A 57,671-nucleotide genomic window follows, 5' to 3' on the forward strand; every position below is an offset into this window, starting at 1 on the left:
GTGCTGGTAGTAGAGGTCGATGTGGTCGACCCCGAGCCGGCGCAGGGAGGCCTCGCACGCCTGGCGCACGTAGGCGGCGTCGCCGCGGATCAGGGTGGGCTCGCCCAGGCGGTTGGCGAAGCCGAACTTGGTCGCGAGCACCACCTCGTCGCGCCGCCCCGCGACAGCCCGCCCGATCAGCTCCTCGTTGTGCCCGGCACCGTAGAAGTCGGCGGTGTCGAGGAGGGTGACCCCGAGATCCAGGGCGTGGTGCAGCGTCGCGATCGACTGGGCGTCGTCCGAGTCGCCGTATCCGTGGCTCATGCCCATGCAGCCGAGCCCCTGCGCGGAGACCGCCAGTTCGCCCAGGTACCGGGTGGGGACCTCGGTCATGTGCTGCCTCCTGCGCTCGTCGGACCGTTCCCCGAGGACGCTAGGTATTGGAGTGCGCTCCATGTCAAACGACGCGTGCGGTGACGGCGAGTCGCCGGCAGGGCCCCGGGCGGCGGGGGGCCCTGCCGTGCCGGGGGTCACAGGCCCACGTCGCGGCTGCGGATGACCGCCCGGGACTCGCGGCGGACCAGCAGGCGGGCGAGGCCGTCGCCCGCGACGACCACGGGCGGGCGGGCGGCCAGGTTGTAGCCGGAGGCCATGGACAGCTGGTGGGCACCGGCCACGGGTACGGCGAGCAGGTCGCCGGGACGGGTGTCCGCGGGGAGTTCCACGCCGGCGGCCCGGCCGCTACTGCCTCGCCCGTGCCGCCTGTGCCGTCCTGGCGGTGCCGCCGTCCCCGCTCCGGCGGGCAGCGACGGCCCCCGCCCCCGGACGCCTCCGGGAACGAGGGCCGTCCGCATGCCCCCCGCTACGACGCCGTGCGAGGCGGTACGCGCAGCCGGACCGGGATGTCCGGCACCCAGTACGGGCCGTCGGTGGCCAGGGTCAGGGACGCCGTCCAGTCGCCGGGCCGGGTCAGCCGGCGCGGGTCGAGGGTCACCGTGAACGTCGCGGTCCGCCCCGGCCGGAGCGTCAGGCGGTGCGGGGTGCCGCTCAGCCAGGGGACGTCCGTCTCGGTACGGTCGTAGCCGGGCAGGACGTCGACGGTGGACACGGGGACGGGGAACCGGGCTTCGCCGCTGCCGCCCACCCGGTACAGGCCGGGTGCGCCGCCGCCCCGGTAGACGGCGGCCGGGGCGTCCGGCAGCCGCTTCCAGGTGTCCGTCCCGGGGTCGTAGGCGTAGCCCTCCGCGGTGAGCACCCGGTTGGGGCCGACCCGCTTGAACCCGCCGGAGACGAGGAGTTGCCCGTTGGCGGTGGCGTAGGCGCCGGTCGCCAGGCCGACCGGCATGGCGGCGATGGGCTGCCAGGTGTCGGAGGCGGGGTCGTAGACGTGGCCGGCGCCGGTCTCCACGTACTCGTGGACGCCGCCCGCGCAGTACAGCCTGCCGTCCACGGCACCGCAGTTGGCCCAGCCAATGGACTGCGGGTAGGCGGCGGCGCGGGACCAGGAGCGCGCGCCCGGGTCGTAGACGTACACGGAGTCCGAGCAGTCGGTGTTCGTGCAGCCGCCGACGACGTAGAGCCGCCCGTCGAGCACGGCGCCCGCCGCGCCGTAGCGTCCCTCGGGCATGTCCGGGCCCTTCGACCAGCGGCCGGTGTCCGCGTCGAAGACCTGGGTGGTCCGGCTGACGGTCTCCTTGGGGCCCCAGCCGCCCGCGGTGTACAAGCGGCTGCCGATGAACCCGTGCGCGGTCGCCTGCCGTGGCTCGGGCGCGGCCGGGCCCCGCTTCCACGCGCTGCCCGCGGGGTCGTACACGTACAGGTCGGCGGTGGGTTCCTGGCCGTCGGAGCCGAGGGCGGAGTAGAGCCTGCCCCGGTAGGTGCCGACCGCGTTGTCCATCACGGGCACGGGCAGGTCGGGCAGCGCGTGCCAGGCGGTGCCCGGGGCCGGGGAGCCCGGGGCGGTGCCGGTGCGCTCGCCGACGCGGACCCGGATCGGCGCGGTGCCGGTGTTGCGTACCGTCACCTTCCGTACCACGGTGGCCCGTCGGGAGGTGGCGTCGATCCGGGCCGGACGGACCGTCAGCCGGCCCGCGTCGAGGACGAACGAGGCCTCGGTGACCCGGTCGGCGGGGACCCGCACGGTGCGGGTGGCCGAGGTGTACGACGGTTTGGCCGCCGTCGCGGTGGTGGCCCGGCCGGAACCGGGGACGAACAGCCGGTAGGCGCCGTCGCCGAGGCGCGGGTCGCCGGTCGTGGCGACCGTCGGCGCGGCCGGCCCGTCCGCCGGGCCGGTGTGCACGACGGCTCCGATCAGCCCCTTGCCGGTGTTGGCGTCGGTGACGGTGCCGGTGAGGACGCCGCCGGGCACGGGCGCGGCGACCCGTTCGGTGACCGTGACGTCGTCCACCGCCCAGAACAGGCCGGGTCCGGTGAAGTGGAACCGCACCCGTACCGCGTGCTCGCCGGCGTAGGCGGTCAGCGGGATCTGCACCCGGCCGCTCGTCCACAGCTGGTCCTGGTGCCACACCGTGGTCCAGGTCCGGCCGTCGTCGGCGCTGACCTGCACCTCGCCCTTCTGCTCCGCGGAGCCCTCGTAGTCGGTGTCGAAGCTCAGCGCCGGGTCCCCGGCGCGGCCGAAGTCGTAGGCGGGGCTGGTCAGTGAGGTGTCCAGGGGGCTGCCGGCGTGGTCGGCGTCGGCGACGGCGAAGCCGCCGGAACCGCCGGTGGTGTTGCCCCGGCCGCCGGGGTCGTCGAACGTCCAGCCCGGGGTGCCGGTCACGCTCCAGCCGGCGGGCGGGCCCGAGGTGCCGTCGAACGTCTCGCTGCCGACGGTGTCCGCCCGCACGGTGTACGCCGGGTCGTCCTCGGCCCAGGTGTCCACGGGCAGGGCCAGGCCCACGGTGAGGTCCGTGGTGCCGACCGTCACCTCGCGCTCCAGTGACTGGTAGGAACTGTCGTCCCCGACCACGCGCAGGGTGTACGTGTGGTCCTCGGGGAGGTCGAGGCGCCAGGCGCCGGTGACCGGGTCGGACCACACCGGCGCGCCCGGCACCCCGGCGACCGTGATCCTCGCGTGCAGCGGCCAGCCGTGCCCCGAGCCGTCGGTGACGGTGCCGGTGACGCGGTGTGTGGCGAGCTTGCGCAGACCGAGGTCGCCGCTCGCGGTGCCGCCGTCGGTGAGGTGGACGCCCGGCAGGGTGCCCGGCGCGTACCCGTAGGCCGTCACCCGGACGTCGTGGTCACCGGCGGGCAGCGGCAGGGTGTAGCGGCCGTGGGCGTCGGTGGTCGTGCTGTACGGGCCGGCGGTCACCTCGGCCGCCGCGACGCCCGCGCCCGAGGTCGCGTCCGTGACCGTGCCGGTCAGCGTGCCGTGCGGGCCCATGGTGAAGGCGGTCAGGCCGTCGGGGGTGCCGAGGCCGGTGGGGCCGTCGTAGCCCGGGCCCGCGGTGCACAGGTAGGCCGGTGCGCAGGTCCCGTTGGCTCCCGAGGTCACGTCGTGCAGTCCCCGGCCGCCGGTGGCGTACGGGTAGACGGCGGGCCGGGAGCCCGCCGCCGGGGTGCCCGCGTTCGCGTACACGCCGGCGATGATCGGCGCCGAGGCGCTGGTGCCGCCGGCCACGCCCCAGCCGCCGGTGTCGCCGTAACTGTCGTACACGGCGACGCCGGTGTCCGGGTCGGCCACCGCGGAGACGTCGGCGACGGTGCGTCCCGGGCAGCCGGTGTCCCGCTGGAACGCCGGCTTGGGCTCGTACCGGGAGCAGCCGGAGCCGGCTCCGTTGCCGTCGTGGCCCCACGCCGACTCCGTCCAGCCGCGCGCGGTGGCCGGGTCCTTGGTGAGCGTGGTGCCGCCGACGGCGGTGACGTGCGGGGAGGCCGCCGGGTACGCCACGCCGTACCCGAAGTCGCCGGAGGAGGCGACGACGGCGACGCCCGGGTGGTCGTAGTGGACGTCGGCCGCCGACTCCGCCGGGTCCTCCGGGAAGAAGGTGTAGTTGGAGCCGTAGGAGTTGGAGACGTACTTGGCGCCGAGCGCGACCGCCTGGTCCACGGCCGCGCCCAGGTCCTCGATCGTGGCGCTGTCCGCCTCGACCAGCAGGATCCGGGCCTTGGGCGCCACCGCGGAGACCATGTCCAGGTCGAGGGAGATCTCGGTGGCCCAGCCGGGGTCGGGGTCCGGGCGGTGGGTGCCGCCGCGCTGGTCGGTCTTGGTGAAGCAGCCGTTGACGGTGGTGCAGGGCGGCAGCCCGTACTGGGCGCGGTAGACGGCGAGGTCGGCCTCGGCGTTCGGGTTGTCGAAGGCGTCGACCACGGCGACGGTCGCGCCGGCGCCGCCGTCCGCGGGGAGGCCGTAGGCACTGCGCAGGTCGGCCGGTCCGTAGCCCTGGGGGTCGGCATCGGCCCCGCGCAGATGATGACGATCCGTCAGGTCGGTGCGGAGCAGGCCGAAGCAGGTGAACTCGTGCGGCTCGGGCGGGCCGCAGAGCGGTCGTACGTGGTCGTGTGCGGTCTGTGTGGCGGGCGCCACGGCCCGGTCCCCGGCCTCCGCGCGGGCGGGGACCGGGGCGGCGAGGGCCGTCAGCAGGGCGGTGGCCAGCGCGGCGGCGCAGGCGGTCAGGCGTCTGCGCCGGCGGGGCACAGCGCTCGGTGGTGTGAGCAGGGGTATGGGCAACTCAACTCCTGTGGCATGGGCGGCGATTGGACGCGCCGCCCGGCACACGTTAGTTGAGCTGTGAAGAAGTCTCTGTCCCGTGCGGGATCGGAATCTGTACCAGGAGGGAAGTGCCGGCGCCGGGGGGCGACTCGATGGTGAGGGTGCCGTCGAAGGCGGACACGCGGTCCGTCAGGCCGGTCAGGCCGCTGCCGGCGGTGGCGTCGCCGACGCCGCCGACGCCGTCGTCCACGACGTGGATCCGCAGGACGTCCGTGAGGGCGAGGGAGATGTCTATCCGGGACGCTTGAGCGTGTTTGACCGCGTTCGTCACCGCCTCGGCCACCACGAAGTACGCGTTCGACTCCACGGTGGTGGAGAGCCGCCGGGGACAGTCGGCCCGCACGACGGCGGGGACCGGGCAGCGGGCCGCCAGGTCCTCCACGGCCGCCGCCAGGCCCTTCACCGTCAGCACCAGCGGGTAGATGCCCCTGGCCAGTTCCCGCAGTTCGTCGATCGCCGTCTGCGCGTTGTCGATCGACTGGTCCATCAGCTCGGTCACCGACGTGTCCGGGTCGGAGATCATCTCCCGCGCAAGCCGGAGCCCGATCATCAGGCTCACGAGGCGCTGCTGTGCCCCGTCGTGCAGGTCGCGGGCGGTGCGCCGGTGCACCGCCTCGACGCTCTCCACGGTCCGTCGGCGGCTGTCCTGCAGCGAGGCCGCCATGGTGTTGAAGGACGCCCCGAGCGCGTCGATCTCCGCCACCCTGCTGGGCGGGACGCGGACGCCGAGGTCGCCGCCCGCCAGCCGCCCGGCCGCTGCCGCCGCCCCGCGCACGGGCCGTACGACGGCGCGGTGCTGGAGCACCGTGAAGGCGGCCACCAGCGCGGTCGACGCCGCGATGCCCACGCCGGCCGCGATCACCGCCCGGTGCGCGTTGGTGCCGGCGGCGTCCTCGCGCGCGGCGAGCTGGGCGCGCTCGCCCGCCGTGTAGGCGTCGAACCGGGCCCGCAGGGCGTCGACGCGGCGCTTCCCCTCGGCCGTCGCCGCCAGACCGGACGCGGCCGGGTCGCCTCGCCGGACCGACTCCACCAGCGGGACCGAGTAGTCGTCGAGGAAGGACCGGACGCCCCGCGCGATCTGCTCGGCGGTGCGTCGCTGCGCGGGGGTGGTGGCGGAGTGCGTGAACCGCCGGATCCCGGCGGGCAGCGCGGTGCGCGCCGCCTGCCAGGGCTGGAGGAAGTCCTCGCGTTTCGTGATCACGAAGCCGCGCTGCCCGGTCTCCAGGTCCACGAGCAACTGCTCCATGGTTCCGGCCTCAACGAGGGCCGTGCGGGAGGCGCGGCGCGCCGACGTGGAGTCGTTCGCGTCGTCGATCGCCCACAGCAGGACCACGAACGCGACACCTATCAGCAGGGCCAGCAGGGCGCTCGCCGCGACCGTGAGGCGCGTCAGCCCCAGCCCCCGGCTGCCGTACCACCGTCGTACCGTCATACGCCGCAATGTAGCCGCACATGGCCGGGAACGTTCGGTGAGGAAGCGGGAGCGGCGGCACACGTGACGCCGATGTCACACCGCGGGCTCGACACGTGCCTCGCCGTCGGCGGCCGCGAGCCCGGGGCCGTACGTCACCAGCTGTCGTCGCCCCGCCGCGGCGCCACGCTGTACGCGGTCGCCGACAGCAGCCCGGTGACCGTCGCGCCGATGGCCAGGAACACGGCCGCGCCGGCGAGGCGGGCGTCGAGCGCCAGGTCCTCGGTGAACGGCAGCAGGGCCGGCGCCACGGTCACCAGGCCGGCGATCCAGCCGAAGAAGGCGCGCGGCCGGGCGACGGTCAGCAGCAGCAGGCGCAGCAGCGCGGTGCCCACGACGGCGCCGGCCGCCGCCCAGGCCGCCAGGTGTCCCGTCGTCACGTCGCCCCACACGCCCGCACCGCGCGGCGCGAAGAGCGGTACGTCGAGGACACCGCGGACGAACATCGTCGCCACGACCGCGACCAGCGCGGCGACCACCGCCGTGGCGGCGCCGGTGGCCCACAGCCGGCCCGCCGCGACGGACCGCGGGCCGGGCGGCGCCTGGTAGCCGGGGCCGCCGCGCGGGCGGTAGGAGGGGACGTCACCGTACGGAGCGGTACCGGTCATGGGGGAACCACCTTTCGCACACGGTCGTCACGACGTGACGTCGCGGTCGGCCCGCCGTCACTCGCGCTGACCCCGGCATGCCCGCCCCGCCGCGGATCGGCGCGGTCTGTGCCGGGTCACACCCCACGGGCAACGCTCCCCGCACGAGGAACGCCTGACACGCGGACAGGTGCCTGTCCCACGGCGCGGAGCCCCGCCCACGACCCCTCCCGCCCCGGCCGGCAGGTAGGTTCTTGACCCTCACACCGTGTCAGGCGATCGACTCGGAGACATCATGTTCACCATCGGAGACTTCGCCCGGCACGGCCGCGTCTCGGTCCGGATGCTGCGTCACTACGACGCGACCGGTCTGCTGCGCCCGGCCCATGTCGACCCCGTCAGCGGCTACCGTCACTACACCGCCGCCCAACTGGCCCGCCTCAACCGGATCATCGCTCTCAAGGACCTCGGGTTCTCCCTGCGACAGGTCCGGGACATCGTGGACGAGAAGGTCGCCGCCGAGGAGCTGCGCGGCATGCTGCGACTGCGGCGGGCCGAACTGGAGACCGCCATGGCCGCGGCGGGAGCACGGCTGGTCCAGGTCGAGGCGAGGCTCCGAGCGATCGAGAGCGAGGGGCACATGCCCACGAACGACGTCGTCATCAAGAGCGTCCCCGGTGTCCGGGTGGCCGAACTGGCCGCGACCGCCGACAGTTTCTCACCCGAGGACATCGGCCCGGTCATCGAGCCGCTCTACGCCGAACTGTTCCGACGCCTGGACTCGGCCGGCGTCACCCCCACGGGTCCCGGTGTCGCCTACTACGAGGACGCCCCGGAGGGCGGCGGCAGGATCACCGTCCACGCCGCCGTCCAGGTCTCCGCCCCCCTCCAGGACGACGGCGCCTTCCGCGTCCTGGACCTGCCGGCCCTGGACCAGGCGGCGACCATCGTGCACCGCGGCTCCCCGGACACCGTGCTGCCCACCGCGCAGGCCCTGACCCACTGGATCGACGCGGGCGGCTACCGGTCGACCGGGTACCCCCGCGAGGTCAACCTGGAGTGCCCCGAGAACCGCGACGACTGGGTGACGGAACTCCAGGCGCCGGTGAGCCGGGCCTGACGACCGGCGGAAGGCACGGCTCCCGCGCGATGCCCGCCGTCACGGGAGCCGGTCCCTGGCGGCAGCCCCGGGCGCCGGCCCCTCGACCGCGGGCCCGCCATCGGACCGGCACACCGTCGGCACCGCCACCGCATCCCAAGTCCGGTGGCGGTGCCGCCTCCTGACGGACTGCGCGGTGAGACGGGCCGGTCCGGCGCCATCGGCTATTACGGCGTAATCGTCTCCGGACGTCTCCGTGCCCGGACGCGGCCGGCGCAAGGACCGGCGCAAGGGGCCGTTCCAGGGACGCCCAGGGACAAGGGGGGATGGGCCTCGCCATCGCGCACCGGCTCGCCGGCCGGGGACACCGGGTAGGAGGTCGCCGCGGCCACCGTCTTCCTGCTGGGCGAGGACGCCGGCTTCGTCACCGGACAGGTGCCCGGCGTGGGACGGCGGGGGGACGCTTCCCGGCCGGTGAGGCGCGCGGGCCGCGTCCCGGACGACCGGCCCGGCCCCCGGGCGCACCCGGGGGCCGAGCCGGTTCCCGTCCCTGCCCGGCGGCCACCCGGTGATGGTTCAGCCGCAGCTGAGGAGGCCGGCGGCGGACTTGGCGGCGAGGATGCGGTGCACGCTGTCGGCGACGTCGGCGCGGAACGCGGCGTCGGTCTTCATGCGGGCGCCGACCGCCTGCGCCATCGCCGGCACGGTGGACGCCTTCACGGTGAGGATCATGTTGCCGCCCGCCGCGAGGAAGTTGACGGCCCGCTGACCCGGGGTGAACGACTTCACCGCGACGGCCTGTCCGAGGTCGTCCGAGATGACGACGCCCTTGAAGCCGAGCTGGGTGCGCAGCAGCTTGCGGATGACCGTCGGGGAGAAGGCCGCGATGTGGTGTGCGTCGATCTTCGTGTAGGTGGCCGAGGACATCATCACGAACGGCGCCCCGGACTTGATGCCGGACCGGAAGGGGCCGAGGTAGGAACTGGACGTCGTCGTCACCGAGTCCACGACGTTCGCGGTGGTGTCGGTGTTGCCGGTCACCCGGCCGAGACCGGGGAAGTGCTTGAGCGTCGTCATCACATGGGCCTGCTTGAACCCCTCGGCGAAGGCACCGCTGTGCGAGGCGACGACCTCGGGGGTGTGGCCGAACTCGCGGTTGTAGCGGCCGATGGGCGCGTTGCGCGTGCCGAGGCTGGCCGGCACCGTGTCCGCGACGGGAGCGAGATTGAGGTTCAGTCCGGCGGACTTCAACTGCGTCGCCCAGCCGGCGGCCCGGCTGCGCAGCGTCGACGTCGACCAGGTGCCCTGGGTGAGTGCGGCGGGCATGGTGGAGAACCCGGGACCGCTCAGCACCTGGACCTGGCCGCCTTCCTGGTCCGTGGACACCATCAGGCCCACCCGCCGGCCGGACACCGTGTCCGCCTGGCCCCGGAAGCCGTCCACCACCTTGCGCGTCGCCTTGGTGCCGGCGCTGCTGCGCCCGGTCAGCATGACGGAGCCGACGTGGTAGTCACGCAGCGTACGCAGGTCGGTCGCGCTGGGGTGCGCGGCGGACACCCCGCCCATGAAGAGCTGGCCTATGCGCTGTACCTGGGTCATCCCCGTGTAGACGCGATCGGCGCAGGTGGTGGCGACGGCTCCCGGACCCGGGTCGACGACGGCGCGGACCGGCTGGACGGTATGCGCCTGGGCGGCCGGTTCACCGGTGGCGACCGCGGTCAGCAGCAGGGTGACGAGCGGTATGCCGGTGCGCAGAGCCGCCGAACGGCCCCTTCCGCGCCGGCGGACACGTGCTGTCATGGATGACGCTCCTGTCTCGGACGATGGGCGGGCAGGCGATCGGCGGCCCGCTGTTCCTGTACGGCGGGGGCAGACCGCTCCGCCGCGCGCCCCCGCTTCCACACGCTACGCCGCACGGCGGTGAGATGCGCGTCTTGCCTGCCAGGAAGCCGTGTACCGGCCCTCGGAACCCCGCTTCCGTCCTGGGAGGGGGCGCGAGTTCGCCCGGAGAAGGGCGGCATCCGTCCTGTTATGGAACGAAGTCAATAAGCAAATCAGACATTGATGACTATTGCTTGATATAAAGATCACGTGAAGGTGTGGCCGGTCCCGGGGGGCGGCGCGGCCGCGCCGGTTGTCTGGGATTGGAGCTCCTAAGGAGAGGCATGCGGCCCTTCAGAATCGCGGCAACCCGACAGACCCCGGTTTCCGTGCCGCGTCGGCCGGCCCGTCCGGAAGGCACCCACGCCCGCTGGTACGGCCCCCTGTCCGTCTGCGTGGACCTGGCCGGTGCCGCACTGCCGGTGACGGCGGCGATCGTGGAGGTCCACGAGCCCCACCCCCTGCGGCTCGCGGCCGTCGCCGCCCTGCTGTGGCCGCTGATCAGAGTGGTCGGCAAGCGGTACACGCCCTCCGCCTGGGGTGACGGCGGCGGCCTGGGAGCCGCGCTGCGGGACTGGCTGCTGCTGGTCGGCGCGCTGGCGACGCTGCGTGTGCTGTGCGGGCTGGGGAGCGTGCCGGCGGAAGCCTTCACCGCGCTGATCCCCGCACTGGTCCTCACCGCGTCCTGCCACAAGGTGATCCACCGTCACCTCCTGGCCGCCCGCCGCAACGGCCGCGCACTGCGCCATGTCCTGGTGGTCGGGGAGGGCCCGACGATCGACGCGGTGGTCGGTCAGCTGGCCCAGCGCACCGACCACGAGTACGCGATCGTCGGCTGCTGCCCGGTCGGGCAGGACGAGGTGCTCTCCGGTGTCCCCGTGTACGCGCGGCTGCCCCGCGAGGAGCCCGGGCCCCCCGGTGCTGACGCCGACACGGTGCTCGGCGCGGCCGACGAACTCTGTGCCGACCTGGTCTTCGTGGCGACGGGCCCGCACCTGTCGGGCGAGCGGCTGCGCCGGCTGTCCTGGGCGGTGCACGACCGGGGCTGCCCGGTCGTCGTGCTGCCCGGCATCGTCGAGGTCGCCCGCCGGCGGGTCCGGCTCACCTCGGCGTCCGGACTCACCCTGCTGCACATCTCGCCGCCGCTGCGCCGTGGCGTGCCGGCCCTGCTGAAGGCGGCCGTCGACCGCGTGGGCGCGCTGCTGCTGATCGTGCTGCTCTCGCCGCTGCTGCTCCTGCTGGCGCTGGCCGTGCGGCTCGGCTCCCCCGGTCCCGCCCTCTACCGTCAGATCCGGGTCGGGCGGTACAAGACGCCGTTCCCCATGTGGAAGTTCCGCACGATGGTGGTCGACGCGGACCGCCTCAGGAACGAGCTGGAGGCGGCGAACGAGCACGACGGCCACATGTTCAAGATGCGCCGCGACCCCCGGGTCACACCCGTGGGACGCGTGCTGCGCCGCTACTCGCTGGACGAACTGCCCCAGCTCTTCAACGTCCTCCTCGGGCACATGTCCCTGGTCGGCCCGCGCCCCCCGGTGCCGGAGGAGGTCGTCAAGTACAGCCCGGTGGAGATGCGCCGGCTGCACGTCAAGCCGGGCCTGACCGGGCTGTGGCAGGTGAGCGGACGCTCGGACCTGTCCTGGCACGAGACGGTCTCGCTCGATCTGCGCTACGTCGACAACTGGTCCCCCTCCATGGACATGAACGTGATGGCCCGCACCGTACGCGCGGTGCTGAACGGCCAGGGCGCCTACTGAAGTTCGTCCATCCGGGCAGGGCTGCCGCCAACACGCGCCGATCGCGGCGGCGGAAGGGGCAGGCAACCGGCAAGGTACCGGGAGGAACTGGGCGGAACCGGGAGGAACAGCGTCATGGCGCAGACCGCAGCCGCACCGCACCGGCCCGTCGTCGAGCGATCCCTGCGCGGCTTCACCGGCGCCGGTTACGACAAGGGGCGCCCCCTGCTCGTCCAGGCCGCCTGGTTCGCCGTCCTCCACCTGGCCTTCGTCAAATGGTGGTGCCCCGACCGCTGGCGCCCGGTGCTGCTGCGCGCCTTCGGCGCCCGGGTCGGACAGCGGGTGCTGATCCGGCACGGGGTGCGGGTGCACTGGCCGTGGAAGCTGGAGGTCGGCGACGACGTGTGGATCGGCGAGGAGGCGTGGATCCTCAACCTCGAACCCGTCACGATCGGCAGCGACTGCTGCGTCTCCCAGGGCGCGTTGCTGTGCGCGGGCAGCCACAGCGCCCGTTCCGCCACGTTCGAGTTCGACAACGGCCCCGTCCGGCTGGAGCCGGGCAGCTGGGTCGCGGCCCGTGCCGTCGTCCTGCGCGGTGTCACGGTCGGCCGGGGCGCGGTGGTGGGCGCCGGTGCCGTCGCCCACCGGGACCTGGCGCCCGGCGAGGTCCTGACGACGAAGGGACGTACGGCATGAGACTGCTCCACGTGGTCACGCTCCTCAGCGACGACGGTGCCTTCGGCGGTCCGCCGAGCGTCGCCGTCGCCCAGGCGCGGGAGCTGGCCGCGCGCGGTCACGACGTCGCGCTGATGTCGCTGTGGCGGGGCCGCGACCGCGCGCCGGAGCGCGTCGGCACGGTCCGGCTGCGCTCCCGTCCGGCCCGTGCGCTGCTGCCGGGACGGGGGTTCATCGGTCTGCTGCACCCCCTCCTCGTACGCGATCTGTGGCGGGCCATGGGCGGTGCCGACGTCGTGCACGTGCACGCGGGGCGCGACCTGGTCTCCCTGTCCGCCCTCGCCGTCGCCGCCCTGCGCCGCGTGCCGTGTGTGGCGCAGACGCACGGCATGGTCGAGCCGCGCACGGCCCTGCCCGTCCGGCTGTTCGACCTGCTCTACCTGCCGTTGCTGCGCCGGGCGCGCGCCTGCTGCGTCCTGACCGAGCAGGAACGCGACCTGGTGGCGCGGGTGCTGGGGCCGGACGGTCCGCCCCTGCGGATCCTGCCCAACGGCATCGAGCCGGGGCCGCCGGAACCGGCGCCGCGGCGGCCACGCGCACCGCACGTGCTGTTCCTGGCCCGGCTGCATCCCCGCAAGCGTCCCGAGGCCTTCGTGGAGATGGCCGCGCTGGTGCACGAGGAGATGCCCGAGGCCCGCTTCACGCTGTACGGCCCGGACGACGGATCGCTGCCCGCCGTGCGCCGGCTCATCGAGGAGGGGCCGGCGGGCGTGGTCCGCTACGGCGGTGCGCTCGACCCCTCCGAGGCGCGCGAGGCGTACCGTACGGCGGCCGTCCATGTGCTGGCGAGCGTGAACGAGCCGTTCGGCATGACGGTCATCGAGGCGCTGGCCGCCGGCACGCCCGTGGTCTGCACCGACACCTGCGGCATCGCCGACGAGCTGGCCCGCCGTGGCGCCGCGCTCGTCACCGACGGCAGCCCCGGGGCGATGGCGGCGGCGGTCCGCCGGCTGCTCGGTGACCCGGAGCTGTGCGCCCGGATGGCGGAAGCCGGCCGCCGCGTGGTCGAGGACGTGTACTCCATCGGCGCCGTGGTGGACCGGCTGGAGGAGGTCTACCTGGGCGGCCGCCGCGAGGAGCCGGCCGGCCGAGGCGAGACGCACGGCGCGGCACGCCCGGCCGCCGGCCGTCCCCGGCGGCAGCCCGCCCCACCGGCCCCGCTCGCCTGACCCCGCCCACCGGGCCCACCGCTGTCCAGCGGGCGCCCGCCCACGCCGGCGCTCGCACGCACACCGGGGTCACGGGAACCCGCGGCCCCGGCCCGGGGCCGGCCCGGCGGCGCGCTCGCGCGCGAGCTTCCCGCCGCCGGTGCACGGACGCGGTGGCGGGAGGCTCCGTTCAGCACCGGTGGCGGGTGCCGCCGGCGCTCGTGCGCAGGATGGCCTCGAAGCGGGAGGCACAGTCCTCCAGGGCGAACTCCCGCTCGGCAAGCGCGCGGCTCTCCTTGCCCAGCCGCTCGGCGAGGGCCGGGTCGGACAGCACCTCCCGGACCCACGTGGCCGCGGCGTCCAGTGCGGACTCCCGTGGGGGGAAGACCGCCGACCCGGCCTGCCGGAGCAGCCGCGCGGCGAGGTTGTCGGCGGGCATCAGGCCGAGCACCGGCCGCCCGGCGCACAGATAGGACAGCGTCTTGGACGGGACCGAGAACTGCCCCGCCCCCGGGTCGAGCAGGACGACGAGGACGTCGCCCGTGCCCAGCACCTCGGGCAGCCGCTCGTACGGCTGGAACGGCAGCAGGGTGAGGTCGACGCCCCGCGCCGCGGCGGCGTCCCTGAGGACCGGTACGGCGGGGCCGTCGTTGACGACGACGAGACGCACCGGGCTTCCCTGCCCGCGCAGTCGCTCGGCCAGCCGCACCAGCAGCTCCGGGTCGTGTTTCAGTCCGAGCGTGCCGGAGTACAGCAGCGTCCGCACGTCGTTGAGACCGTGCTCAGCCGACCAGCCGTTGGCCCGTGACACCGGGACGATCTCGTCGAGCGGCGCCCAGTTGGGGATGACGGTGACCTTGTCCGCGGTGCCCCACTCCTCGTGGACCCGGACGAACGAGTCGGCGATCACCACGACGGCCGCGGCCTGCCGCGCCGACCACTTCTCGCCCGCCCCGAACACCTTCGCCGCCATGCCCATCGACCTGGCGACGTCGGCGGCGGCGAAGCTCTCCAGCGCCACCACGGTCACGTCCTGGTGCCACAGCACCCAGGGGATGCGCAGCCGCTTCAGGACGGCCGCGGTCACCACCAGCACCGGGATCGGCAGGTTGGACAGCAGGGCTACGTCGGGTTTCTCGCGCTGCACCTGCCGGGCCAGTTCGAGCCCCAGCCGGGTCTCCTGGCCGAGCCGGCGGAAGTAGGCGTCCTTGCGCAGCCTGACGCCGTCCCCGATGGTGACGAAGCGCAGGCCCGCCGTGGAGCCGGCGAGGTCGCCCTTGCCGGAGACGTAGGCCGTGCACGTCGAGTGGACGACCTGGTGACCGCGGCGCGCCAGCTCCCGGCTCAGCTGGGCCTGGAACGGGTGGCCGCTGTAGTCGTGGACGAGGATCCTCATCGTCCCGTGTCCCCGCAGCGCGTCCGGGCTCACTGGTGGGAGCGCTTGACCTGGTCGTAGACCCATGCGTAGGTCCGTTCCAGCCCGTCGGCCAGGGAGACCGACGGCTCCCAGCCGTAGATCTCGCGGATCAGGGTGTTGTCGGAGTTGCGCCCGCGCACGCCCTGGGGCGCGTCCAGCCGGTGGCTGCGCTCGCAGCGGATGCCGGCGATCCGCTCGACGACGTCGACGAGCTGGTTGATGGTCACCAGCTCCGAGGAGCCGAGGTTGACCGGTTCGCCGCTGTCCCCCTCCATGATCATCTGGGTGCCGTGGAGGCAGTCGTCGATGTACATGAAGGAGCGGGTCTGCAGGCCGTCGCCCCAGATCTCGATCCGGTGGTCGCCGGAGAGCACCGCCTCGGCCACCTTGCGGCACACCGCGGCGGGAGCCTTCTCCCGGCCGCCGGCCCAGGTGCCGTGGGGGCCGTAGACGTTGTGGTAGCGGGCGACGCGGGTGGTGAACCCGTAGTCCTCCGTGTAGTGGCGGCACATGCGCTCGGAGAAGAGTTTCTCCCAGCCGTAGCCGTCCTCGGGCTGCGCCGGGTAGGCGTCCTCCTCGCGGAGCGCGGTGACGTCCGCGTCGGTCTGCTTGGCGGCGGCGTAGACGCAGGCGGAGGAGGAGTAGAAGTAGCGCTCCACCCCGGCCTCGTGGGCGGCCTGGAGCATGTGGGTGCTGGTCAGCACCGACATCATGCAGGCGGCCTTGTTGTTCTCGATGAAGCCCATGCCGCCCATGTCGGCGGCCAGCATGTAGACGTGCCGCGCGTCCCGGACGCCCGCGCGCGCGTTCTCCAGCAGCGACAGGTCGGCGATCACGTTCTCCGCGGCGTCGTGGACCTGGTACCACTCGTGCCGGGGCTTGACGTCGATGGAGCGTACGGTCAGTCCCCGGGCCAGCAGGGAGCCCACGAGATGGCCTCCGATGAATCCCCCGCCACCGGCAACGACGACGTCGACCTGCTTGCCCATGGGCAACTCCTTTGTCCGAGGATCGGATGGCCTGATGCGGTAAAGCAATGCATATTTGTCCCTATTTAGGGGAAATGGCACGCCGACCTGTCCCTCGCGTCACCCGATGACGACGCCGTGCGGACGGCCGCGCGCGGCTCCCGGATTCGCGCGCGCCTGTACGGCTTCATGAGGTACGGGCGCTATAACCCTGTTGATGAGCTTTCAGGGGAAATACCCGGCTGGCGAAGACCTTCAGTGGCGCGAGGCCCCCGTCCGCAGCGTGGCCGCGGTCTCCCTCTGGGCCGTGGCGCTGCTGTTCCTGCTGCCGGGGCTGATCCTCCAGTCGGACGGCACGCACCTGTCGGTGGCGCTCGCGGTGCAGGGTGTGGTGCTGGCGCACACCGCCGTGGCCCTCGTCCGTGTGCTCACCGCGACGACGGTGCGGCTCGTCGCCCTCGGTTTCTGGGTCTTCGCCTACGTCTGGCTCGGCCTCGCGCCCCTGGCACAACTCGCCACCGACACCTACCCCTGGCCCTACCGGACCGGCCAGGGAACCGCCCTGACGGCCGTGGCCGTCGTCGAACTCGGGCTCCTCGCGCACAGCGCGGGGACCGCCGTCGCCGCCCGCCGGGAGCGCACCCGTGCGGCCGGTCCCGGCGCCCGCCCGCCCGGGCCGGTGGAACGGCTGCTGTCCCGCCGCCTCGCACCCTGGCGCCTGCTGTCGCTGTGCGGGCTCGCCCTCGCCCTGGCGGCGCTGCTCCTACCCGGCCGGCCCGGCGGCGTCGGCGCCTACTTCACGAGCCGTCAGGCGCTGCGCGAGGCGGGCATCGCCGACGGTTCGAACGACGCGTTCCTGGCGGCCGTGCGCAACTGGTCCCTGTCCGTCCCCGCGTTCTGGGCGCTGCTGGGGCTGATGCACGTACCGCGCGTGCCCGGCGGCGACCGTCTGCTGCGCGGTGCCCGCCGGCTGCTGCTGCCGCTGCTCATCGCCCTGAACGCCGTCGTCAACAACCCCGTCAGCAAACCGCGGTTCTGGTTCGGCACGGTCCTGCTGACCCTGCTGTTCGCCGTGCCCCGGCTGTGCCGGCCCCGCGCCTTCCGCGTCATCGCCGCCACCCTCATGGCGACCGTGCTGCTGCTCTTCCCGTACAGCGACTACTTCCGCTACAGCGACCGCGAGCACTTCGCCGTCGTCTCCCTGTCCGCGCAGTTCACCACCAACGGCGACTACGACGCCTTCCAGCAGGTGCAGACCGGCATCGACATGGCACGGGACCGGGGCTTCTCACCGCAGGACGCGCTGGGCCCCGTGCTGTTCCCGGTCCCGCGCTCGGTGTGGCCGGACAAGCCGGGGGACACCGGCATCACCCTGGCCCAGTACGCCGGTTACGACTTCCTGAACCTCTCCGCCCCGCTGTGGATCGAGAGTTACCTGTGGGCCGGCCCGCCCGCCGTGGCCGCCGTGTTCTTCCTGCTCGGCGCCGCCGGACGGCGCATGGACGACGTACGCCACCGGCTCCGCGACCGGGCGGGCAGCCTCGCCGCCTTCCTGGTCCCGGCGTTCGGCTTCTACCAGATCGTCTTCCTGCGCGGCAGCCTCCTGGGGATCGTCGGCCCGCTGACGCTGCTGGTGACCGTTCCGCTGCTCGTCACCACCCCCGCCGCCCGCGCGGCCCGGCTCGTCCCGTCGGCGCCGCCGACCGCACCCACCCGAACCGCACAGCTCCCCGGAACAGGAGGGCACCCGTGACCGGCCCCATCCACCTCTACGACCGGTACGACGAGCCGGACCAGCTACGCGACCAGCTGCGCCGGCTCCTGCGCCACCGTGCCGTCATCGCCCTCGGCATCGTCCTGGGGCTGCTCGGCGGCGCCGCCCTGGCCCTCTCCCGCGCCCACACCTACACCTCCACCAGCGAGGTCCTCGTACGCTCCACCGCCGACCCCTTCGGCACGGTCAGCGTGGCCGCCGACAACCAGGTCAGCATGGGCACCGAGCAGCAGATCGCCGCGAGCACCGCGGTCGCCGTCCGCGCGGCACGCCTCATGGGCCAGGCCGACGGCAGGGCGAACGCTCTGGAGGAGGACCTGCGGATCACCAACCAGGCCAAGTCCCAAGTGCTGCGCTTCGAGTTCACCGCCGGCACCCCGGGGCGCGCGGCACGCGGCGCCAACGCCTTCGCCGAGGCCTACCTGGCCGACCGCAAGGCCCGCAACCAGGCCGCCGCCCGGCGGGCCACCCAGGGCGTGGAGCAGCAGATCAAGTCGGTGGAGGCCGCTCAGAAGAAGGAGACGGAGGACGACGACACCGCCAAGGCCCTGCAGAGCCGGCTGGACACCCTGCGCGAGCGCGTCGTCGACATCAACTCCCGCGACACCGAAGGAGGCGACATCGTCCGCCGCGGCGAGCCGCCCGCCCGGCCCTCGGTGCCCGGCCGGTCCGTCCTGCTCGCGCTCGGGCTGGCGGGCGGACTGGCCCTCGGCATCCTGCTGGCCTGGCTGCGCTCCGCCCTCGACACCCGCGTCCGGTCGGCCGACGAGGCCCGGGCCGCGCTGCGCACCCCGGTGCTCGGCCTGCTGCCCCCCGGGCACGGCGAGGACGACGACGACCTGCTCGCGGTCGGCCACCGGGGCGGTGACCGGGCCGAGGCGCTGCGCGCCCTCGCCTACCGGCTGCGCGGCACCGGCCTGCGCGCCGGCACCGCCCGGCTCCTCGTCGTCTCCCCCCGGCGCGGTACCGCCACCGAGGAGGTCGCCGCGAACCTGGCCGCGGCCCTCGCCGAGGGCGGCGACGAGGTGCTGCTCGTGGACGCCGACCCCGGCACCGCCGCCCTCATGTCCCGGCTGCCACTGCTGCCGGACGACGCCCGCACGCCCGAGGACGCCTCCGCGCCGCCCGACGGCAGCCGCCTCGTCGACGCCGGGACCGCCGGGCGGTTCGCCTGCTGCGCCGGCGGCACCGGCACGCCCGACCGCGCGGGCGGTCCCGCCGCCGTCCACCGGCTGCCGGCCGGGTCCGGCTCCCGCACCACGGTCGTCGTCGCCCGGCCGGTCCTGGAGCACGCCGACGCGTTGGCCCTCGCGCAGCGCGTCGACGGCGTACTGCTGGTCGCCGGTCTCGGCACCACCCGGCGGGACGACCTCAGGCGGGCGCACGAGCTGATCGAGTGCTCCGGCGGGACCCTGCTCGGCACCGTGCTCGACGCCGGCCGCCGGCGCGGACGCCTGCGTGCCGTGCCGCGCCGCCGGCCCGCGCGCCCGGAGGCGGCGGAGACCGCCACCCCGGTCGTGGAGCTCCCGGCGCAGGACGACACGCTCTCGGTCTCCCGCGGATGACCGCCCCTGAGGCGACCGCCGCCCCCACCGCCTCGGACAGCGTCGCCGCCGCCGCGCGGGGCGGGTGGTGGGGTGTGGCGGGTTCCGCGACGAACGCCGTCTTCGCCTTCGTCTTCGTCGGCCTGATCACCCGCGCCCTCGGGGCGCAGGGCGCGGGCGCGGTCTTCACGGGCGTGGCCCTGTTCACCATCCTCAGCAACACCTGCAAGCTCGGTGCCGACACCGGGCTCGTCCGACTGGTCTCGCGGGACATCGCGGTGGGCGGCGGACGCACGGTGGGCGGTCTGCTGCGCGCGGCCGTCGTACCCGCGGCCGTGACCAGTACGGCGGCCGGCCTGGTCCTCGTGCTGTGCCCGGCGGTGGCCACCACGCTGCTGCCGCACCTGCCGCCGGCCGACGCGGTCGCCCTGGTCCGGCTCTTCGCGCTGTGCCTGCCCGTCGCCACCGTCGGACTGGTCCTGCTCGGCGCCACCCAGGGCCATGGCACCGTGGTGCCGTTCGTCGGCGTGGAGCAGGTCGGCAAACCGGTGCTGCGCGTGCTGATCGCCGTACCGGTGGCCGCCTGTGCGCCGGGCCTGCTGCCGCTGGCCGCGGCCTGGTTGCTGCCCGCGCTGGCCGGCACCCTGGCCGCCTGGCCGGCCCTGCGCCGCTGCCGCGCCCTGCGCGGCACCGCGTGGCCGGCCGTGCGCGGGGCCGTTCCCTGGCGCTCCTTCTGGAGCTTCGCGGCACCCCGCGCGATCTCGTCCGTCTTCGACATCAGCGCGGTCTGGGTCGGGGTCCTCCTGCTGTCCGCGCTGGCCACCGGCGCCGAGGCGGGCGTCTACACCGCGATCGGCCGCGTCGTCACCGCGGGCACCCTGCTGCAACTGGCCGTGCGGCTCGCCGTGGCACCCCAGATCAGCAGGCTGCTCGCCGTCGAACAGGTCGCCGAGGCACGCCATCTGCACCGCGTCTCGACCTGCTGGATCGTGCTCTTCTCCTGGCCGCTGTTCGTCCTCGTCGCCGCCTTCCCCCGGACCGTGCTGTCGGTCTTCGGCCCGGAGTTCGTCCACGGGGCGCCCGCCCTGGTCGTGCTGTGCCTCGCCTCGATGGTCAACGTGGCGGTCGGCAACGCCCAGACCGTTCTGCTGATGTCCGGCCGCAGCTCCTGGCACCTGGCCGTCACCGCGCTCGCATTCACGGTGCAGTTGACGGTGGGCCTGCTCGCCGTGCCGCGGTGGGGCGTCGTCGGGGCCGCCGTGTCCTGGGGCGCGGCGATCGTGGTGGAGAACCTCTCGGCCGCGCTGCTCATCCGGCTGCGCCTCGGCTTCACGACCGTGGACCGGGGTTACACCACCGCGCTCGGGACCGCACTCGCCGTCTCGGTGGTGCTGGCCGCCGCGCGCTCACTGGGAGGTGACACCACGTCAGGACTCGCCGCCGGGATGACGTTGGGATTGTGTGCGTTCGGTACTACTTTGTGGTGGTATCGCAGGCCGCTGGGAGTGAGTGAGCTGGTCGGAGTCCTGCGCCGTCGCGCCGCATGAGCCCGGGCAAGGGTGTGCGGTCCGGGTGCGGCGGGCCCCGAGTCATTCCCCGCGTGTCGCCCACACCACTGCCATCCGGGGTGTCCTATGCGCCTGAGAAACCTCCCGTCGAGGGCGGCCACCAGTGCTGTCGCCGCCACGCTCCTGTGCTCCGCCGCCCTGCTCCAGCCCGCTCCCGCCACGGCCGCCGGCGATCCCAGGACGTCGTTCACGGCCGATCCGCTGACCACGTGGCAGACGAACGGCATCGTCTGGTCGCTGGCCTCCGCGCACGGTGTCGTCTACGTCGGGGGGACCTTCGACGCGGTGCGCCCGCCCGGCGCGGCGCCGGGCGAACGGGAGGTCCCGCGCCGCAACTTCGCCGCGTTCGACGCCGTGACCGGCGCCCTGCTGCCGTGCGCGCCGTCGTTCACCGGGGGCGAGGCGACCGTCCGCGCGCTCAGGACCTCGCCGGACGGCCGGGTGCTGTACGTGGGCGGCTCCTTCAGCCGCGTCGGCTCCGCCGGCGTGGCCAGTGCCGTCGCCCTGAACACGGCCGACTGCTCGCTGCGCGCAGATTTCCGCCCGGCGGTGTCCGCGACCGTCCGGGCGATCGACGTCACCGACCGCACGGTCTACCTCGGCGGCGACTTCCGCCGGGTCGACGGCCGGACCCGGCAGCGCATCGCCGCCCTCACCCCAGGCGGTGAGCTGCGGCCGTTCCGGGCCGACGTCGACGCTCCGGTGCGCGCGCTGTCGGTGGCGCCCTCGCACGGGAAGCTCTACGCGGGCGGTGACTTCGAGTGGGTCAACGGCCGGCGGGCCCACTCGCTGGTCGCCCTGGACTCCGCCGGCGGGGCGATCGAGCGCACCTTCCCGGACTGGCTGCCGCCCCGGTCGTCGGTGAAGTCGATCGCCCAGGACGGCAGCCGGTTCTACGTGGGCGCCGAGGGACACGGCGAGGGCGTCTTCGACGGCCGTATCGCCGGCCGGCTCGACGACGACCGGATGGTGTGGAAGGACACCTGCCACGGCGCCACCCAGGCCGTCCTGCCCTACCAGGGCGTCCTGTACAGCGCCTCGCACGCGCACGACTGCGGCGAGACCCCGGGCGGGTTCCCGGAGCGCCACGACCGGCAGCACCTGCTGGCCCAGTCGCCCGGGGACAGCAGGATCCTGCACTGGTTCCCCGACACCGACGAGGGGACGGGGGAACAGATCGGACCCCGGGCGCTGACGGTCGCCCGGGGCGTCCTCTGGGTGGGCGGCGAGTTCACCAAGGTCAACGACGAGCCCCAGCAGGCCCTCACCCGCTTCGGACCCGGCCCCGACACCGGGGCGCCGAAGGTGCCCGCGCTCACGCTCGCCGCCCAGCGCCCCGGACGGGTCACCCTGCGCTGGAAGGCATCGTGGGACCGGGACGACGCGTCGCTCACCTACCTGCTCTACCGGGACGGCCGGCTGATCTCCCGGCAGAAGCAGTCGTCCACCTACTGGAACCGCCCGCTGATGAGCCACACCGACTCCGTGGCCGCCGGCACCCGCCACCAGTACCGGATCGAGGTGACGGACGGCACGAACACCTCGCGTAAGTCGCCGCCGTTGCGGGTGTCCGTGCCCGTGCAGGCGGGGGGTGACAGCGCGCAGTGACCCGCATCGGATTCGCGCCCGGCGTCTACGACCTGTTCCACATCGGTCACCTCAACATCCTGCGCGAGGCGCGCCGGCACTGTGACCGCCTGGTCGCCGGAGTCACCTCGGACGACCTGGTGGTCCGTCTCAAGGGCAGGCCGCCGGTCGTCCCGCTCACCGAGCGCCTGCAGATCGTCGGCAGCCTGCGCTGCGTCGACGCGGCCGTCGTCGAGTCGAGGGAGGACAAACTGGAGATGTGGAAGCGGGTCGGCTTCCACGTCATCTTCAAGGGCGACGACTGGCGCGGAACGCCCAAGTGGAACGAGCTGGAGCGGCGTTTCGCGGAGGTCGGTGTCGAGGTCGTCTACTTCCCCTACACCCTGCACACCTCCAGCACCCTCCTGCGCGGCGCCCTGGAACTGCTCGCCCGGAGCGAGCCGCCGCGGATCCCCTCACGCCAGCTCGCGGAACCACTTGACCAGGAAGGCGGCCATGAACACGAGGTGGGCCAGCAGCAGAACGCAGTACACGCAAAGGAAGACGTGCTGGCTGCCCAGGAATAGGAAGCCGAGGCACGTCACGCCGTAGTCGACGGGCAGGAGCAGCAGGGACCGAAGCGCCGGCGCGGGCCCCGCCGGCGCCGGGGCCGCCGTCAGCCGCTTGAGCTGCTCGGTCAGGATGCCGGCGAAGAAGATCACCACGGCCGCCAGCTCGAACAGCATCGGGGCCAGCAGGAAGGCGGGGTCGGGCAGGGAGAAGAACCGGTAGAACGACACCAGGACGACCAGGTGCACCGTGACCAGCTTGACGCAGTCCAGCACATGGTCCAGCCACTCGCCGGACGGGCTTCCGGAGCGCTGCGTGCGGGCGAGTTGTCCGTCCGCCGCGTCGAGGGCGAACCCCACGGCCAGGGCCGCGCAGACGCAGACCGCCAGCCCCGGACCGGGTCGCACCAGCGCCACGGCGGCCAGGGCCGGAAAGGTGAACAGGGCCCCGAGCACCGTCAGCTGGTTGGGGGTCGCACCGACCCGGTAGGCCAGGGCCGCGAGGACGCGGCCGGCCGGACGGTTGACGAACAGGGTGTAGACCGACGCCCCCTTCGCGGGCTTCTGAGCCGCCGACATGTACCTGAGCACCTCGATGAACCCGGTCATTTAGCTCCTTATTGTCTGGAAAGAAGGGGATTATGACAGAAGGGGATGGATCGATGTCCCGTGTGAGCCGTCGGCGGCTTCTGCGTGGCGGCGCCTCGGCGCTGGCCGCGACGGCCCTGTCCACCCGCGGCGCCTCCGCCGCCCCGCGCCCCGCCACCGAGGCGGACACCGTGGTCAACGTCGTCGACCTGGGCGCGGTGGGCGACGGGCAGACCGACGACAGCGAAGCCTTCGAGGTCGCCTACACGTTCGCCGCCGCACGGGTTACCGACGGCGTCGGACGCGTGGTGATCGAGATCCCCGCCGGCGAGTTCCTGATCACCCGCCCGCACGCGCTGCTCAACGGTGTCGCCCCGCCACGGCCCGCGAGCGGCCTGCGGTTCTCCGGTGCGGGCAGGCGCATGACGAGTCTCGTCTTCCGCCCCGGCACCGGCCCCGGCTCCTACCTCTGCCGCAACCAGGACGTGTGGTCCAACCTCTCCTTCGAGCGCATGCGGTTCCGCTCGGCCACACCGGGCGCCTCCTTCTTCGACTCGTACTCGACGGGACAGGCGCAGGACTACCGGTTCTCCGAGTGCGAGTGGATGGGGGAATGGGAGTACGGGCTCGTCCTGAGCGGCACGGACACCAACTCGGAGATGCGGTGGGAGGCGTGCCGGGTCGGCGGCAGCTACCGCCGCGCGTTCCTGTACTCGGGGCTGACGCGCGACGGGCAGCGGGAGCCGAACGACCAGGACCAGTTCCTCAACTACTGGTTCACCGACATGAAGGTCGAGTACGAGTGGGGCAACTTCCTGGAGTTCCCCTACGGCGGCTCCATCGCCTGCCGGGGCGGCTCGTACATCATCACGGACAGACGCCCGCAGAGCACCCCGGAATACGGCACCACCAGCACGTTCTTCCGCTTCCCCGTGGCCCGCCACCACGACTCCGTGCAGCGGTTCCACGCCCAGGACATCCGTTTCGAGGTGCGCAACCCCGACGTGGTCGTCATCGACTGCGTGTGGAGCGGCGGCACGGTCCACTTCGACGACTGCGACGACACCGGTCTCGCCTTCAAGGACTTCTCCGCCGAAGTCCGCCCGCACCGCTACAGCGTGGGCCCGAGCGGGCCGCTGATCCGCTACGACTCCTGCCAGTTGGTGGGCCGCCACGAGTACCGGCCGGCCGCGGCGCCGGACACCCTCCCGGTCCTCGCCCGCTACGACATGTGTCTGCTCCGCAGCCACACGGCACACGACTTCGCGGTGGCCGGCGGCACGGGGCAGGTGCCCTTCGTGCGGTTCGTCGACTGCGTCGACGCGGGCGGGACGGCCGGCTCGCCCGTGTCCGCCCCGTCCGCCCCGTCGACCCCGCCCGCCCCGCCCCCGTGCCTGGTGCCGAGCCCGAGCCCGAGCCCGAGTTCCGGCCCGAGTCCGAGCCCGAGTCCGAGCCCGAGCCCCGCGTCGGCGCCCGAGCCGGTGCCCGACACGGCCCCCTCTCCGCAGCCGGCAGCGGCCCCCGAACCGGCTCCCGCGACGACTCCCAGCGCCCCGGGGACCCCGACGCCGTACGACACCGGCCAGGCCGGCCACTGCCGACCGCAGCAGAAGTCCCCCTGACCCGGCCGTACTCCGTTCTCGCCCATCCGCGCAGCGGCGGGTCACCCGTGGGAGGGACTTCCCCGGCGCCGATGACCGGCGGCGGACCGGCCGGGGCGCAAGCTCACCGGTATCCGCAGTCCCGACGCCGGGAAACGCCCGACAGCACGACGGGCCGGTCCCGGTGGCCGTTCGCTTCGGGGGGCGCCCGAACTCCGGAAAGGAGCCGTTGCCACGCTCCGGCCGACGCCCTGTCCACCGGGTCCGCCGCGGTGCGGCACGGCGGTGAGCACCCCCCTCGTATCGCAGTCGGCCGCGTCGTTCCGTCCGGAACCACGCGGTCGCGCCACGACAGGAAAGGCATCAGGATGTCACGCTTGGCGCATGCGGCGCCGCATCGGGTTCGTCCGGGCATGGCCGCGCTCACCGCTGTCGCCGCCGTCGCCACACTCGGCGTGTCCGGGGCGCCCGCGACGGCCGGGGAAGGCCCCGCCGGCCCGCGCGCGGGTGGCGCCCCGTCGGGGATCAGCAAGCTCACGGGCGAACTGACCACGCCCTGGGGAATCTCGTTCCTCCGGGGCCGCGACGCGGCGCTGGTGACGGAACGCGACACCGCCGTGGTCTGGAAGGTGGACCTGGACGGCGCCAAGAGGAAGGTCGGCACGGTACCGAACGCGGTGTGGAGCGAGCAGACGCAGGACAAGGGCGGTCTGCTGGGTGTCGCCACGTCCCCGACCTGGAACGGGACCACCGACAAGGACGTGTTCTTCATGGAGACCACGGCCAAGGACAACCGCGTCGTCAGGATGAGGTTCGACGGCACCAGGCTGAGCGGCTACACCCCCATCCTGACCGGCATCGTCCGGGACACCCAGCTCAACGGCGGGCAGCTCGCCTTCGGGCCCGACGGATACCTGTACGTCACCACCGGTGACGCCCGGAAGAGCAACCTGGCCCAGGACAAGAAGTCACTCAACGGAAAGATCCTGCGGATCACCAGGAACGGTGCCGCGGCCCCCGGGAACCCGTTCGGGACACGCGTCTACAGCTACGGTCACCGCAATCCCCAGGGGCTGGCCTGGGACCGCGCCGGACGGTTGTGGTCGACCGAGATCGGCCGGGACACCTGGGACGAGCTCAACCTCGTCAAGCCGGGCCGGAACTACGGCTGGCCCACCTGCGAGGGCGCCTGCCGCACCGGTGGAATGACGAATCCGAAGATGGTCTGGGACCCGGACGAGGGCGGCGTGCCCGCCCAGATCGCGATCGTCGACGACGTCATCTACGCCTCCACGCTGAGCGGCCACCGGCTGTGGCGGGTACCGATCGACTCCACCGGACAGGACGTCGGACGGGCGACGGCCTACTACGACGGCGCCTACGGCCGGTTGCGGGCACTGGTGAAGGTCCCCGGCGCCGACCAGCTGTGGATGGGCACCAGCGACCGCGGCAGCGGCAAGGACCTGATCCTCAAGGTGACCGTCAAGCAGTGACGGTCGACCAAGGCTCCCTCCCGCCCGGGGAGGGCGACACCCCCTCGCAGAAAGGAAGGTGCGTAGCATGACCGAAGCCGTGGAGCAGGCGGAGCAGCCCGCCCGCACGACCGAGGAGACAAACCGGACCGCCTGGCAGACCCCCGGATACGTGGTCGTCGACACCGCGCTGGAGGTCACCGCCTACTCCCTCAGCGTCCGCTAGCCGCCGGCATGCTGCTGCAGGTTCTCGGTACCGCGGCCGGCGGCGGCGTCCCCCAGTGGAACTGCGCGTGCCCCGGGTGCTCCGGGGCACGCGCCCACCCCGGGCGGCGCCGCCGGCACGCCTCGCTGGCCGTCCGTGCCGACGAGGGCCGTTGGTACCTCGTCAACGCGACCCCTGACATCGGCGACCAGATCGAGGCCCACCCGGTCCTCCACCCCGGGCCCCGGCCCCGGCAGACACCGGTCGCCGGAGTCGTGCTCACCGACGCCGAACTCGACCACACGCTGGGGATCGGACGGCTGCGCGAGGCGGACGGCCTGGAGATCCTCGCCACCGCCCCGGTCCGCGAGGCGGTCGAGGGCCGGCTGCGGCTCGGCGCGGTCCTCACCCCGTACACCGACCTGACCTGGCGGGAGCTGCGGTGCCGGGGCGCACAGCCGCTGCACGCCGACACGGGCCTGCCGCCCGGATCCGGCGTGTGGATCAGCGCCGTACCCGTCTCCGGCAAACGCCCGCGCTACGCCGCCGACGCACCCGGTGACGGCGCCTGGGTCGTCGCGCTGCGCCTGTACGACCCCGTCACCGGCGGCACCGCCCTGTACGCGCCGGCCGTGGCCGCCTGGTCCGACGAGCTGCACCGCGTCGCCGCCGAGGCCGACTGCGTCATCGTCGACGGCACCTTCTGGGACGACGAGGAGCCGTGCCGCACCGGCATCTCCGCCCGCACCGCGACGGGCATGGGGCACCTGCCCATCGACGGACCGGGCGGCACCGCCGGCATCCTCGCCACGCTGTCCGCCCGCTGCCTGTACACCCACCTCAACAACACGAACCCCCTCGTCGACCCCGCCGCGCCACAGCACAAGCGGCTCGCCCGGCTGGGCCTCGGGGTGGCCGAAGACGGAATGGTGATCGAGCTGTGACCACGACACTCGCCCCGCCGGTGCGGGCCTGGAGCCGCGCCGAGTTCGAGGACCGCCTGCGCGCGGTGGGCCGGGACCGCTACCACGACCGCCATCCCTTCAACGTCCGCATGCACGAGGGCGACCTCAGTCCGCACGAGGTGCGCTGCTGGATCACCAACCGCTTCCACTACCAGCGCCACATCCCGGTCAAGGACGCGCTGATCATCGCGAAGCTGGACTCGTCGCGGCTGAGGCGCATGTGGCTGCGGCGGATCGAGGACCACGACGGACGCGGCGAGGGCGAGGGCGGCATCGAGCGCTGGCTGCGGCTCGGCGAAGCGGCCGGCGTGGACCGCGAGGTCCTGTTGTCGGGCGGGAGCGTGCTGCCGGGCGTCCGGCTGGCCGTGGACGGCTACGTCACCTTCTGCCGCCTGCGCTCCGCCCTGGAGGCCGTCGCCGCCTCGCTCACCGAGCTGACCGCGCCCGGCCTGATGCGCCGGCGCGTCGAGGCGTTCGAACGCCACTATCCCTGGATCGCGCCGGACGGGCTCGCCTACTTCCGCGCCCGCGTCGACCAGGGCCGGCGCGACAGTGCCGAGGCGCTGGACCTCGTGCTGGAGTGGGCCCGGACCCGCGAGGAGCAGGAGAAGGCCGTGGCCGCGCTCTCCTTCAAGTGCGATGTGCTGTGGTCCCTGCTCGACGCCGTGCAGCAGTACGCGGGCACGTCCGGGCAGGACGGGCAGGGCGAGCGGGCGCACGGCCGGGACAGCGCGCCGGAGCGGGTGTGACGCCGCCGCCCGCGCAGCGGTGGTGCCCTGCGCTCGCCCCCGCGCTGATGCTGCGGCACGACGCCGTGCGCGGCACCGACCTGCTGGTCCTGCCGGAACGCGTGGTCGTGCTCGAAGGACACGGCGGGGTGGTCGTGAGCCTGTGCGACGGCACCCGCACCGTGCCGGGGATCGTCGGCGAGCTGTCCGAGCGCTTCCCCGGAGCGCCGGTGGCCGCCACCGTCCCCGCCTTCCTCGACAGCCTGCGGCAGGAGGGCTGGCTGACGTGACCACCCGCGTGAACCCCGCGTCCGTCGCGGCGCCCGCACCGCCCTGGGCCCTGCTCGCCGAACTCACCCACGCCTGCCCACTGCACTGCCCGTACTGCTCCAACCCACTGGAACTGACCCGCCGTTCCACCGAGTTGGGCACCGACGAGTGGACGGACGTACTGCGTCAGGCCGGTGAGCTGGGCGTCGTGCACACGCACCTGTCCGGCGGTGAGCCGCTGCTGCGCCCGGACCTGGAGCGCATCGTCGCCGCCGCCGAGGCCGCCGGGATCTACACCCAGCTGGTGACCAGCGGGACCGGGCTGGACGAGGCACGGCTGGCCGCGCTCACCGGGGCCGGGCTGCGCAGTGTCCAGCTGTCCGTCCAGCACGCCGGCCCGGAGGCCAACGACCGCATCGCCGGGCGCCCCGCCTCCTTCGCCGCGAAGGAACGGGCCGCGGCACTCGTCCGCCGGGCCGGCATTCCGCTCGGCCTGAACGTCGTGCTGCACCGCGACAACCTCGACGCCGTCGACGCGGTCATCGACCTCGGCCTGGCCTGGGGTGCGGACCGTATCGAGCTGGCCAACGCGCAGTTCTACGGCTGGGGCCTGCTCAACCGGGCCGCGCTGCTGCCCACCCGCGACCAACTGGCCCGGGCCCGGGAGACCGTGGAACGCCGCCGGGAGGAAGTGGCCGGGCGGATCGACCTGGTGTGGGTCGTCCCCGACTACTTCGACGGCGTGGCCAAGCCTTGCATGGGCGGCTGGGGGGCGGTCTCGCTCACCGTCGCGCCGGACGGGACCGTGCTGCCCTGCCCGGCGGCCGCCTCCCTGCCGGACCTCGACCCGCCCAACGTCCGCGACCACCGGCTCGCCTGGATCTGGGAGCGGTCCCCGGCGTTCGACCGCTTCCGGGGCACCGACTGGATGACGGGCCCCTGCCGGGGCTGTCCGCGTCAGGAGGAGGACTTCGGCGGCTGCCGCTGCCAGGCGTTCGCCCTCACCGGCGACGCCGCCCGCACCGACCCGGCGTGCGCGCTCTCCCCCGACCACCACCTCGTCCGGAATCCGGCCGACGGCGACCGGACCGACCCGCCGCCGTACGTCTACCGCCGGCCCGGAGCGGTGCCCGCAACCAACCCGTAAGCCGCTCTGGCCTGCGGCTTTTGCCCGTGAATCTCCGCCGATCTGCCGCAACTGACCGCGTTTCAGTGCTGACCGAACCCCACCTGGCTCACTTGACCCACCCGACCTGTCTTCGACGGCGCTCAGGCCTGTCTTCGCTGTTCACAGCGGTGGCTGCAGAACCTGGTCAAGCGCTCACACTCGAGGACCCCTTCGCATGGGCAGACCTCGACAGCCTGGAGGCGGTCATCAAGTCCGTCCGCTCTGCCGCCGTTGCAGCGGACGATGCGGCGTAGCCGGCAGGACCCAACCCGGAGCTGCCCACGGCGGTGGCTGCTCTGCACGGCGGATGTGCAGAGCAGCTGAGCGATACCCCGCAGTGCGGCTTACGGCGAAACCGGGTCACGGTAGCGGTCGAACACTGCGTTTCGCTCTGACTCCCAGGTCCAGTCCGGGTCCCGGCGGCGGAACTCGGTGACGGCGAGTTCGAAGAACTGGCCGGATGGCTTCCGACTGGTCGCACTGACCACCAGTGCCGTGAGCATCGGATCGGTGCCAGTGCTGTCCAGGCGGCAGACGTCCCCCAGCAGGAGCGACATCATCCGGCCGCGGTAATGCACCCGGTGCTCCGGTGCGAGGGACTCGCTCAGCGTCTTGTAGGTGTCGGTCCGGCCCTCTCGGGCCCACCCCCTCAAGATTTCGACTATCGCGTCCCGGGCGGCCATGTAGTCCGCATCTCCATACTTCATGTGAGCCCCCTCCAGCCGACTGGAGCGACACAGTACCGAGTTGGGACGGCGCTGGGGACCGGATCCGTATAGGGCTACGTGGCAACCCTGCCGGCGGCGGGACCTCGTTCGCTGCAGCGGCTGCGTTGCCGGCTGCGCTACCTTCGGGGAGCCTAGAGAGGTATAGACCATACTTCAGCCTGGTGAGCGCCGCCGAACTTGATCGGATGATATCGGCTGATTGCCTGACAGGTGAGGGATGGATCCGGTAGATGTGTGCGTGTGAATGACTCAACGCCCGGCGATCCCACCCTTGAGTACGGCGAGCCCACTCCCGAGGAAAGTGAGGCCACCTCCTTCGCCGAGACCACGAAGAACTGGTACCGAAAGCACAGGGGGAAGGTCCTCGCTGCCGGCGGCGTCTTGGGCGGTGTGGCCTTGTTCGTGGTGGTCGCCAGTCTTGTCGGGAGGCAGGACGGCGAGAGGTATGACGCAGAGAGGTATGACGCCGAGGACATCGGGGATTCCGAACCGGTCTCCGGCGATGAAGCCGCAGATGAACCTCGTCAGTCATCTCTTGACCCTGACCGCGACCCTTTCCTCCGGAGGCTACCTGCCGGTCAGCAGGCCAGTGAGGCTGCCAAGGCCAGGTACAAGGAACTGACGGACAAGGAGCTTCCCCCCGGTTACACCTTGGTTCGCCGGTGGTTTTTCCTGAGCCCGGATGACGAGGATCCCAGCGAAGCCGCAGCCTGAGCGCCTGGGCGAAGGGCACCACGGCCCCTCGTTTCTGTGCGGGGCTGGCGAAGTTGCCGTACACCGTCCCTGCCGCCACTGATCAGGCGGCCTCATGCCTGGCTCAAGGGGGCATGCCCCCGCCCCCTCCGACTTTCCCATCAGTCGTCAGGTGACCGTACGATCTAACGTCCGATCAGGGAGCAGTGGTCCTCGAAGACAATGTGGGTAACCAGAGTCGTCCACCGCCGCGACGTCCGACTTGTCCTTCGAGTGTCAGTGGCGCTACGTACGATCTCCCTCTCGATCAACCTGCATCAAGGGGGGGCATCATGGACAAGATCCGTCGCGGGGAGCGAGGCAAGCAGAAGACCTGGCAGTGGCTCATGGTCCTGACGGCGCACCGGGGCCTGTGTGTCTACTGCGGCCGTTCCTCTGCCACCACGATCGACCACGAGACACCCATCGCCGGCACCGGAGCGGACGTCTGGTGGAACTTTGTTCCAGCGTGCGAAGACTGCAATCGCTGGAAGAAGGGTCGTACCGCGAGGCACTGGATGGCAGACTTGGATCTGCATCACCGGTATCCGAAGGAGCGTTTCGCGACCCGAGGCATGCCCCCCAGGGTGTACGCCGGCATCACAAGACGTGTCGAGCGAGTGCAGCGAGAGATCGCCGACATGGACCGCCGCGAGTGGTTCCAGATGCACTACGGGGACGAGAAACACCGGAACAAGACTGAACTGTTCGAGATCCTCGAGCGCTGCAAGGCGGAGCTGCGGGGCTACCCACACTACCCTTGGCGGACGCCGAAACAAGGGACGTCGAGGACCGTGTGTACACGCCTGATCTGCTGCGGATACCAGCATCCGAAGGCGAATTACTTGGTGGCTTTCTTGGAACCTGAAGAGCGGGCCGCCTTGAAGCGAGCGGTGTTCAACGAGCGAGTTCACGAGGGCGACGTGCTTGGCCGGCTCATCCGGGAGTACCTAGCTGCCAGAGAGCGTGACCGCGATGGCGCCGCACAGCCGTCCAGGCCGGTGATCGATCCAACCGCCTGGTAGCCCGCCTGCTGCAGCATCGAGAGGCTGCTAACACCTGGAGTAACGGGCTCTCGTGAGACACGCTAGGAGGGTTCAGAGGTATCCCGCTGCTTTGGAGCGTTCGCGGCGGACGCCGAGCGACGCCGGATTGACGTCGGGGCGCACTCGAAGGATGTGCGCTACAGCCACGGAGTTGCTGACGCCGGAGCGCAACTGTTCGCGAGCGCGGTAGACGATGCTCGGGGTCGGTGTGTGACGTTCGCTGGTGTTCACGCTGGTCAGCGGCGCGCTGTTTAGTCGATCGGGCTTCTCGTTCGCGTCGTGTTCGTCGACGGTGTTCTGTTCGGGGGCCGTGTTCGCCGGGTTCGCGGACGCCGTGGACGGCACGTTGGAGAGCCCAGCTCGGTCCTCCGCACGCACCACCTGTCGGCGGACGTCTGCGACGGCAAGAGCGACGTTCGCACGGAACATCTCCTGCCGTACCCACGCGGCATCGGCCTCGGACAGATCCCAGTCGACGAAGCGCATGACCCAGAACCACAGGGTCTTTGCGAACGGGCTCGAGCGGCACCGACGACGCCTAGCGCTGGGCTGCCCAGGGACAGGCCATGCCAGAGAATCGCGCCCACCGTCGCGGCCAGCAGTGCCCAGCCGAGGCGCTTGGAGAAGCTGCGCTTAGCGGGTCGAAGCGGCTCAGCCACTCCAAGAGGATGTTGACAATCCAGCCCACATCGAACACCACTGCGGCGGTGAACCGAACCCGTGTCCAAGAAGGATACCGATGCTAAAGGTGGACCAAATGACGGAGATCACGGTGAGGACCAGTACCAGACCGGCGGCGGCTGACACGGCAACCCGATCCCAACCACGAGGTAGCACAGGGACGGCGACGGCGTAAAGCTCGGGCATGTCGCGGGTAACCCCATCAATCGTGTGCGATACCTGGCGAACCAGGGCCCTCAGTCCGCAACTTCACGGGGTCCTTGACGTTGAACCCGCTGCGGCACCCATGGATTCAGCCGCTGGTCCACCGGGTCGGCGAGGTCGCAGCTCTGTAGGTGCTCAAGAAGCATCCCAAACTAAGATCCGACCTGCCCGCCGCCTCCTGGTCGTTACCGAGATCGGTGCTGATCAAGCCAACTGTGCCACGGCAGCGGTGCCATTAGTGTCTTAAAAGAATCTTCAAAGGTATGTGCGCTTCGTGATCAAGTGCTCACACCATCATCCACCTGCGCCAGCCTCTTCACACAAGCAAGAGGATGGCATGGGCACTACATCTAGGAGATCGAATGCGCGGCAAAGCCAACGCCACTCTCATCGCCCTTGCCATCGCAGCAGGATCTGTCATGTTCAGCACGCCGGCCGCGTCGGCCGCGGCAGCCTCCTTCTACTGCGACAGCTCTGGCTACACCGCCCTCAACGTGCCCATGCAGCGGTGCACCTCGCTGTCCAACGGCGTTCTGTACGTTCTCCAGGCTTCCAACGGCAACGTCACCACCGGGTACGACAAGACGGGCGGATCTGCCATATCCGCCCAGCTCGGTTACTCGCGCGGGGGGGACCAGCCACTACGCCGGTGCCGTCTCCATCAGTTCGGGCCAGAATAAGAGTCACACGTGGGCACTGTCGGAGAGCTCCTACTGCACGAGCACGATCGGCCTGCTTAGCTACAGTGGCGGCACGTACCAGACGCCTTCCTCGCACTGCTGAACCACGGCCCCAAAGGCCCCGTCTACCAAGGCGGGGCCTTCCCTCTCTCGGCCCTGATCTCCTCGACATAACCACGCAAGGAACCGCGTCGTGTTTTCCGCCATTTTTCAACACCATGTCGGCTACCTGGCCGTATGCACATTGGTCGGCCTCATCCTCGGCGGCGCATCATGGACGCTCGTCCGCAAGCGGGGAAACCCTCACGGGGCGTGGTGGTCCGGGCTCGCCTTCACTCTCACCGGCGTGCTCGGCGTCACCTTCATGGGCGGTGGCTCGGCCAGCGGTGTGTGCGTCCTCAACCATCAATTCGCCGAGCCCTTCCACACCACTCAAGGGTTGTGGAACCTCGCCATGATGGTACCCGTCGGCGCCTGCGCACTACTGGCCATCCGCCGCCCGCTGCCTGTCCTCGTCGGCGTCATCGCGCTGCCTCTGGCCATCGAGTTCACTCAGGCCACCGTCAACGGACTGGGGCGCGTCTGTGACAGCTCGGACGCCCAGATGAACATCATCGGCGGGTTGATCGGGCTCACCGTTGTCGCGGTTGTGCTCACTGTCCGCCACTCGCTCGCCTGGCAGGCGGGCACCAAGGGCGCCCTCGTCACTTCCGTGGCGCTGCTTCTCCTGAGCTTGGGAGTGGCGCGTCCAATGCTCGACTTCACGAACGTGGATGGCAGCAGCCTCTCCGGCGCAAGTGCCGACCAGAAGCGGGCGGTTGAGGTTGCTGTCAAGGAGGCGTTCGGTGACCACTACAAGATAGGCCAGCAGTACGCGCAGCCGTGCGTGGGCGCCTCTTGCACCAACATCATCTTCAACCTGCACAGCCGTGAAGAGGGGCACTCCGATGACTTCGGTACCGGAAGTCTATCCTGGCCGGACAAGAAGCACCTGAACGTACTGCTGGAGAACAGCGACCGTCCCACCGTCATGGGATACTCAGTTGGGGGCACGAAAGCACCCTCTACCGGTACAGCAGCCTCTCGGATTGCGAAGTCGTACGCCCAGCGAAAGTATCCTTGGGCGATGGATGCGACCATGAGCGAGACGTCCGCCGTGGGCGCGAAGGCCGAACTTGGCTGGATCACGAGCTGGAGATGGAAACAGAAGAACGTTCTGATGCCCAGGATGCTGGACGTCCAGGTAGACAGGGCCGGGCATGTATCGCAGATTGACGTCACCCTTGGTCCGACCCGGGTAAGACTTCCCGAAGCCAAGCTTGACGCCGTGCAGGCCGAAAAGGAAGTGGACAAGGCGGTAGCGGTCCAACTCCAGGCCAATGGAAACTCTGGCGCAGAATTTCGCACCAAAGCAGTTACTGTGAAGGCGGTCGAGCAAGATGGTAATTGGCGACCGAACTGGCTTGTGAACGTGACGTGGCCCAGTAACGGACAAAGCGATCATTCGCAGGAGCAGGCACCGGTTGATATGTACCGCGTGAACGCCCTGACTGGGCAGGTGTACGACGCAGCCGGGCAGCCCCTCAGAACCAAATGACACCATCACCAGCGTGTTGCGATCCTGGGCCACAGCTCCGCAGGGCGGTCACCCGTTCCAGCGTTGTGCGCCTGGTTGGGAAGTGAGCGGTTGGGGTGCAGAGAAGGGGAGGCACGGGCTTCATGATTGTTGTGGTGTCTGAATCCCGATGATCAAGAGGTGGCGTGTGTCTGCCGCTGCATCTTCTCCTATCCCCGCCGTGTTGATGAGGCTCGGTCCGCTTGACGACGGCAGGACGCCGGCCGGGCCCTGGCGCTGGGCGCCGCCGCCGTGGCGGGCCTCCTCGGATGGCTCGGTCTGCCGGCGCTGCTCGGGGTGGCCTTCGCCGTCGGGGCGCTGTCCGTGTTCTTCGACATCGCCTACCAGGCGTTGCTGGTGCGGCTGGTGGAGCGTGACCGGTTGGTGCCGCGCAGCAGCGTGCTCGAGGGCAGCCGCTCCGCCGCGCAGACCGGCGGTCCCGCCCTCGGCGGTGCGCTGGTGTCCATGCTGTCGGCGCCGGTCGCCGCCGCCGGAGCGGTGTTCTTCACCGCGTCGTTCCTGTCGATCCGGCCGATCCGTCACCGCGAGATCCTCCCGGAGTGCCCGGAGCGCGCTCCCCAGGTCCGGCGGCGGATCCACGAGGGCCTCCGCTTCGTCGCCGGTGACACGTTGCTGCGGACCGTGTGCCTGGCGTCGGCCGCGTTCCAGTTCTTCTTCGCGGCCGCGATGACCGTCTACTGCTGTTCCTGCCCCGGGAACCGCACCTGTCGGGTATGGCCGTCGGGCTGGCGCTCGCGGCCACGGGGCCGGGCGCGCTCCTGGGCTCCCTGCTGGCCGCCCGCCTGCCGGGCCGCTTCGGGCACGGCACCGTGCTCGTGTCCGCGGCGGTGTTCGGCGACGGCGTGTTCCTGTGCGTGCCCGCGCTGCGCGGCGCCTCCGCGGTGCCGGTTCCCGCGCTCCTCACGGTCGGCTTCGTCTTCGGAGCGGCCGGTCAGCTGGTGAACGTCACGGTGATGGCCGTCCGGCAGACCGTCACCCCCGGACGGGATGCGGGGCCGTGTCGCCGCGACCGTCAACTTCGTCGGTATGGGGATGGCCCCGCTCGGCTCGCTGCTCGGCGGCTTTCTCGCGCAGGGGTGGGGGACGCGGGCCGGCCTGCTGGTGGCTGCGGCGGGCATGCTGCTGTCACCGGCGCTGATGGCCCTGTCCCCGCTGGCCCGCCTGGGCCGGACGCTTCCCGGGCCGTCGAAGACGCCGCTGCCCGCTGCGTGACGGCCCGCCGACGGGGACACGGGCGCGTCGGAAGGCGCTGGCGCGCGAGAGGGGTGGTGGGCGAGACTGCGGGTTCGGTGCCGCTGATGAAGGGGGTGTGATGCGGGTAGCCGTGGTCACGTTCGACGGGTTCAACGAGCTGGACAGCTTCATCGCTTCCGCGCTGATCAACCGCTGCCGTGCGGACGGCCTGGAGGCCTTCGTCACGACGCCGACGCCGGTGGTGACGTCGATGAGCGGGGTCCGGGTGTCCGGGCAGCGCCCCATGGAGTTCGTGACCGAGGCCGAGGTGGTGCTGATCGGCAGCGGCGTGCGGACGCGGGACGTGGTCGCCGACGACCGGTTGGTCTCCCGGCTGCGGCTCGACCCCGCACGGCAGCTGATCGGCGCACAGTGCTCGGGCGCGCTGGTGCTCGCCCGGCTGGGACTGCTGGCGGGCATGCCCGCCTGCACGGACAACAAGAGCCGGCCGTTCGTCGAAGCCCGCGGCGTCACCGTGCTGGACGCGCCGTTCCACGCCGAGGGGAACATCGCCACGGCGGGCGGTTGCCTGGCGTCCCAGTACCTCGCCACCTGGGTGATCACCCGGACGCTCGGGGAAGCGGCCGCACGCGACGTCCTCGACTACGTGGCACCGGTCGGCGAGAACCGGGAGACCGTCGACCGCGCCCTGCGCGCCGTCCGCAGGGACGCGGTCGCGCCGCGCTGACCCTCGGGATGCCGTGCGGCCGTACTCCGCCGGGACGGGAGAGGCCGGGCAGTCACCCGACGTCCCGGGACGCCCACGCAGGGTTCCCTGCGGCGCGTCGCACGCGGAAGGCGCACAGTGGACGTATGCGCCTCGGGCAGAACTTCGCTTCGACACGGCGGTGGCGCTCCCTTCAGGGGCTGGTAGTGCTCCCTCTGGTGCTGATCGTCGCGATCACCGTGGTGGACGTGCAGACGCCGGAATCGATCCACCTCGGTCCGCTGCTCGTCGTGGCGCCCGCCATCACGGTCTCGTTCGGGTCCGCGCGGCTGACCGGACTGATCGGCGCGCTGGCGGTGGTGGCCCAGGTGGTCATCGCGGTGTTCCACGGGGGTCTGGCAACGCCCAACCACGTGGCGCAGATCATCGGGCTGGCAGTCCTCTCGATCATGGCCGTGATCGTCTGCCTGGTACGCGACCGGCGCACGGCGGAGCTGGCCCAGGTGCGATCGGTCTCCGAGGCCGCTCAGCGGGCGCTGCTCCGCCCGCTGCCCCACCGGCTCGGTCCGCTGCAGATCTCGTCCCTGTACCTGGCCGCCGAGAAAGAGGCGCGCATCGGCGGTGACCTGTACGCCGTGGCCCGCACCGGCGACCGTACGCGCGTGCTCATCGGCGACGTCAGGGGCAAAGGGCTGGCCGCGGTCGGGGAAGCGGCCGCGCTGATGGGCGCGTTCCAGGAGGCCGCGCACCAGCACACCACGCTCCCGGCGCTCGCCGACGGCCTGGACCGCAGTCTGTGCCGCTACCTGACCCAGTTCCCCGCGACGGACAGCGAGGTCCAGGAGCACTTCATCACCGCTCTGCTGCTGGAGATCCCCGACCACGACCCCGTGGCACGGGTGACGCCCTGCGGGCACCCGCCGCCCCTGCTCATCAGACGGGGCGAGGTGACGAGTGTGCCGAGCAGCCCGGCACCACCACTGGGCCTGTGCGAGCTGGAACAGGGCATCCGCACGTCCCACACCTTCGCGTTCGAGCCGGGTGACACCCTCTTGCTGTACACCGACGGCCTGGTGGAGGCCCGCGACACAGGCGGCACCTTCTACCCGCTGGAGCGGCGGCTCACCCGATGGCCGCGATGCGCTCCCGACACGCTCGTCGAACGCGTCCGGCAGGATCTGCTCGCCCACACCGGCGGAGCCCTCCGCGACGACGCCGCGGTCCTCGCCCTGCGGCGGACGGCGGTTCCGCACACCGGGCACCTCCACGGCGAACCGGTGGACACCGCCGGCCGGCACACGGCCCACCGGAATCCGGGGTCCGAGCGCCGCGCCGCCCCGGCCCTCGGCCGGGGCGACGACTGACGTCACTTCGCCAGGAAGGCGAGCAGCGCGGTGTTGACCTCCTCCGCGTGGGTCCACAGCAGACCGTGCGGGGCGCCCTCGATCTCCACGTAGTCGGCGGACGGCAGGGCCTTGTGGAAGGGCCGGGCGGTGCCCTCGACGGGCAGGATCCGGTCGCCGGTACCGTGCAGGATCAGGGCCGGGACGTCGATGGCCGGGATGTCGGCGCGGAAGTCGGTGTACCAGGTGGACGGCGCGGCGGCGGCGGCGAAGAACCCGCCGCTCGCGGCGACGTTCCAGCTGTTGCGCACGGCCTCCTCGCTGATCCGGGTGCCGAGGTTCTCGTCCAGGTTGTAGAAGTCCTTGTAGAAGTCCGTGTAGTAGGCGTAGCGGTCCGCCTTGACGGCCGCGACGACGCCGTCGAAGAACTCCTTCGGGGCGACCCCGTCGGGGTTGTCGTCGGTCTTGAGCAGGCAGGGCTCCAGCGAGGCAAGGAAGGCGACCTTGGCGACGCGGTCGGAGCCGTAGGCGGACACGTACCGGGCGACCTCGCCCGTGCCCATGGAGAAGCCGACCAGAACGGCGTCCCGCAGATCGAGCGTCTCCATCACGGTGTTCAGGTCGGCCGCGAAGGTGTCGTAGTCGTACCCGGTCGTGGGCTGGCTGGACTGCCCGAAGCCGCGGCGGTCGTAGGTGATCACGCGGTAGCCGGCGTCGAGCAGCACGGCGCTCTGCCGCTCCCAGGAGTGGCCGTCGAGCGGGAAGCCGTGGATGAGGACGACGGGCTGCCCGGTGCCGTGGTCCTCGTAATACAGGTCGATGGTGGTGGAGTTCTCCTGGCCCACGGTGATGTACGGCACGGTCTCATGTCCTTCGCTGGTAGTGGTTTGCGCGCTCATGCTAGGGCGGTGGGTGCCGCCGTCCGTTGTCGGCGAGCGCACTGCTTCTTGTCTGTCAGTGCCAGGACGCGCGGGGCTTGCGGCGGCACGCGTCCGGGCGGGAAGCCGCTGAGACGGCCGCATACAACCCGTACAACCCTGTGGGCAGGTTGTGAGTCTTCTGTTCGATCACACTGTGATCGGAGCAACGAGGAGACCATCATCAACGCCATACGCAAGACCCTGACCGCCACCGCCGTCGTCGGTGCCGTCCTCGCGGGTTCCGCCGCCTGCGGAACGGTGGAGCAGCTGTCCGCCGGCAAGAAGCTCGACCGGGCCTTCGAGGAACTGGGCAAGAAGAACAGGCTCTCCTTCGAGCTCGACGTGGACGCCGACGCCGCGACCCTGAAGGCGCTGGACGCCAAGTCCGACCCCGCGCCCGGTGAGGAGATCCCGGACGAGGCGGCCAAGCTGATCAGCGGCGCCAAGATCGCGGTGACCGTGCAGTCGAAGAAGCCGCTCGCCGAGTCCGGCGAGAAGGACCTCGTCGGCACGGCCGTGAAGGTCAGCACCCCCGACGGCGACCTCGCCGAATACCGGCTGATCGGCGATTACGTCTACGCCCGCGTCGACATGGACGCGATGGGGAAGATGTCGGGCAGCCCCGTACCGTCCGCGGACGACCTGCCGCCGCAGGCCGGGGCGTTCAAGGCCGTCCTCGAGGGCAAGTGGGTGAAGTTCAGCACCAAGGAGATGGACAAGGCCGCCGCCGAGGGCGAGGAGGGCGAGGACGGTCCCGCACCCGTGCCCTCCCTCGACGCCCGGACGCAGAAGAAGCTGGTGAAGGCGCTGCGCGAGGTCGTCGCCCGTGAGGTGCGCTTCAAGACGGCCGGCGGCCAGGACGGCACCGAGCACGTCACCGCGACGGCGCCCTTCCGCACGCTGGTCACCGAACTCTTCGGCGAGCTGCGGCCGCTGGCGAAGGACCTGCCGCCGGGCATGGAGCTGCCGACGGACAAGGACCTGAAGGACGCGCCCAACGCCAAGGTGACGGCGGACTTCACCCTCAGGAACGGCGAGCTGTCCCAGGTGGACGTGGACCTCGCCAAGCTGGCCGGGACGGCCAAGGTCAAGAAGCTCGGCCTGACGCTGCGGATGAGCGAGGGCAGCCGGCCCACCGCTCCGGCCGGTGCCACCAAGCTCGACCTGGGGGAGCTGATGAGCGGCTTCCTCGGCGGCCCCCCGGTGGACGGCGCCGACATCGACACGAGCGGCCTCGACCAGGACTTCCCGGGCGAGGACTTCTGACGGAAGGACCCCTGTCGGGCGGTCGGCCCGACAGGGGTCCTCACCGGTTCGGCGCGTGTCAGCCGTCAGGCTGCCGGCGTCCGGACCGTCAGCCGTCGGACTCCGCCGACGGGATGAAGGCGCCGGGCACGTCGTTCGGGGCGTAGATCTTCTTCTCGCCGGGGTACGGGCGCGCCCAGTTGTGGGTCTGGTACCAGGTGAGGTGGTTCATCTGGGCCGGGTTGGCGTAGTCGGGGATGGCGTGGGTGCCGGTCAGGTGCTGCTTGGACTTCCAGGCGTCCCACTCGGCGGCGAGGGACTCCTTGCCGGCCGGCACCTTCGCCGACGGCACGGCCGCGGCCTTCGGGTCCTGCGGGGCGGGGGTGTCCACGCCGCAGGCCGGCGGGGTCTTCACCCCGTCGGTCAGCGAGGTGCGGTTGGGCAGGGCGGTGAACGGCGTGTAGTCGGGGTGCCGGGTGAACGCCCCCCGCATCGGGGTGGCCGCGCTGTCCTTCTGGTTCATCGGGTGGATCCCGAGGATCTGCTCGATGGTGCGGATCATCGTGATCTGCGAGTAGTAGTGGCTGTCGACGGTGCCGTGCTGGGCCCAGGGGCTGATGATCTGGACCGGGGCGCGGTGGCCGTCGACGTGGTCCAGGCCGGCCTGGGAGTCGTCCTCGACGACGAAGATCGCCGAGTCCTTCCAGTACTTGCTGTGCGAGATCTTGTCGATGATCTTGCCGGTGGCGAGGTCGTTGTCGGCGACCTGGGCGGCCGGGCTCGCCGGACCACCGGTGTGGTCGCTGGAGAGCCAGAACATGTTGAGGTTCGCCGGGCCGTTCTTCTCGAAGTCCTGCTTCCAGATCTCGTACCGGTACAGGTCCGGGACGCTGGTGTCGAACTTCGGGAAGCCGGGCACCGAGACGCTGTTGAGCGACGGGATCGGCGAGGAGGAGTTCAGCGGGTAGGCGGTGGCCTGGCCGGTGGCGTCCATGTTCTTGGCGTCGCAGTACAGGTTCTGCCAGCTGGCGCCGGACGGCTTGGTCAGGAACTGCTGGAACTCGCCGAAGTTCCGGACGGACTTGCCGGCCGCCTGCGCGCCCGACCACAGGAAGCCGGTCTTCTGGTGGCCGAGGGCGTCGTCCTCGGTGTCGTAGCTGCGCTTGTACTCGCCGGCCGAGGACTCGGTGTACTCGGGGTTGTCGGCCTGCATGAGCCAGTTGTGGCCCTCGGCGGAGTTGGTGCCGATGTCGTAGGTGTTGTCGTACAGCCCGAACTGCTCGGCCAGCGCGTGCTGGTTCGGCGTGACGTTCTCGCCGAACTGCGTCAGCGACGGGTCGCCGTTGCCCTCGGGGACGTCACCGAGGACCTGGTCGTAGGTGCGGTTCTCCTTGACGATCAGGAAGACGTGCTTGATCGTCGAGGGGTCGCCGATCCGCGCCGGGACCGGCTGTGCCTTGCCGTTGCCGTCGCCGTGGCCCTTGGCCAGCCGCACCGAGTCGGCGGTCCAGCCGTTCTGCTGGAAGACCTTGGCGGTCTGGGAACGGATGACACGGTCGCTGGGCAGGGTGAACTGCGTCAGGCTGGAGGTCGTGTCGTGGGTGCCGTGGCCGACGGCGGCGGGGCGGCGCGCGTCGATGCCACGGGTGTTGGAGACGACGACCTTCTTGCCGACGGTGGTGATCTCGGCGGGGAAGTAGTCCGTCGGGAGGAGGCCGACGTAGCTGACCGGCTCCTGCGGGGAGGTGTAGCGGTAGACGGCGACGGCGTTGGCGCGGCCGAGCGTCACCAGCAGCCGGCCGTCGTCGGTGAGGGTCACCGCGTCGGGCTCGTAGCCGACCGAGGCCTCCGGCCACGGCTGGGTGGAGATGGTCTGGACGACCTTGTCCTTGGCGGTGCTGATGACCGACACGTTGTTGTCGGCGGTGTTGGTGACGAACACCGCACCGCGCTGGGCGTACACGGCGGTCGGGTGCAGGCCGACGTCGATGGTGCCGACGGCGGCGGACGGGTCGGCCAGGTCGATGACGCTGACGGTGCCGGTGGTGGTGGCGCCGGTCTTCGGGTCGGCCGGCACCTGGGTGCCGTAGGAGTTGAGCGTGGACTCGCCGGCCTTCGCGGGCCGGCCGCCCTCGTTGCTGACGTAGAGCTTGTCGCCGACGCGGGCCATGCCGCGCGGGGCGTTGCCCACCGTCCAGCTCTGCTTGACGGTTCCGGTCGCCGCGTCGATCGCGACCACCCGGTTCTGGCCGTTGACCGCGGCGTACACGGTGGAGCCGTCGGCCGAGAAGACGGCCGCGGCGGCCAGGGCCTGCTTGCTGCCGTCGGCCGGGATCTTGACGGCCACCGGGTTGGCGAGGGTGCCGTCCGGGTTCACGGTGAACTTGGTGTAGCCGTCGAGCTGGCCCAGCCACAGCTGCTTGCCGTCGGGTGAGTACGTCGGGCCTTCCTGGCCGACGGCGTTGCTGCTGATGCGCAGGTCGTCGGCGGCGTTGGTGCCGACGCGCTGCTTGATCTGCCCGGTCGCGAGGTCCACGACGACGAGCGAGGCGTCGCCGTCGGTGACCGAGGCGACGAGGTGGCTGCCGTCCGGGCTGACCGTCGACGACATGATCTTGCCGTCGTCGATGACGAGACGGTCGCCGTACGGGTCGATGTACTGGTCGGCGGAGACGACCTGGCCCTTGTCGGTGACCTGGCCGACCTGCTCGCTGCCGAACTGGCGGGTCTGTGCGACGGCGGTGCCGGTGGCCAGGGCGGCCGTGGTGATGCACGCCGTGACCAGGGTGGCCCGGCGGCTGACACGTCTGCCCAGCAGGTCGTAGTACTTCTTCTCGGCCTGCCGGCGGCGGCGTGTTATCTGCATGTGTCATTCCTCGTGTTTCGGAAGGGAGTTGGGGGGTGGCCGGGAAGAAGGAAGTTCAGGGGGTCCGGGAGTCCGGGGAGGCGGAGAGCAGGTCGACGCTGCCGTCGAACTGCCACAGCGGGTTCGGTGCGTCTCCGGTGGACGTGCGCACCACGAAGTAGCCGTTCACTTCCTTCGGTCCGTCGCCGTCGGCGACGAACCGCCCGTCCGCCGTGATGTCGAGCTGGTAGACGGCCGACCCGGTGGCCGCGACGCCCGGCAGGTGCCAGGAGACGACGCACCGCCAGTCGTTGCCCGGGCCCTGGGCGCCGTCCTGGACACCGGCCTTGGTGCACGCCGCCGAGGTCCTCAGCTGCGCCTCGGTGACGGCGGGCCGGTGGAGCTGCTCGGTCTGCAGGCGGTACAGGTGGGCGAACTCCGTGGCGAGCGAGCGCTCCACCTTGGCCTGCTCGATCCCGGAGCCCGTGGCCGTGGTCGTCGCCGCCACGACCGCGACCGTCAGGCCGAGCAGCGCCGCGAGCGGCAGGGCCGCCGTGGTGACCGCCCGGCGTGCCGAGCCGTCGTCGGTGGGGTTGGTGAAGTCGCGCCGCAGGAAGAGGACACAGGCCAGCGCCGTCGCCGTCACGGCCCACAGGAGACTGACAACGATGCCGATGAGGAGCGGGGTCAGCTGTGCCGGGCTGGTGAAAAGACCGTTCCAGGTGACGAAGGCGTCGCCGGGCAGGGCGAGGCGCAGGGCGACGGGGAGCGGCAGCATCTGGGCGAGCTGCATCGCGAGCGCGACGAGCGCGGGCAGCAGCAGACCCATCGGGGAGCGCCCCAGGACGACCGAACCGAGCAGCCCGATCCCGGCGAGGGCCAGGGTCGGGGCGAGGACACCGGCCCAGGCGGCCAGGACGGTGCCGGCGGCGTCCCCCGGGGTGAGCAGGTGGCCGTCGAGGCCGACGAGCGGCTGGTTGCCGACCGCGACCAGCCCGCCGACCGTGCTGGAGACGGCCAGCCCGGCCACGAGCAGCAGGATGACGGTGAGGCCGGCCAGCGCCTTGGCCGCGAAGATCCGCCGGGGTGAGCGGACGGCGACGAGGAGGTGGCGCCAGGTGCCGAGCCGGTCCTCGGAGGCGAACACGTCGCCGGCGACGACGGAGGTGAGCAGGGGGAGCGCCCAGGTGCCGGCGAATCCGAGCGTCACCAGCGGGCCGGCCCATCCGGTGGCGTGCATCCAGCGGCCGAACAACGTGTCCGTGGGCAGCGTGCTCTGCCCGCTCACCCCGGCGACGAAGAGCGCCGGGACGATCCAGCAGGCGAGGAGCAGCAGGCGGATGCGCCACTGGGAGAGGAGCTTGACGACTTCGAAGCGGTAGCTTCGGGCAACCGTGACGCGGCCTGACGCGGTGGTGTGCGCGAGGGGTACGGGGGTGGGGGCCGAAGCCGGGGGTGTGGTGGGGGCCGGGGATGCGGGCGCGGTGGGGGACGGCGTCGCGGTCATCGACCGGCCTCCTGCTGCTGGGCGGCGAACTTCTGCGGGGCGTCGATGCCGGTCTGCTGCGGGGGCTCGATGCCGGTCTGCTGCGGGGGCTCGACGCCGTCCGGCTGCGGGGGCTCGGCGTCGTGCCGTTGCGGGGTCTCGACGCGGTCCGGCTGCGAGGTCTCGACGTGGTCCGGCTGCGAGGTCTCGGCGCCGTTCAGCTGCGGGGTCTCGGAGACGTGCCGTTGCCCGGCGTCGTCCCGCTGCCCGGTGTCGGCGTCGTCCCGCTGCCGGCCGTCGGGTTCCTGTCGCTCGGTCAGGGACAGGAACGCCGCCTCCAATGGGGAGACCACCGGAGCCAGTTCGCGCAGGGCGATGCCCTCGCTGACGAGCCGGGCCACCAGGCCGTCGAGGGCGGGCACCAGCGCGCTGAGCACCAGCGCCCCTTCTCCCCGGCGCCCCGCGGCGTCGTCGGCCAGGCGGATTCCGGGCGCGTCGGCGGCCAGCCGGCGTGCGCGCTCCGGGTCGGACGTGACCAGCCGGTAGTCGAGTTCACCGTTCTCGGCGGCCAGTTCGCCCAGCGGCCCGGAGAAGACGACGCGTCCGGTGGCGAGGATGGTGACCTCGGAGCACAGGGCCTCCAGGTCGTCCATCCGGTGGCTGGAGAGCACCACGCTCGTGCCCTCCCGGGCGAGCCGGGTGAGCACACCGTGGACGTGTCTCTTCCCGGCCGGGTCCAGGCCGTTGGAGGGCTCGTCCAGGATGAGCAGCCGCGGCCGGGTGAGCAGGGCCGCGGCGAGGCCGAGCCGTTGCCGCATGCCCAGGGAGAAGCCGCGGGTGCGCTCGTCGGCGACGTCCGTGAGCCCGACCTGTCCGAGGGCGTCGTCGATTCCCGCGGACCGTGTGCCGTCACCACGCAGGGCGGCGAGCGCGGCGAGGTTCTGCCGGGCGGTGAGCGAGGGGTAGAGCCCCGGCCCGTCCACGAACCCGGAGACACCGCCGGGGGCTTCGAACGCGCGGCCCACCGGCGTGCCGAGGATCTCCAGGCTGCCGCTGTCGGCCACGGCGAGGCCGAGGAGCAGACCGAGCAGCGTCGTCTTGCCCGCACCGTTGGGGCCGACCAGACCGTGGATCCGTCCCCGCGGCACATCAAGGTCCACGCCGTCGAGCGCGACGACCTCACCGAAACACTTGGTGATGCCGCGCGCCCGGATCGCGAGCTGTGCGTCCATGAGCCCCTTCTTTCGGAAAGCCTCATGGACCCTAGGAAGCTCACACGACCCCGACAGCGATCCCCGGTTGAACGCTCAGGGAACGGAACACCAAACGCGAGTCAATCGGCGTCCGGAGCGCGTGCGGTCGTCCCTGTATGGGCGGTCTGCCCGACGTTCTGACCGGACGTCAGCACGGAGTGAACCGTTCTGTTCCCGCAGTGCACGGATCGCGCGGTCGCGGAACCGCCCGGACGGCCCCTCGCTCTTGCCGGACGCATGCAACCGGCAGCCAGCGAACCCGAGGAGCCCCCCATGTTGAGCAAGTCGCGTGTGTACGGCGCGGTCGGCGCGATCGGCGCCTGCATCGCCTTCTCCCTGGCGACGGCGGGACCCGCTTCGGCCATCCAGGGAGGCACGGTCAGCAAGCACGGCCCCTGGGCGGTGCGCGTCTACATCGACGGCGAGCCGTCCTGCACGGGCACCGTCGTGGCCTCCGAGTGGGTGATCACCGCCGGTCACTGCGTCCGCTACGACAACTGGGACGTCACGTTCCGCGTCGGCAGTCTCGACCAGCGGCACGGGACGGCCGCGCGTCGCGTCAAGAACGGCACGGTGTTCGCGCCGGGGGCCGACGTGGCCCTCGTACGAGTGCCCCGCCTGGACGTCGAACCCCTCGCGCTGGGAACCGGTGACAGCGTGAAGGTGGGGCGGGGTGTGCGGTCCTACGGCTGGGGAGCCACGTGCGCGCCGCCACGCAGCGAGGCCTCGTGCCAGTCGAACGTGCTCAAGCAGGCGCAGGTCACCATCGTGAGGCACACGGACCCTCGGTGCGATCTGCTCGTGGGCACCGGGGACTTCTGCGTCCGGCGCGGTACCGGTCTGCCGGCGGGCGGTGACTCGGGTGGTCCGGCGACGGCGTTCGACAAGGCGGGCCGCGAGGTGCTCGTGGGCGTCCTGTCCGCGTCGGACCGGACGGAGGTCGCCTCGTTCGGAGACGTCACGCGCCTGCGCAAGTGGATCAAGTGGGTCGTCCGCACCGGGGGGCACTGAGGTCTGCCCGGCGACCGGGCGCCTGCCGCGCGACGCCCCGCACGCTCCCCCACCGTCGTACGGGCGCGGTGGCCGCCGGCCGGGCCCTTCCGCTGTGTCTGAGGCACCGGCGCGTCCGTGGCCGTCTCGCCGGCCGGCGGGCGTGCGGTCGTCGAGGCGCAGGGCGTGCCGTGGGTGCCGCCCCGGGCGGGCGTCGCGGCGAGGGCGCCGGCCGGGGCCGGGCCGGGACCGGCCCGGGTGGCGTGGCCGCCGGACGGTTCCGGTCCGCGCCGGCTGACGTCCGGCCCGCGGGACGACCGCGGTGTCCAAGCGGACGACGGCCGTCGCGTCGCGTTCGCGTCCGAGCGCGGCGGGCACGCCGTACGCCGCGGCTCGTACTCCGTCCGGACGGCGGACGTGCGCACCGGTGAGCTGACGCGGCTCACCCGTGACGCCGGGGCGGAGGACCGCGACCGGCCCGGCGCCCCACGGCGGCACGGCGGTCTTCGTCCGGCCCCGCGCACGCCGGCCGGCTCGACGCCGGCCGGCGGCTGCGCCGTGGACCCCTGCCGTCCGGGGCACGCCGTCGGGCCGTAGGCACACCGCCGGGTGGCCGGCGGGCGGCCGTCCCGGGAGCGCGGACGGCGGCGGCGTGCGCTGACGGGCGCCCCGGTGATGCTCTGCATAGCATCCTTGTGTGACAGACATTCCGGGCGAACTGGTCGAGCTGGAACGTTCCTGTGAAGCGGAGCGTGCGAAGCTGGCCGGCCTGTGCGGTGAGGAGTACGACGCCCAGTGGCGGGCGTGGCGAGGGGCGGCCGAGGCGTTCCAGACCGCCCTGACGGCGTACGCGGCGCGCGAGGGCGGGTCGCGGTACGAGCTGGAACAGTCCGTGAAGAAGGCGGTCCGCAGCACGCAGGAGGATCCGGCGCCGTAACCGGCCATCCCCTGACGGCACGGCCCGGAGCCGCTCGCCCCTCCGCCGGGCGGGGCCCGTACCGGGGGCGCGGCACGCCCGCGCTCAGTCTGTCGCCTGGTCCCGGACCGTGGTGAGACCGGCCGTGACCGGCGGTGCCGCGTCTGGGGCCGGTCCGGCCCGGTCCCCGGAGTGCCGCTGCCGGCGGGGGGCGGCCGTGAGGACCGCGAGGCAGGCGACGACCAGTGCCACGCCCGCCCAGCCCGCGCCGGGCAGGCGTTCGCCGACGACCAGGACGGCGAGCACGGCGGCCACGGCCGGTTCCAGCAGGGAGAGCGTGGTGGCGGTGCTGGCGGGCACGTGCGCGAGGCCCCAGCCGAACAGGACGTAGCCGGTGAACATGGGGACGACGGCCATGTACGCGCCGACCGCCGCGTTGGACCAGGAGCTGACGAGCGGGGCTCCGGTGACCAGCAGGACGGGCAGGAGGAGCAGTCCGCCGAGCCCGAAGACCGCTCCCATCGCCGCGCGGGAGGGGATCCGGCGGGTGATGAGCCGGTGGGCCGCCCAGGCGTAGAGGGCGTAGGTGGCGGCGGCGACCAGGCCGAGGCTCACGCCGAGCAGCGTGGCCGCCGTGGACACCCGGCCCGTGCCGTCGCCCGCGTGCGCGGCCTCGGCGACGCACAGCAGGGCGGTGCCGAGCAGGCCGAGGGCGGCGGCGGTCGTCCAGCGGCGGGTGAGCCGGCGGCCGTCCACGACCCGTTCGATCACGGCCGAGGCGAGCGGGGCGGTGCCGAGCGACACCACGGTGCCGACGGCGACCCCGGCCAGGTGCATCGAGCTGTAGAAGGCCAGGGGGTACACCGCGACGGAGGCCGCGCCGAGCAGCACCGTGCCGCGCTGTCCGCGCAGGCGGGACGCGTGGCGGGCGATTCCCGGGGCTGCGACGAGGGCCTGGAGGAGTCCGCCCAGGCCCATGGCGACGGCGCCGATGGCGAGCGGGCCGACGTGCGGGGCGAACGTGGCGGCCGTACCCGTCGTGCCCCACAGCACGGAGGCCGCCAGCACGCAGAGCGCCCCCGTCCCGGCGGACCGGCCGGGTCCCGCGGGCCGGCTCACAGCCGGTCCAGCAGGGCGGCGGCCATCGCGCGGGCGTGCCGGAGACGGTCGCCGTCGCCCTCCAGACCGGCGCGGGCCATCGCGCCCTCCAGGAGGAAGGCGAGGTGCTCGGCCGTCGTCCGGGCCTCGCCGGGCCGCTCGGGCAGCAGTTCCTCCAGGTGTCCGGCGATCAGCCGCTCGACCTCCTCCTTGTGGGCGCGCACCACGGCCCGGCCCTCGTCGCCGGCCGGCAGCTCGGCGGCGGCGTTGAGCAGTCCGCAGCCGCGGAAGCCGTGCTCGTAGGCGAAGGCCGCGTGGTCGGCGTAGGCGTCGAAGACCGCCAGCACGCCGTCCCGTGGGCCCCGGGCGTGCTCCAGCCGGGTCCGGTACAGGCCGAGCCACTCCTCGTGCCGGGCGTCCAGGTAGGCCCTGACCAGGTCGGCCTTGGAGGAGAAGTTGTTGTAGAGGCTCATCTTCGCCACGCCGGCCTCGGTGGTGATCGTGTCGATGCCGGTCGCGGCCACGCCGTCGGCGTAGAAGCGGCGGGCCGCCGCCGCGAGAAGCCGTTCGCGGGCCGGGCGCCGGCGCGCGCCGTCCGGGGTGCTCACATCGGTTCCCCTCATCACGCTCCAGACTAGGTAGGTCGGTCTACCTAGATTAGGTCACGCGAGCGACCCCGTCCACATCCAGCCGACCAGCCCGCGAGCACGCCGCTCGCCTCCGCCAGGGCGGGGGCCGGGTAACGGGGGCGTGAATACGTCACGGCGGCAAGACGCCAAAGGCGGCGCATTGACGGGTCCAGTCTCCCGGGTGATCTTTCTTCTCACCGGCGAACCCCCTTGACCGACACCGCAGTCGGGCCGGTTCCGCTTCCAAGCCCGCCCTCCTCCTCCGGAGTTGTCCCGTGCGTAGACCTCCCGTCCCGCGCCCCGGCCGTGGCCGCGCGAGACCCGTCCTGGGCGCGGTCACGGCCGTGCTGCTGGCCGCGCTCACGGCCCAACTGCCCGCCGCCGCGGCATCGGCCGCCCCCGCCGCGCCCCCGGCGGCGTCCTCCTCCCCCGCGACTCCCGGCACCCCCGACACCGAGGCCCTGTGCGGCACGCCCCGTCCGGGACACTTCGGCTGCTTCGCCGTCCGCCGTACCGGCGCCACCAGGACACGTGTGCGCGCCGACGGCACGGTCACCCCCGAGGGCTACGGCCCCGCGGACCTCCGCTCGGCCTACTCCCTGCCCGCCGACGGCGGCGCCGGCGCGACGATCGCGATCGTCGACGCCTACGACAACCCCCGCGCCGAGCAGGACCTCGCCGCCTACCGCGCGCAGTACGGGCTGCCCGCCTGCACCACGGACAACGGCTGCTTCCGCAAGACCGACCAGCGCGGCGGAGCGGACCACCCGGTGCCCGACGACGGCTGGGCGGGGGAGATCTCCCTCGACCTGGACATGGTGTCCGCGGTGGCGCCCAAGGCGCACATCCTGCTCGTGGAGGCCGACAGCGCCTCGACGGACGACCTGGGCGCCGCGGTCAACACGGCGGTCGCGCTCGGCGCCCGTTACGTCTCCAACTCCTACGGCGCCTACCACGAGGACGCGAGCCTGCCCGCCCTGGACGCCGCGTACTTCGACCATCCCGGCACCGCCCTGCTCTTCAGCTCCGGCGACAGCGGGTACGGCGTCAGCTACCCCGCCTCCTCCCCGCTCGTGACCTCGGTCGGCGGCACCTCGCTGACCCGGGACCCGGGTACCGCCCGCGGCTGGTCGGAGAAGGTCTGGAACACCGTCGCCACCTCCCCCTCGGGCGAGCCGTCGTGGGGTGCCACCGGATCGGGCTGCTCGGCGGTCGAGCCCAAGCCGTCGTTCCAGCCGGACACGGGCTGCGCGGGCCGTTCGGTCGCGGACGTCAGCGCGGTCGCCGACCCCACGACCGGCGTGGCCGTCTACAACAGCTTCTCCGACGCCGGCTGGAACGTGTACGGCGGCACCAGCGCCTCCGCCCCCATCATCGCGGGCGTCTACGCGCTGGCCGGCACCCCGGCCGAGGGCACCTACCCCGCCTCCTACCCCTACCTCACCCCGGGCGCCCTGCACGACGTCACCGAGGGCGACGACGCGAGCTGCGGCGACTCCGGACTGTGCGGTTCCGGCCCGGTCCCGCACTGCGAACCCGCGAGGAGCTGCACCGCCGGCCCCGGTTACGACGGGCCGACCGGCCTCGGCACACCCGACGGCCTGGCCGCCTTCCGGCCCGGGGCGCACGGCACCGTCGCCGGCACGGTCACCGACCGCGCGAGCGGCAGGGCGATCCCCGGCGCCACCGTGCGGCTGGGGGACTACCACACCCTGTCCGGCGCCGACGGCACCTGGTCACTGGTCGTACCGCCCGGCACGTACCGGCTGACCGTGAGCACCTTCGGCTACGCCGAGAAGGACCTCGGGGAGATCGACGTCGCCGACGGCGCCCGGGTCCGTGGTGACGCGGCGCTGGACGCCATACCCACCGTGACCCTCTCCGGCAGCGTCCGCGACGGCGGCGGGCACGGCTGGGGCGTGTACGCCCGGCTGACCGTCGACGGAGTGCCCGGGACCGCGTTCACCGACCCGGCGACCGGTCACTACGCGATCCGGCTGCCCCGCGGGGCGAAGTACACCGTGCGGGCCACCGGCCTGTACCCCGGGTACCGGCCCGCCACCGCCGAGGCCGACCTGAGGTCGGCCGGCCGCACCGCGGACCTGGAGCTGCCGCTCACCGGCACCGGCGTCCTCCCGCCCGGTTACGCGGTCTCCTACCACGGCGGCGGCCTCCAGCCCTTCGACCAGGCCACCGCACCGGACGGCTGGAGCGTGGTCGATCACACCGGCGCCGGCGGCTGGGACTTCGGCGACCCGCTCACCCGCGGCAACCAGACCGGCGGCACGGGCCGCTTCGCCCAGACCGACGACTACGCCCTCGGCTGGGCCCCCGTCGACACCGAACTCATCAGCCCCGCCTACGACTTCTCGGCCCTCACCCACCCGGCCCTGGAGTTCGACACGGCGCTGCCCGGCAGCTACCGCTTCAACGACCCGACCGCCGACGTCGACGTCAGCACCGACTCCGGGACCACCTGGGAGAACGTCTGGCACCACACGGACGTCGTGAACGGCCCCGCGCACGAGAAGGTGGCGCTCACGAAGTACGCGGGTGAGAAGTCCGTACGCGTCCGGTTCCACTACACCGGCTCCCTGACCGGCTTCTGGCAGGTCGACAACGTCGCCCTCGGCACCCGTGCTCTGGACGTCGTGCCCGGCGGCCTGCTGACCGGTCATGTCCGCGACGCCCACACGGGTGCCGGCGTGCTCGGCGCGACGGTCGCCGCCCGCCGCACCCCCGCCGACAGCGGGCGGAGCATCGCCTCCCCGGGCGACCCGGCCGTGGGCGACGGCCTGTACTGGGCCTTCTCCTCCGGCACCGGCCGGCAGGAGTTCACCGCGGACCTGGCCGGGTTCGGTTATCCGGCGCAGACCCGCGCGGTGCGGGTCCGGAAGGACGCCGTGACGACGGCCGACTTCCGGCTGAGTCCGGCGAAGCTGGAGGTCAAACCGTCCGCCATCGGCGTCACCGTCCCCTGGGGCACGAAGAGCGACATCACCCTCCGGCTGCGCGACAACGGCAGCGCCCCCGCCACGGTCACCCTCGGCGAGCAGAACGTCAGCGCCGGGACCCCGGCGACGGGCAAGGGCGCCCCGCGCAGGCGCGCGGCCACCGGGGCCGGCCCGCTGGACACGCCCCGGACCACCACGGCAGCCTCCGGTGCGGCCACCGCCACCGTCACCGCCGACCCGGCGTGGCAGCCGGTCACGGACCTTCCCCAGGGCACCGCGGGCGGCATCGCCGCCACCTACCACGGCGTCGTCTACACCGGACTCGGCGCGACCGCCGACGGCCGGTGGAGCAACGCCCTGCGTTCCTACGACCCGGCCACCGGCGTCTGGAAGACCCTGGCCCCGGCCGCGACCGCGCGGTACGAGGCGGCGGCCGGCTTCATCCGGGGCAAGCTGTACGTGACCGGCGGCAAGAACGCCGCGGGACAGCCCGTCGCGGGCGGCGAGGTCTACGACCCGGCGACCGACTCCTGGTCGGCGATCGCCGACGAGCCCGTCGCCTACGCCGGTTCGGCCACGGCGGTCGCCGGCGACAAGCTGTACGTCGTCGGCGGCTGCGCGCAGTTCAGCTGCGGCACCGGTGACGTGCAGGTCTACGACCCGGCCACCGACACCTGGTCCTCCGGTCCGGCCTACCCCACGCCGACCTCGTGGCAGACCTGCGGCACCGTCGACGCGACCGTGTACTGCGCGGGCGGGGTCTCCCAGAGTGACGGCGGCACTCCGCGGGCGACCGCCGTCGGCTACGCCCTGGACGCCGGCGCCGGCCACTGGACGCCCATCGCCGACCCGCCCGTCGACACCTGGGGCGCGGCCGGCACCACCGCCGGGGGCCGTCTGCTGACGGCGGGCGGCATCCTGACCGGGGCCGGCGCCCTCACCAACGAGGCCTACGCCTACGACCCGGTCACCGACACCTGGACCGCGCTGCCCAACCTGCCGCAACCGCTGTACGCGGCGGCGTCCGCGCCGGGCTGGTACGTGCTGGGCGGACAGGGCGCGGACGGCGTCGTCCAGTCCGGCGCCCAGGTGCTGCCGGGCTGGGACACACCGCACGCCGACGTGCCGTGGCTCGGCGAGAGGACCGGGACGACGACGGTCGCCCCCGGCCGGACGGTCCGGCTGACGGTGACCGCCGACGCCCGCGCGATGGGGCCCGCCGACGCGGGTGTCCACCGGGCACGGCTGATCATCGACAGCGACAGCCCGTACGGCGCCGTGACCGTGCCCGTCACCATGACGGTGGTGCCGCCGCGGGGCGCGGTCCACCTCACCGGCACGGTGACGGGGGCGGGTCCGTCGGCGGCGCCGCTCGCCGGGGCGAAGGTGGAGGTCACCGCGAGGGGCGCGACACACACCCTGAGCACCGCCGTGGACGGCCGCTACGAGGTGTGGCTCATGGACGCGCCCACCACGATCGGCGTCACCGCGGACGCCGAGGGCCACCGGACCGGACGGCGCACCGTCCACCCGCACGGCGCGACCGACGTCACCGCCGACCTCGCCCTCGCCAGGCGGTAACCGGCACGACGGCACCGTGGGGCCGGCCGGACACCCGGCCGGCCCCACGGTCACACCTGCGAGCAGCCCTGCGAGCGGGCTCGTGGCCGTTCCGGGCGATCAGCGGCGGCGGCGCCGGGGACGGGCACGGCTGCCGGCGTCGTGTCCGCGGCCGGCGCTCCGGCGTGGGCGAGGCGTCAGGCCGGCGGCCGGGTGAGCTTGGCGGCCACGGCGTCGAGGACCCAGTCCAGACCGGTCGCGAAGGACGTCTCGGCGTCCACGTCCGTGCCGTCGTACACGGCCTTGGCCAGTGCCGGGAAGCGGCCCGTGGCCAGCATGTCCGTCACGTGCGGACCGGAGGCACGCTGCCAGTCGCGCTTGGACAGGCCCGTGGCGCGCTCGGCCCGCAGGTTCGCGATCTCACGTCTGATCGCGCCGATGACGTAGGCGCTGACCGTCTCCACCGCGCGCATGACGGTGTCGATGCCGGCGAGGCCGTCGAGGGCGGCCAGCCAGGCCTCGGTCACGGCGAGGCCGTTCGGGCCCAGGGCCGGGCGGCCGCCCAGCAGGTCGGCGAACCATTCGTGCCGCAGAGCGCTCCGTCTGGTGCGGTGGGCGAGGACGCGCAGGGCCTCCCGCCAGTCACCGGGCTGCTCCTCGGGGAGGATCTCGGCCTGGACCTCGTCCACCATGAGGTCGAACAGCTCCTCCTTGGTGGAGAAGTATCCGTACAACCGCATCGGGCCGGCGTTCAGCCGGGCGGCGACCTTGCGCAGCGACACCGCCTCCAGCCCGCCCTCGTCCGCCAGCGCGACGGCGGCGGCGACGATCCGCTCCCGGTCGAGCGGCACGGGGCGAGGCGGCGGCGCCGGCTTGTCCCACACAGTCATGGCGCAATCGTACTGTTGCGAGACACCGTACGGCATCAATACGGTGTATCGACATGAGACAACGTATCGCAGTGGTCGGGAGCGGTCCCGGCGGCCTCGCCTTCGCCCGTGTCCTGCACCGTCACGGCTGCTCGGCCACCGTCCTGGAACGCGATCCCGCCCCGGACGCGCGCCCCCCGGGCGGCACGCTGGACCTGCACCAGGGGCTGGGTCAGCTCGCGCTGGAGAAGGCGGGGCTGCTCGCGGAGTTCCAGGCGCTGTCCCGCCCCGAGGGACAGGCCATGCGCATCCTGGACACGGACGGGACCGTCCTGCGCGACTGGCGGCCCCGTCCGGGCGAGCGGGCCAATCCCGAGATCGACCGCGGGCAGCTCCGGGACCTGCTGCTCGGCACCCTGGACGTCCAGTGGGGGCGGGGCGTGACGCGGGTGGTGCCGGGGACGCCCGACGGCGTACTGGTCCACTTCGCGGACGGGCGGCAGGAGACGTTCGACCTCGTGGTCGGCGCGGACGGCGCCTGGTCCCGGGTGCGCCCCGCGGTCTCGCCGGCCACGCCGCACTACACCGGCGTCACCTCGGTCGAAACCTCCCTCGACGACGTCGACACCCGCCATCCCGGCCTCGCCCGGCTGACCGGCGACGGCTCCGTCGCCGTCTACGGCGCGAACCGGTCTCTGGTCGCCCAGCGCAACAGCGGCGGCCACGTCAAGGTGTACGCCCGGTTCCGCGCACCGCTGGACTGGCACACGGGCCTGGACCCGGCCGACGCCGAGGCCGTGCGAGCGAGCCTGCTGGCGCTGTTCGACGGCTGGGCCGAGCCCGTCCTCGACCTCCTCCGCCACGGCACCGCGTTCGTGCACCGCCCCCTCTACGTCCTGCCCGTGTCCCACACCTGGACCCACGTGCCCGGGGTGACGCTGCTGGGCGACGCCGCCCACCTGATGCCCCCGCTGGGGGCGGGCGCGAACCTCGCGATGCTGGAAGGCGCCGAACTCGCCGAGTCCATCGCCGCCGGCCCGGACGATCCGGACGAGGCCGTCCGCGCCTTCGAGGAGACGATGTGGGCACGGGCCGGCAGGTGGGCGCAGATCACGACCGCCGGCCTGGAACGCCTCGTGAGCCCGGACCCCGCCGAAGCCCTCGCCGTCTTCGACCGGGTCCAGCCGTCCTGACGGCCCGGCGCGGGAGCGCCGGCACCGTCAACTCGTCACGGCTGCGCGCGTTTTCGGACGGGCGGGGATCAGCGGGCGACTTCCTCACCGGTCCGCTCGCCTACGGCGGCCGGTGCCGGCGGCGGGGACGCGGCGTGCCGAAGCGACCTGACCTGTGGGGACGCCAGGGCGGCGAGGGTGGCGATGACGACGACGGCCGCGCAACCGGCCAGAGCCGTGCTCGGGCCGACGCCTTGGGCGACGGGGCCGGCGACGAGCAGGCCGAGCGGGGCGAAGGCCAGGGATCCGAGCAGGTCGTAGGAACTGACCCGGGAAAGGACCTGTTCCGGGATCTCGCGCTGCAGAGTGCTGGACCACAGCACGTTGAAGACGTCGCCGGCCACACCCGCGCAGAAGGTGGCGGCGGCGGTCAGCCAGACCGGCGCCGAGACACTCAGGAAGACCATGGGCAGCGCCGCCGGGAACGTGGCGATGACCGCGACCAGGACCGGTCGGCGGACCCGGACCCGCGCGGCCAGCCCGGCGCCGGCGACGGCCCCCAGAGCCTGGGCGGCCACGATGACCGACCAGGACCGCGCCCCGCCCGGATGCCGCTGGGCCTCCAACGGCCCGAGGACTCCGAGGGTCGCGCTGAAGACGGCGACCACGGCCGTGCACTGGGCGACCACCACCCACAGCCACTGCCGTGAGGTGAACCCCTCCCAGCCCTCCCGCAGGTCCGTCCGCACGGACGACGTCCTCACCGGCCTCGCGGGCAGCCGCAGGCGACCCGTGAGGCCGGCACTGACCACGAACGAGACGGCGTTCAGGGCCAGGGCCCACCCCGCGCCGGCCCACGCGACGACCACGCCCGACAGCGCGAGTCCGAGGAAGAGGCACGTGTTGGTGCTCATCCGCAGCACACCGTTGGCCCGTTGCAACCGGTCCGCCGGGACCACGAGCGGCACGACACCGTCCATCGCCGGCGCGAAGAGCGCGGTCGCGAGCCCCGCCATCACCGCGAGGCCGCACAT

At 72.6% G+C, this 57,671-nt stretch carries 45 protein-coding genes and 3 pseudogenes (2 of these 48 only partly in view); 29 read left to right on the plus strand and 19 right to left on the minus strand.

Going from position 1 to position 57,671, the window contains the following annotated elements; genetic code table 11:
* The 5 genes from LG395_RS13320 to LG395_RS13340 all read right to left on the minus strand — a co-directional run.
* Positions 1-372: the beginning of an aldo/keto reductase gene (locus LG395_RS13320; protein ID WP_225809513.1), read on the minus strand. Its footprint begins 615 nt before the window's first position; 372 of the gene's 987 nt are visible here — the first part of the coding sequence; the start codon lies at positions 370-372; its stop codon lies beyond the left edge, outside the window.
* Between the two features lie 137 nt (positions 373-509).
* Complete coding sequence (locus LG395_RS13325; RefSeq protein ID WP_372463224.1) at positions 510-704, minus strand: hypothetical protein; 195 nt, start codon at positions 702-704, stop codon at positions 510-512.
* Between the two features lie 137 nt (positions 705-841).
* Positions 842-4,648, minus strand: coding sequence for a Kelch repeat-containing protein (locus LG395_RS13330; RefSeq protein ID WP_225809514.1), 3,807 nt, complete (start codon positions 4,646-4,648; stop codon positions 842-844).
* 49 nt (positions 4,649-4,697) lie between these two features.
* Positions 4,698-6,122 (minus strand): CHASE3 domain-containing protein, encoded by a 1,425-nt coding sequence (locus LG395_RS13335; RefSeq protein ID WP_225809515.1) that lies wholly within the window; start codon positions 6,120-6,122, stop codon positions 4,698-4,700.
* A gap of 134 nt (positions 6,123-6,256) precedes the next feature.
* Positions 6,257-6,769, minus strand: coding sequence for a DUF6069 family protein (locus tag LG395_RS13340; RefSeq protein ID WP_225809516.1), 513 nt, complete (start codon positions 6,767-6,769; stop codon positions 6,257-6,259).
* Positions 6,770-7,043: 274 nt separating this feature from the next.
* Here LG395_RS13340 and LG395_RS13345 point away from each other — a divergent pair, with 274 nt between their 5' ends.
* A complete protein-coding gene (locus LG395_RS13345) occupies positions 7,044-7,868 on the plus strand; it encodes a MerR family transcriptional regulator (protein WP_225809517.1) in 825 nt (274 codons plus the stop codon).
* Positions 7,869-8,423: 555 nt separating this feature from the next.
* Here LG395_RS13345 and LG395_RS13350 read toward each other — a convergent pair.
* Positions 8,424-9,647, minus strand: coding sequence for a glycoside hydrolase family 3 N-terminal domain-containing protein (locus LG395_RS13350; protein ID WP_225809518.1), 1,224 nt, complete (start codon positions 9,645-9,647; stop codon positions 8,424-8,426).
* A gap of 476 nt (positions 9,648-10,123) precedes the next feature.
* On the opposite strand from LG395_RS13350, the gene LG395_RS13355 reads away from it, so the two are divergent.
* The 3 genes from LG395_RS13355 to LG395_RS13365 all read left to right on the plus strand — a co-directional run bounded on the left by LG395_RS13355 (position 10,124) and on the right by LG395_RS13365 (position 13,368).
* Positions 10,124-11,485 (plus strand): sugar transferase, encoded by a 1,362-nt coding sequence (locus LG395_RS13355; protein ID WP_372463227.1) that lies wholly within the window; start codon positions 10,124-10,126, stop codon positions 11,483-11,485.
* A 114-nt stretch (positions 11,486-11,599) separates the two neighbouring features.
* A complete protein-coding gene (locus LG395_RS13360; protein ID WP_225809520.1) occupies positions 11,600-12,160 on the plus strand; it encodes a DapH/DapD/GlmU-related protein in 561 nt (186 codons plus the stop codon).
* A complete protein-coding gene (locus tag LG395_RS13365) occupies positions 12,157-13,368 on the plus strand; it encodes a glycosyltransferase family 4 protein (protein WP_225809521.1) in 1,212 nt (403 codons plus the stop codon). Before LG395_RS13360 ends, LG395_RS13365 begins: the two co-directional genes overlap by 4 nt.
* A 169-nt stretch (positions 13,369-13,537) precedes the next feature.
* Here LG395_RS13365 and LG395_RS13370 read toward each other — a convergent pair whose 3' ends face one another.
* Both LG395_RS13370 and LG395_RS13375 read right to left on the minus strand, forming a co-directional pair.
* Positions 13,538-14,743: a glycosyltransferase family 4 protein gene (locus LG395_RS13370; RefSeq protein ID WP_225809522.1), complete on the minus strand. Its 1,206-nt coding sequence runs from the start codon at positions 14,741-14,743 to the stop codon at positions 13,538-13,540.
* 29 nt (positions 14,744-14,772) lie between these two features.
* Positions 14,773-15,753, minus strand: coding sequence for an NAD-dependent epimerase/dehydratase family protein (locus LG395_RS13375; protein ID WP_225809523.1), 981 nt, complete (start codon positions 15,751-15,753; stop codon positions 14,773-14,775).
* 196 nt (positions 15,754-15,949) lie between these two features.
* On the opposite strand from LG395_RS13375, the gene LG395_RS13380 reads away from it, so the two are divergent.
* The 5 genes and pseudogenes from LG395_RS13380 to LG395_RS13400 form a co-directional block, all read left to right on the plus strand.
* Positions 15,950-17,485 (plus strand): hypothetical protein, encoded by a 1,536-nt coding sequence (locus tag LG395_RS13380; protein WP_225809524.1) that lies wholly within the window; start codon positions 15,950-15,952, stop codon positions 17,483-17,485.
* On the plus strand, positions 17,482-19,071 hold the full coding sequence (locus LG395_RS41150; RefSeq protein WP_308071245.1) for a hypothetical protein: 1,590 nt from the start codon (positions 17,482-17,484) through the stop codon (positions 19,069-19,071). Before LG395_RS13380 ends, LG395_RS41150 begins: the two co-directional genes overlap by 4 nt.
* Positions 19,068-20,597 (plus strand): oligosaccharide flippase family protein, encoded by a 1,530-nt coding sequence (locus LG395_RS13390; RefSeq protein WP_225809525.1) that lies wholly within the window; start codon positions 19,068-19,070, stop codon positions 20,595-20,597. Before LG395_RS41150 ends, LG395_RS13390 begins: the two co-directional genes overlap by 4 nt.
* An 87-nt stretch (positions 20,598-20,684) precedes the next feature.
* The gene (locus LG395_RS13395; protein ID WP_225809526.1) at positions 20,685-22,226 is read left to right on the plus strand and encodes a fibronectin type III domain-containing protein; all 1,542 of its coding nucleotides are present in this window, start codon (positions 20,685-20,687) and stop codon (positions 22,224-22,226) included.
* A pseudogene (locus tag LG395_RS13400) lies at positions 22,223-22,648 on the plus strand (FAD synthase family protein); the annotation flags it as partial. The gene LG395_RS13395 and the pseudogene LG395_RS13400, both read left to right, overlap by 4 nt.
* A gap of 12 nt (positions 22,649-22,660) precedes the next feature.
* On the opposite strand, the gene LG395_RS13405 reads toward LG395_RS13400, so the two are convergent.
* Complete coding sequence (locus LG395_RS13405; RefSeq protein ID WP_225809527.1) at positions 22,661-23,362, minus strand: CDP-alcohol phosphatidyltransferase family protein; 702 nt, start codon at positions 23,360-23,362, stop codon at positions 22,661-22,663.
* Between the two features lie 53 nt (positions 23,363-23,415).
* Between LG395_RS13405 and LG395_RS13410 the strand changes: the two genes are divergently transcribed.
* The 7 genes from LG395_RS13410 (at position 23,416) to pqqE (ending at position 29,729) form a co-directional block, all read left to right on the plus strand.
* Positions 23,416-24,963 (plus strand): glycosyl hydrolase family 28-related protein, encoded by a 1,548-nt coding sequence (locus tag LG395_RS13410; RefSeq protein WP_225809528.1) that lies wholly within the window; start codon positions 23,416-23,418, stop codon positions 24,961-24,963.
* A gap of 392 nt (positions 24,964-25,355) precedes the next feature.
* Complete coding sequence (locus LG395_RS13415) at positions 25,356-26,435, plus strand: PQQ-dependent sugar dehydrogenase (protein ID WP_225809529.1); 1,080 nt, start codon at positions 25,356-25,358, stop codon at positions 26,433-26,435.
* Positions 26,436-26,502: 67 nt separating this feature from the next.
* Complete coding sequence (gene pqqA, locus LG395_RS13420; protein ID WP_225809530.1) at positions 26,503-26,640, plus strand: pyrroloquinoline quinone precursor peptide PqqA; 138 nt, start codon at positions 26,503-26,505, stop codon at positions 26,638-26,640.
* Between the two features lie 8 nt (positions 26,641-26,648).
* Positions 26,649-27,563 carry a pyrroloquinoline quinone biosynthesis protein PqqB gene (gene pqqB / locus LG395_RS13425; protein WP_225809531.1) on the plus strand — a complete coding sequence of 305 codons (915 nt, stop codon included), beginning with the start codon at positions 26,649-26,651 and terminating at the stop codon, positions 27,561-27,563.
* Entirely contained in the window at positions 27,560-28,333 is a 774-nt protein-coding gene (gene pqqC, locus LG395_RS13430) for a pyrroloquinoline-quinone synthase PqqC (RefSeq protein WP_225809532.1), read from the plus strand. The genes pqqB and pqqC overlap by 4 nt, the downstream gene beginning before the upstream one ends.
* Positions 28,330-28,602, plus strand: a complete 273-nt coding sequence (gene pqqD, locus LG395_RS13435; protein ID WP_225809533.1) for a pyrroloquinoline quinone biosynthesis peptide chaperone PqqD — start codon at positions 28,330-28,332, stop codon at positions 28,600-28,602. Before pqqC ends, pqqD begins: the two co-directional genes overlap by 4 nt.
* The gene (pqqE, locus tag LG395_RS13440; protein ID WP_225809534.1) at positions 28,599-29,729 is read left to right on the plus strand and encodes a pyrroloquinoline quinone biosynthesis protein PqqE; all 1,131 of its coding nucleotides are present in this window, start codon (positions 28,599-28,601) and stop codon (positions 29,727-29,729) included. The genes pqqD and pqqE overlap by 4 nt, the downstream gene beginning before the upstream one ends.
* A 365-nt stretch (positions 29,730-30,094) precedes the next feature.
* Here pqqE and LG395_RS13445 read toward each other — a convergent pair whose 3' ends face one another.
* Complete coding sequence (locus LG395_RS13445; protein WP_225809535.1) at positions 30,095-30,457, minus strand: hypothetical protein; 363 nt, start codon at positions 30,455-30,457, stop codon at positions 30,095-30,097.
* 255 nt (positions 30,458-30,712) lie between these two features.
* Here LG395_RS13445 and LG395_RS13450 point away from each other — a divergent pair, with 255 nt between their 5' ends.
* Positions 30,713-31,192 carry a hypothetical protein gene (locus LG395_RS13450; protein ID WP_225809536.1) on the plus strand — a complete coding sequence of 160 codons (480 nt, stop codon included), beginning with the start codon at positions 30,713-30,715 and terminating at the stop codon, positions 31,190-31,192.
* A 311-nt stretch (positions 31,193-31,503) separates the two neighbouring features.
* Positions 31,504-32,235, plus strand: a complete 732-nt coding sequence (locus tag LG395_RS13455) for an HNH endonuclease (RefSeq protein WP_225809537.1) — start codon at positions 31,504-31,506, stop codon at positions 32,233-32,235.
* A gap of 72 nt (positions 32,236-32,307) precedes the next feature.
* On the opposite strand, the gene LG395_RS13460 is transcribed toward LG395_RS13455, so the two are convergent.
* Positions 32,308-32,742: a hypothetical protein gene (locus LG395_RS13460; protein WP_225809538.1), complete on the minus strand. Its 435-nt coding sequence runs from the start codon at positions 32,740-32,742 to the stop codon at positions 32,308-32,310.
* Positions 32,743-33,503: 761 nt separating this feature from the next.
* On the opposite strand from LG395_RS13460, the gene LG395_RS13465 reads away from it, so the two are divergent.
* The 5 genes and pseudogenes from LG395_RS13465 (at position 33,504) to LG395_RS13485 (ending at position 38,721) form a co-directional block, all read left to right on the plus strand.
* Complete coding sequence (locus LG395_RS13465) at positions 33,504-33,821, plus strand: hypothetical protein (RefSeq protein WP_225809539.1); 318 nt, start codon at positions 33,504-33,506, stop codon at positions 33,819-33,821.
* A 193-nt stretch (positions 33,822-34,014) separates the two neighbouring features.
* Positions 34,015-35,418 (plus strand): VanZ family protein, encoded by a 1,404-nt coding sequence (locus LG395_RS13470; RefSeq protein WP_225809540.1) that lies wholly within the window; start codon positions 34,015-34,017, stop codon positions 35,416-35,418.
* Between the two features lie 234 nt (positions 35,419-35,652).
* Positions 35,653-36,669, plus strand: a pseudogene (locus LG395_RS13475) (MFS transporter); the annotation flags it as partial.
* 100 nt (positions 36,670-36,769) lie between these two features.
* Positions 36,770-37,378, plus strand: coding sequence for a DJ-1/PfpI family protein (locus LG395_RS13480; RefSeq protein WP_225809541.1), 609 nt, complete (start codon positions 36,770-36,772; stop codon positions 37,376-37,378).
* A gap of 197 nt (positions 37,379-37,575) precedes the next feature.
* Complete coding sequence (locus tag LG395_RS13485) at positions 37,576-38,721, plus strand: PP2C family protein-serine/threonine phosphatase (protein WP_225809858.1); 1,146 nt, start codon at positions 37,576-37,578, stop codon at positions 38,719-38,721.
* Between the two features lie 2 nt (positions 38,722-38,723).
* On the opposite strand, the gene LG395_RS13490 is transcribed toward LG395_RS13485, so the two are convergent.
* The gene (locus tag LG395_RS13490) at positions 38,724-39,560 is read right to left on the minus strand and encodes an alpha/beta fold hydrolase (protein WP_225809542.1); all 837 of its coding nucleotides are present in this window, start codon (positions 39,558-39,560) and stop codon (positions 38,724-38,726) included.
* Between the two features lie 318 nt (positions 39,561-39,878).
* Here LG395_RS13490 and LG395_RS13495 point away from each other — a divergent pair, with 318 nt between their 5' ends.
* Positions 39,879-40,886 (plus strand): hypothetical protein, encoded by a 1,008-nt coding sequence (locus LG395_RS13495; protein WP_225809543.1) that lies wholly within the window; start codon positions 39,879-39,881, stop codon positions 40,884-40,886.
* A gap of 88 nt (positions 40,887-40,974) precedes the next feature.
* Here LG395_RS13495 and LG395_RS13500 read toward each other — a convergent pair whose 3' ends face one another.
* The 3 genes and pseudogenes from LG395_RS13500 to LG395_RS13510 form a co-directional block, all read right to left on the minus strand.
* Positions 40,975-43,731 (minus strand): bifunctional YncE/alkaline phosphatase family protein, encoded by a 2,757-nt coding sequence (locus tag LG395_RS13500; protein ID WP_225809544.1) that lies wholly within the window; start codon positions 43,729-43,731, stop codon positions 40,975-40,977.
* Between the two features lie 55 nt (positions 43,732-43,786).
* On the minus strand, positions 43,787-45,217 hold the full coding sequence (locus LG395_RS13505) for an ABC transporter permease (RefSeq protein ID WP_225809545.1): 1,431 nt from the start codon (positions 45,215-45,217) through the stop codon (positions 43,787-43,789).
* Positions 45,218-45,498: 281 nt separating this feature from the next.
* A pseudogene (locus LG395_RS13510) lies at positions 45,499-46,428 on the minus strand (ABC transporter ATP-binding protein); the annotation flags it as partial.
* A 294-nt stretch (positions 46,429-46,722) separates the two neighbouring features.
* Here LG395_RS13510 and LG395_RS13515 point away from each other — a divergent pair.
* The 3 genes from LG395_RS13515 (at position 46,723) to LG395_RS13525 (ending at position 48,376) form a co-directional block, all read left to right on the plus strand.
* The gene (locus LG395_RS13515) at positions 46,723-47,460 is read left to right on the plus strand and encodes a S1 family peptidase (protein WP_225809546.1); all 738 of its coding nucleotides are present in this window, start codon (positions 46,723-46,725) and stop codon (positions 47,458-47,460) included.
* Positions 47,461-47,577: 117 nt separating this feature from the next.
* Complete coding sequence (locus LG395_RS13520; RefSeq protein ID WP_225809547.1) at positions 47,578-48,036, plus strand: TolB-like translocation protein; 459 nt, start codon at positions 47,578-47,580, stop codon at positions 48,034-48,036.
* A 100-nt stretch (positions 48,037-48,136) separates the two neighbouring features.
* Positions 48,137-48,376 (plus strand): hypothetical protein, encoded by a 240-nt coding sequence (locus LG395_RS13525; protein WP_225809548.1) that lies wholly within the window; start codon positions 48,137-48,139, stop codon positions 48,374-48,376.
* Positions 48,377-48,460: 84 nt separating this feature from the next.
* Here the strand turns inward: LG395_RS13525 and LG395_RS13530 are convergent, their stop codons facing one another.
* Complete coding sequence (locus tag LG395_RS13530; protein ID WP_372463225.1) at positions 48,461-49,474, minus strand: DMT family transporter; 1,014 nt, start codon at positions 49,472-49,474, stop codon at positions 48,461-48,463.
* Positions 49,471-50,076 carry a TetR/AcrR family transcriptional regulator gene (locus tag LG395_RS13535; RefSeq protein WP_225809549.1) on the minus strand — a complete coding sequence of 202 codons (606 nt, stop codon included), beginning with the start codon at positions 50,074-50,076 and terminating at the stop codon, positions 49,471-49,473. The genes LG395_RS13530 and LG395_RS13535 overlap by 4 nt, the downstream gene beginning before the upstream one ends.
* Before the next feature lie 281 nt (positions 50,077-50,357).
* On the opposite strand from LG395_RS13535, the gene LG395_RS13540 reads away from it, so the two are divergent.
* The gene (locus tag LG395_RS13540) at positions 50,358-54,617 is read left to right on the plus strand and encodes a carboxypeptidase regulatory-like domain-containing protein (protein WP_308071246.1); all 4,260 of its coding nucleotides are present in this window, start codon (positions 50,358-50,360) and stop codon (positions 54,615-54,617) included.
* Between the two features lie 176 nt (positions 54,618-54,793).
* On the opposite strand, the gene LG395_RS13545 is transcribed toward LG395_RS13540, so the two are convergent.
* A complete protein-coding gene (locus LG395_RS13545; RefSeq protein ID WP_225809550.1) occupies positions 54,794-55,486 on the minus strand; it encodes a TetR/AcrR family transcriptional regulator in 693 nt (230 codons plus the stop codon).
* Positions 55,487-55,539: 53 nt separating this feature from the next.
* On the opposite strand from LG395_RS13545, the gene LG395_RS13550 reads away from it, so the two are divergent.
* The gene (locus LG395_RS13550) at positions 55,540-56,658 is read left to right on the plus strand and encodes an FAD-dependent oxidoreductase (RefSeq protein WP_225809551.1); all 1,119 of its coding nucleotides are present in this window, start codon (positions 55,540-55,542) and stop codon (positions 56,656-56,658) included.
* Between the two features lie 68 nt (positions 56,659-56,726).
* Here LG395_RS13550 and LG395_RS13555 read toward each other — a convergent pair whose 3' ends face one another.
* Positions 56,727-57,671 carry the 3' portion of an MFS transporter gene (locus LG395_RS13555; RefSeq protein ID WP_225809552.1) on the minus strand. It continues 330 nt past the right edge of the window, so 945 of the gene's 1,275 nt are visible here — the last part of the coding sequence; its start codon lies off the right edge, out of view; the stop codon is at positions 56,727-56,729.

The organism is Streptomyces spinosus (assembly GCF_020400655.1).
Taxonomy (GTDB): domain Bacteria; phylum Actinomycetota; class Actinomycetes; order Streptomycetales; family Streptomycetaceae; genus Streptomyces; species Streptomyces argyrophylli.

Coding starts and splice junctions, on each gene's coding strand:
- LG395_RS13335 (WP_225809515.1), bottom strand. CDS start 6,122: ATGACGGTACGACGGTGGTACGGCAGCCGGGGGCTGGGGCTGACGCGC.
- LG395_RS13340 (WP_225809516.1), bottom strand. CDS start 6,769: ATGACCGGTACCGCTCCGTACGGTGACGTCCCCTCCTACCGCCCGCGC.
- LG395_RS13345 (WP_225809517.1), top strand. CDS start 7,044: ATGTTCACCATCGGAGACTTCGCCCGGCACGGCCGCGTCTCGGTCCGG.
- LG395_RS13350 (WP_225809518.1), bottom strand. CDS start 9,647: ATGACAGCACGTGTCCGCCGGCGCGGAAGGGGCCGTTCGGCGGCTCTG.
- LG395_RS13360 (WP_225809520.1), top strand. CDS start 11,600: ATGGCGCAGACCGCAGCCGCACCGCACCGGCCCGTCGTCGAGCGATCC.
- LG395_RS13365 (WP_225809521.1), top strand. CDS start 12,157: ATGAGACTGCTCCACGTGGTCACGCTCCTCAGCGACGACGGTGCCTTC.
- LG395_RS13370 (WP_225809522.1), bottom strand. CDS start 14,743: ATGAGGATCCTCGTCCACGACTACAGCGGCCACCCGTTCCAGGCCCAG.
- LG395_RS13375 (WP_225809523.1), bottom strand. CDS start 15,753: ATGGGCAAGCAGGTCGACGTCGTCGTTGCCGGTGGCGGGGGATTCATC.
- LG395_RS13380 (WP_225809524.1), top strand. CDS start 15,950: ATGAGCTTTCAGGGGAAATACCCGGCTGGCGAAGACCTTCAGTGGCGC.
- LG395_RS13390 (WP_225809525.1), top strand. CDS start 19,068: ATGACCGCCCCTGAGGCGACCGCCGCCCCCACCGCCTCGGACAGCGTC.
- LG395_RS13395 (WP_225809526.1), top strand. CDS start 20,685: ATGCGCCTGAGAAACCTCCCGTCGAGGGCGGCCACCAGTGCTGTCGCC.
- LG395_RS13405 (WP_225809527.1), bottom strand. CDS start 23,362: ATGACCGGGTTCATCGAGGTGCTCAGGTACATGTCGGCGGCTCAGAAG.
- LG395_RS13410 (WP_225809528.1), top strand. CDS start 23,416: ATGTCCCGTGTGAGCCGTCGGCGGCTTCTGCGTGGCGGCGCCTCGGCG.
- LG395_RS13415 (WP_225809529.1), top strand. CDS start 25,356: ATGGCCGCGCTCACCGCTGTCGCCGCCGTCGCCACACTCGGCGTGTCC.
- pqqA (WP_225809530.1), top strand. CDS start 26,503: ATGACCGAAGCCGTGGAGCAGGCGGAGCAGCCCGCCCGCACGACCGAG.
- pqqB (WP_225809531.1), top strand. CDS start 26,649: ATGCTGCTGCAGGTTCTCGGTACCGCGGCCGGCGGCGGCGTCCCCCAG.
- LG395_RS13445 (WP_225809535.1), bottom strand. CDS start 30,457: ATGAAGTATGGAGATGCGGACTACATGGCCGCCCGGGACGCGATAGTC.
- LG395_RS13455 (WP_225809537.1), top strand. CDS start 31,504: ATGGACAAGATCCGTCGCGGGGAGCGAGGCAAGCAGAAGACCTGGCAG.
- LG395_RS13460 (WP_225809538.1), bottom strand. CDS start 32,742: ATGCGCTTCGTCGACTGGGATCTGTCCGAGGCCGATGCCGCGTGGGTA.
- LG395_RS13465 (WP_225809539.1), top strand. CDS start 33,504: ATGCGCGGCAAAGCCAACGCCACTCTCATCGCCCTTGCCATCGCAGCA.
- LG395_RS13480 (WP_225809541.1), top strand. CDS start 36,770: ATGCGGGTAGCCGTGGTCACGTTCGACGGGTTCAACGAGCTGGACAGC.
- LG395_RS13500 (WP_225809544.1), bottom strand. CDS start 43,731: ATGCAGATAACACGCCGCCGCCGGCAGGCCGAGAAGAAGTACTACGAC.
- LG395_RS13505 (WP_225809545.1), bottom strand. CDS start 45,217: ATGACCGCGACGCCGTCCCCCACCGCGCCCGCATCCCCGGCCCCCACC.
- LG395_RS13515 (WP_225809546.1), top strand. CDS start 46,723: ATGTTGAGCAAGTCGCGTGTGTACGGCGCGGTCGGCGCGATCGGCGCC.
- LG395_RS13535 (WP_225809549.1), bottom strand. CDS start 50,076: ATGAGGGGAACCGATGTGAGCACCCCGGACGGCGCGCGCCGGCGCCCG.
- LG395_RS13545 (WP_225809550.1), bottom strand. CDS start 55,486: ATGACTGTGTGGGACAAGCCGGCGCCGCCGCCTCGCCCCGTGCCGCTC.
- LG395_RS13550 (WP_225809551.1), top strand. CDS start 55,540: ATGAGACAACGTATCGCAGTGGTCGGGAGCGGTCCCGGCGGCCTCGCC.